Origin of the sequence: Sphingomonas montanisoli (assembly GCF_008274695.1) — a bacterium.
Lineage (GTDB): Bacteria > Pseudomonadota > Alphaproteobacteria > Sphingomonadales > Sphingomonadaceae > Rhizorhabdus > Rhizorhabdus montanisoli.
Genome location: NZ_VTOU01000001.1, coordinates 450458 through 506452, shown reverse-complemented (window position 1 = coordinate 506452; position 55995 = coordinate 450458). Strand labels below are relative to the sequence as shown.

The 55995-nt window shown below is 65.0% G+C and carries 58 protein-coding genes and 1 pseudogene (2 of these 59 only partly in view); 22 read left to right on the top strand and 37 right to left on the bottom strand.

The genetic code is table 11. The features are described from left to right. Together FYJ91_RS02530 and FYJ91_RS02525 are read right to left on the bottom strand one after the other, a co-directional pair. A protein-coding gene (locus tag FYJ91_RS02530) for a TonB-dependent receptor (protein WP_149520698.1) crosses the window boundary here: on the bottom strand, positions 1-510 show its start. It extends 1788 nt beyond the left edge of the window; only the first 510 of its 2298 coding nucleotides appear in the window; it begins with the start codon at positions 508-510; its stop codon lies beyond the left edge, outside the window. A gap of 34 nt (positions 511-544) precedes the next feature. After that, on the bottom strand, positions 545-940 hold the full coding sequence (locus FYJ91_RS02525; RefSeq protein WP_149520697.1) for a hypothetical protein: 396 nt from the start codon (positions 938-940) through the stop codon (positions 545-547). A 248-nt stretch (positions 941-1188) separates the two neighbouring features. Between FYJ91_RS02525 and wecB the strand changes: the two genes are divergently transcribed. From wecB to FYJ91_RS02510, 3 genes are all read left to right on the top strand, one after another. Continuing rightward, entirely contained in the window at positions 1189-2286 is a 1098-nt protein-coding gene (wecB, locus tag FYJ91_RS02520; protein ID WP_149520696.1) for a non-hydrolyzing UDP-N-acetylglucosamine 2-epimerase, read from the top strand. Between the two features lie 85 nt (positions 2287-2371). After that, positions 2372-4651, top strand: coding sequence for a ribonuclease R family protein (locus FYJ91_RS02515; protein WP_149520695.1), 2280 nt, complete (start codon positions 2372-2374; stop codon positions 4649-4651). A gap of 102 nt (positions 4652-4753) precedes the next feature. Further along, positions 4754-6262 (top strand): hypothetical protein, encoded by a 1509-nt coding sequence (locus tag FYJ91_RS02510; RefSeq protein ID WP_181008312.1) that lies wholly within the window; start codon positions 4754-4756, stop codon positions 6260-6262. 11 nt (positions 6263-6273) lie between these two features. Here FYJ91_RS02510 and FYJ91_RS02505 read toward each other — a convergent pair whose 3' ends face one another. Genes FYJ91_RS02505 through FYJ91_RS02485 form a run of 5 tightly spaced genes read right to left on the bottom strand, consistent with a single transcriptional unit; the run spans position 6274 to position 11228 of the window. Then, a complete protein-coding gene (locus FYJ91_RS02505) occupies positions 6274-7686 on the bottom strand; it encodes an efflux transporter outer membrane subunit (protein ID WP_149520693.1) in 1413 nt (470 codons plus the stop codon). Next, positions 7679-8563 carry an efflux RND transporter periplasmic adaptor subunit gene (locus FYJ91_RS02500; protein WP_149520692.1) on the bottom strand — a complete coding sequence of 295 codons (885 nt, stop codon included), beginning with the start codon at positions 8561-8563 and terminating at the stop codon, positions 7679-7681. The genes FYJ91_RS02505 and FYJ91_RS02500 overlap by 8 nt, the downstream gene beginning before the upstream one ends. Next, complete coding sequence (locus FYJ91_RS02495) at positions 8560-8775, bottom strand: DUF1656 domain-containing protein (protein ID WP_149520691.1); 216 nt, start codon at positions 8773-8775, stop codon at positions 8560-8562. The genes FYJ91_RS02500 and FYJ91_RS02495 overlap by 4 nt, the downstream gene beginning before the upstream one ends. Continuing rightward, positions 8772-10820, bottom strand: coding sequence for an FUSC family protein (locus FYJ91_RS02490; RefSeq protein WP_149520690.1), 2049 nt, complete (start codon positions 10818-10820; stop codon positions 8772-8774). Before FYJ91_RS02490 ends, FYJ91_RS02495 begins: the two co-directional genes overlap by 4 nt. 3 nt (positions 10821-10823) lie before the next feature. After that, a complete protein-coding gene (locus tag FYJ91_RS02485; RefSeq protein ID WP_425473965.1) occupies positions 10824-11228 on the bottom strand; it encodes a MarR family winged helix-turn-helix transcriptional regulator in 405 nt (134 codons plus the stop codon). Between the two features lie 117 nt (positions 11229-11345). On the opposite strand from FYJ91_RS02485, the pseudogene FYJ91_RS21145 reads away from it, so the two are divergent. The 3 genes and pseudogenes from FYJ91_RS21145 to FYJ91_RS02475 all read left to right on the top strand — a co-directional run. Next, positions 11346-11750 (top strand): annotated as a pseudogene (locus tag FYJ91_RS21145) (Npun_F0296 family exosortase-dependent surface protein); the annotation flags it as partial. Then, positions 11641-12078 carry an Npun_F0296 family exosortase-dependent surface protein gene (locus FYJ91_RS02480; RefSeq protein WP_484385950.1) on the top strand — a complete coding sequence of 146 codons (438 nt, stop codon included), beginning with the start codon at positions 11641-11643 and terminating at the stop codon, positions 12076-12078. The pseudogene FYJ91_RS21145 and the gene FYJ91_RS02480, both read left to right, overlap by 110 nt. A gap of 25 nt (positions 12079-12103) precedes the next feature. Beyond that, positions 12104-12358 (top strand): hypothetical protein, encoded by a 255-nt coding sequence (locus tag FYJ91_RS02475; RefSeq protein ID WP_149520687.1) that lies wholly within the window; start codon positions 12104-12106, stop codon positions 12356-12358. 4 nt (positions 12359-12362) lie between these two features. Here FYJ91_RS02475 and FYJ91_RS02470 read toward each other — a convergent pair whose 3' ends face one another. Both FYJ91_RS02470 and dcd read right to left on the bottom strand, forming a co-directional pair. Continuing rightward, positions 12363-13034, bottom strand: a complete 672-nt coding sequence (locus FYJ91_RS02470; RefSeq protein WP_149520686.1) for a phosphorylase family protein — start codon at positions 13032-13034, stop codon at positions 12363-12365. Between the two features lie 3 nt (positions 13035-13037). After that, positions 13038-13592, bottom strand: a complete 555-nt coding sequence (gene dcd / locus FYJ91_RS02465; protein WP_149520685.1) for a dCTP deaminase — start codon at positions 13590-13592, stop codon at positions 13038-13040. Positions 13593-13738: 146 nt separating this feature from the next. Here dcd and FYJ91_RS02460 point away from each other — a divergent pair, with 146 nt between their 5' ends. After that, positions 13739-14185: a GAF domain-containing protein gene (locus FYJ91_RS02460; protein ID WP_246152369.1), complete on the top strand. Its 447-nt coding sequence runs from the start codon at positions 13739-13741 to the stop codon at positions 14183-14185. Positions 14186-14224: 39 nt separating this feature from the next. Continuing rightward, a complete protein-coding gene (locus tag FYJ91_RS02455) occupies positions 14225-14689 on the top strand; it encodes a GAF domain-containing protein (protein ID WP_149520684.1) in 465 nt (154 codons plus the stop codon). Here FYJ91_RS02455 and FYJ91_RS02450 read toward each other — a convergent pair. From FYJ91_RS02450 to FYJ91_RS02435, 4 genes are all read right to left on the bottom strand, one after another. Beyond that, positions 14686-15138 (bottom strand): cytidine deaminase, encoded by a 453-nt coding sequence (locus tag FYJ91_RS02450; protein WP_149521303.1) that lies wholly within the window; start codon positions 15136-15138, stop codon positions 14686-14688. The two genes, FYJ91_RS02455 and FYJ91_RS02450, sit on opposite strands and share 4 nt — an antisense overlap. A gap of 10 nt (positions 15139-15148) precedes the next feature. Continuing rightward, positions 15149-15631: a UPF0262 family protein gene (locus FYJ91_RS02445; protein WP_149520683.1), complete on the bottom strand. Its 483-nt coding sequence runs from the start codon at positions 15629-15631 to the stop codon at positions 15149-15151. A gap of 128 nt (positions 15632-15759) precedes the next feature. Continuing rightward, positions 15760-16803, bottom strand: a complete 1044-nt coding sequence (locus FYJ91_RS02440; protein ID WP_149520682.1) for an HlyD family secretion protein — start codon at positions 16801-16803, stop codon at positions 15760-15762. Continuing rightward, the gene (locus tag FYJ91_RS02435; protein WP_149520681.1) at positions 16800-17234 is read right to left on the bottom strand and encodes a MarR family winged helix-turn-helix transcriptional regulator; all 435 of its coding nucleotides are present in this window, start codon (positions 17232-17234) and stop codon (positions 16800-16802) included. Before FYJ91_RS02435 ends, FYJ91_RS02440 begins: the two co-directional genes overlap by 4 nt. A 161-nt stretch (positions 17235-17395) precedes the next feature. Between FYJ91_RS02435 and FYJ91_RS02430 the strand changes: the two genes are divergently transcribed. Beyond that, on the top strand, positions 17396-18910 hold the full coding sequence (locus FYJ91_RS02430; RefSeq protein ID WP_149520680.1) for a replicative DNA helicase: 1515 nt from the start codon (positions 17396-17398) through the stop codon (positions 18908-18910). Between the two features lie 282 nt (positions 18911-19192). Here the strand turns inward: FYJ91_RS02430 and FYJ91_RS02425 are convergent, their stop codons facing one another. The 6 genes from FYJ91_RS02425 to FYJ91_RS02400 form a co-directional block, all read right to left on the bottom strand. After that, positions 19193-19960, bottom strand: coding sequence for a phosphoadenylyl-sulfate reductase (locus FYJ91_RS02425; protein ID WP_149520679.1), 768 nt, complete (start codon positions 19958-19960; stop codon positions 19193-19195). Next, positions 19953-20378: a DUF934 domain-containing protein gene (locus tag FYJ91_RS02420; protein WP_149520678.1), complete on the bottom strand. Its 426-nt coding sequence runs from the start codon at positions 20376-20378 to the stop codon at positions 19953-19955. Before FYJ91_RS02420 ends, FYJ91_RS02425 begins: the two co-directional genes overlap by 8 nt. Beyond that, on the bottom strand, positions 20371-22005 hold the full coding sequence (locus FYJ91_RS02415; protein WP_149520677.1) for a nitrite/sulfite reductase: 1635 nt from the start codon (positions 22003-22005) through the stop codon (positions 20371-20373). The genes FYJ91_RS02420 and FYJ91_RS02415 overlap by 8 nt, the downstream gene beginning before the upstream one ends. 6 nt (positions 22006-22011) lie before the next feature. After that, positions 22012-22299 carry a DUF2849 domain-containing protein gene (locus FYJ91_RS02410; RefSeq protein ID WP_149520676.1) on the bottom strand — a complete coding sequence of 96 codons (288 nt, stop codon included), beginning with the start codon at positions 22297-22299 and terminating at the stop codon, positions 22012-22014. Positions 22300-22309: 10 nt separating this feature from the next. After that, complete coding sequence (cobA, locus tag FYJ91_RS02405) at positions 22310-23107, bottom strand: uroporphyrinogen-III C-methyltransferase (RefSeq protein ID WP_149520675.1); 798 nt, start codon at positions 23105-23107, stop codon at positions 22310-22312. Between the two features lie 192 nt (positions 23108-23299). Further along, positions 23300-24661: a methyl-accepting chemotaxis protein gene (locus FYJ91_RS02400; RefSeq protein WP_181008311.1), complete on the bottom strand. Its 1362-nt coding sequence runs from the start codon at positions 24659-24661 to the stop codon at positions 23300-23302. Positions 24662-24840: 179 nt separating this feature from the next. Between FYJ91_RS02400 and sdhC the strand changes: the two genes are divergently transcribed. From sdhC to sdhA, 3 genes are read left to right on the top strand one after another with little or no spacing between them, the layout of a single operon-like run. Further along, on the top strand, positions 24841-25242 hold the full coding sequence (sdhC, locus tag FYJ91_RS02395) for a succinate dehydrogenase, cytochrome b556 subunit (RefSeq protein ID WP_149520674.1): 402 nt from the start codon (positions 24841-24843) through the stop codon (positions 25240-25242). After that, positions 25242-25631, top strand: a complete 390-nt coding sequence (gene sdhD, locus FYJ91_RS02390) for a succinate dehydrogenase, hydrophobic membrane anchor protein (RefSeq protein WP_149520673.1) — start codon at positions 25242-25244, stop codon at positions 25629-25631. Before sdhC ends, sdhD begins: the two co-directional genes overlap by 1 nt. Continuing rightward, positions 25631-27418: a succinate dehydrogenase flavoprotein subunit gene (sdhA, locus tag FYJ91_RS02385; protein ID WP_149520672.1), complete on the top strand. Its 1788-nt coding sequence runs from the start codon at positions 25631-25633 to the stop codon at positions 27416-27418. The genes sdhD and sdhA overlap by 1 nt, the downstream gene beginning before the upstream one ends. A 73-nt stretch (positions 27419-27491) precedes the next feature. Here sdhA and FYJ91_RS02380 read toward each other — a convergent pair whose 3' ends face one another. The 10 genes from FYJ91_RS02380 to FYJ91_RS02335 form a co-directional block, all read right to left on the bottom strand. Continuing rightward, the gene (locus tag FYJ91_RS02380) at positions 27492-29555 is read right to left on the bottom strand and encodes a hypothetical protein (protein ID WP_149520671.1); all 2064 of its coding nucleotides are present in this window, start codon (positions 29553-29555) and stop codon (positions 27492-27494) included. 113 nt (positions 29556-29668) lie between these two features. Next, positions 29669-31387 (bottom strand): GAF domain-containing hybrid sensor histidine kinase/response regulator, encoded by a 1719-nt coding sequence (locus FYJ91_RS02375; protein ID WP_149520670.1) that lies wholly within the window; start codon positions 31385-31387, stop codon positions 29669-29671. Positions 31388-31555: 168 nt separating this feature from the next. Beyond that, a complete protein-coding gene (gene greB, locus FYJ91_RS02370; protein WP_149520669.1) occupies positions 31556-32047 on the bottom strand; it encodes a transcription elongation factor GreB in 492 nt (163 codons plus the stop codon). Continuing rightward, complete coding sequence (locus FYJ91_RS02365) at positions 32044-32847, bottom strand: TrmH family RNA methyltransferase (protein ID WP_149520668.1); 804 nt, start codon at positions 32845-32847, stop codon at positions 32044-32046. Before FYJ91_RS02365 ends, greB begins: the two co-directional genes overlap by 4 nt. Positions 32848-32877: 30 nt before the next feature. Then, a complete protein-coding gene (locus FYJ91_RS02360; RefSeq protein WP_149520667.1) occupies positions 32878-33153 on the bottom strand; it encodes an HPr family phosphocarrier protein in 276 nt (91 codons plus the stop codon). Next, positions 33150-33557, bottom strand: coding sequence for a PTS sugar transporter subunit IIA (locus tag FYJ91_RS02355; protein WP_149520666.1), 408 nt, complete (start codon positions 33555-33557; stop codon positions 33150-33152). Before FYJ91_RS02355 ends, FYJ91_RS02360 begins: the two co-directional genes overlap by 4 nt. Position 33558: 1 nt before the next feature. Further along, positions 33559-34497 carry an RNase adapter RapZ gene (gene rapZ / locus FYJ91_RS02350; RefSeq protein WP_149520665.1) on the bottom strand — a complete coding sequence of 313 codons (939 nt, stop codon included), beginning with the start codon at positions 34495-34497 and terminating at the stop codon, positions 33559-33561. Then, positions 34494-34937: an HPr kinase/phosphorylase gene (locus tag FYJ91_RS02345; RefSeq protein ID WP_149520664.1), complete on the bottom strand. Its 444-nt coding sequence runs from the start codon at positions 34935-34937 to the stop codon at positions 34494-34496. Before FYJ91_RS02345 ends, rapZ begins: the two co-directional genes overlap by 4 nt. Continuing rightward, positions 34934-36487 (bottom strand): sensor histidine kinase, encoded by a 1554-nt coding sequence (locus FYJ91_RS02340; protein WP_246152368.1) that lies wholly within the window; start codon positions 36485-36487, stop codon positions 34934-34936. Before FYJ91_RS02340 ends, FYJ91_RS02345 begins: the two co-directional genes overlap by 4 nt. Next, positions 36477-37181, bottom strand: coding sequence for a response regulator transcription factor (locus FYJ91_RS02335; protein ID WP_149520662.1), 705 nt, complete (start codon positions 37179-37181; stop codon positions 36477-36479). Before FYJ91_RS02335 ends, FYJ91_RS02340 begins: the two co-directional genes overlap by 11 nt. A gap of 155 nt (positions 37182-37336) precedes the next feature. Between FYJ91_RS02335 and FYJ91_RS02330 the strand changes: the two genes are divergently transcribed. From FYJ91_RS02330 to FYJ91_RS02315, 4 genes are all read left to right on the top strand, one after another. Beyond that, the gene (locus FYJ91_RS02330) at positions 37337-38392 is read left to right on the top strand and encodes a GGDEF domain-containing protein (RefSeq protein WP_149520661.1); all 1056 of its coding nucleotides are present in this window, start codon (positions 37337-37339) and stop codon (positions 38390-38392) included. A 77-nt stretch (positions 38393-38469) separates the two neighbouring features. Then, entirely contained in the window at positions 38470-39927 is a 1458-nt protein-coding gene (gene guaB, locus FYJ91_RS02325) for an IMP dehydrogenase (RefSeq protein WP_149520660.1), read from the top strand. An 18-nt stretch (positions 39928-39945) separates the two neighbouring features. Next, positions 39946-41139, top strand: a complete 1194-nt coding sequence (locus FYJ91_RS02320) for an RsmB/NOP family class I SAM-dependent RNA methyltransferase (RefSeq protein WP_149520659.1) — start codon at positions 39946-39948, stop codon at positions 41137-41139. A gap of 35 nt (positions 41140-41174) precedes the next feature. Continuing rightward, complete coding sequence (locus FYJ91_RS02315; protein WP_149520658.1) at positions 41175-41699, top strand: tetratricopeptide repeat protein; 525 nt, start codon at positions 41175-41177, stop codon at positions 41697-41699. 29 nt (positions 41700-41728) lie between these two features. Here the strand turns inward: FYJ91_RS02315 and rsmA are convergent, their stop codons facing one another. The 4 genes from rsmA to FYJ91_RS02295 form a co-directional block, all read right to left on the bottom strand. Then, positions 41729-42565, bottom strand: a complete 837-nt coding sequence (gene rsmA / locus FYJ91_RS02310; RefSeq protein ID WP_149520657.1) for a 16S rRNA (adenine(1518)-N(6)/adenine(1519)-N(6))-dimethyltransferase RsmA — start codon at positions 42563-42565, stop codon at positions 41729-41731. Continuing rightward, complete coding sequence (gene pdxA, locus FYJ91_RS02305; protein WP_149520656.1) at positions 42562-43557, bottom strand: 4-hydroxythreonine-4-phosphate dehydrogenase PdxA; 996 nt, start codon at positions 43555-43557, stop codon at positions 42562-42564. The genes rsmA and pdxA overlap by 4 nt, the downstream gene beginning before the upstream one ends. 19 nt (positions 43558-43576) lie before the next feature. Further along, entirely contained in the window at positions 43577-44935 is a 1359-nt protein-coding gene (locus FYJ91_RS02300; RefSeq protein WP_181008310.1) for a peptidylprolyl isomerase, read from the bottom strand. A 66-nt stretch (positions 44936-45001) separates the two neighbouring features. Continuing rightward, entirely contained in the window at positions 45002-47245 is a 2244-nt protein-coding gene (locus FYJ91_RS02295) for an LPS-assembly protein LptD (RefSeq protein WP_149520655.1), read from the bottom strand. Positions 47246-47391: 146 nt separating this feature from the next. Here FYJ91_RS02295 and FYJ91_RS02290 point away from each other — a divergent pair, with 146 nt between their 5' ends. The 4 genes from FYJ91_RS02290 to FYJ91_RS02275 all read left to right on the top strand — a co-directional run bounded on the left by FYJ91_RS02290 (position 47392) and on the right by FYJ91_RS02275 (position 50348). Beyond that, positions 47392-48852 (top strand): leucyl aminopeptidase, encoded by a 1461-nt coding sequence (locus FYJ91_RS02290; protein ID WP_149520654.1) that lies wholly within the window; start codon positions 47392-47394, stop codon positions 48850-48852. A gap of 12 nt (positions 48853-48864) precedes the next feature. After that, the gene (locus FYJ91_RS02285) at positions 48865-49302 is read left to right on the top strand and encodes a DNA polymerase III subunit chi (protein ID WP_149520653.1); all 438 of its coding nucleotides are present in this window, start codon (positions 48865-48867) and stop codon (positions 49300-49302) included. Positions 49303-49461: 159 nt separating this feature from the next. Continuing rightward, positions 49462-49851: a MerC domain-containing protein gene (locus FYJ91_RS02280; protein WP_342787982.1), complete on the top strand. Its 390-nt coding sequence runs from the start codon at positions 49462-49464 to the stop codon at positions 49849-49851. A gap of 20 nt (positions 49852-49871) precedes the next feature. Next, on the top strand, positions 49872-50348 hold the full coding sequence (locus FYJ91_RS02275) for a Fur family transcriptional regulator (RefSeq protein WP_149520652.1): 477 nt from the start codon (positions 49872-49874) through the stop codon (positions 50346-50348). A gap of 2 nt (positions 50349-50350) precedes the next feature. Here FYJ91_RS02275 and FYJ91_RS02270 read toward each other — a convergent pair whose 3' ends face one another. Beyond that, positions 50351-51454 (bottom strand): sensor histidine kinase, encoded by a 1104-nt coding sequence (locus FYJ91_RS02270; protein ID WP_219822549.1) that lies wholly within the window; start codon positions 51452-51454, stop codon positions 50351-50353. 136 nt (positions 51455-51590) lie between these two features. Beyond that, complete coding sequence (gene dut / locus FYJ91_RS02265; protein WP_149520650.1) at positions 51591-52037, bottom strand: dUTP diphosphatase; 447 nt, start codon at positions 52035-52037, stop codon at positions 51591-51593. A gap of 106 nt (positions 52038-52143) precedes the next feature. On the opposite strand from dut, the gene FYJ91_RS02260 reads away from it, so the two are divergent. Beyond that, on the top strand, positions 52144-53337 hold the full coding sequence (locus tag FYJ91_RS02260) for a cytochrome P450 (protein ID WP_149520649.1): 1194 nt from the start codon (positions 52144-52146) through the stop codon (positions 53335-53337). 269 nt (positions 53338-53606) lie between these two features. Here FYJ91_RS02260 and FYJ91_RS02255 read toward each other — a convergent pair whose 3' ends face one another. Both FYJ91_RS02255 and FYJ91_RS02250 read right to left on the bottom strand, forming a co-directional pair. Then, positions 53607-54455, bottom strand: coding sequence for a 23S rRNA (adenine(2030)-N(6))-methyltransferase RlmJ (locus FYJ91_RS02255; protein WP_149520648.1), 849 nt, complete (start codon positions 54453-54455; stop codon positions 53607-53609). Positions 54456-54461: 6 nt separating this feature from the next. Further along, positions 54462-55058 (bottom strand): pseudouridine synthase, encoded by a 597-nt coding sequence (locus FYJ91_RS02250; protein WP_149521299.1) that lies wholly within the window; start codon positions 55056-55058, stop codon positions 54462-54464. Between the two features lie 246 nt (positions 55059-55304). Between FYJ91_RS02250 and FYJ91_RS02245 the strand changes: the two genes are divergently transcribed. Further along, positions 55305-55995: the 5' portion of an MFS transporter gene (locus FYJ91_RS02245; RefSeq protein ID WP_149520647.1), read on the top strand. 527 nt of this gene lie beyond the right edge of the window; 691 of the gene's 1218 nt are visible here — the first part of the coding sequence; the start codon lies at positions 55305-55307; the stop codon falls past the right edge of the window.

Below are 55995 nucleotides of genomic sequence, written 5' to 3'. Positions count from 1 at the left end.
GAACGCCTCGGTCTTTTCGGGTGCGCGGGTGGTGATGTTGACGATGCCGCCCATCGAATTACCCGGATAGCGCGCCGAATAAGGGCCATAGACCACGTCGAACTGCGACACCTCGGTCGGGCTCACCACGCCCCATGCGGGCGGAAAGCCGAAGCTGTTGCCGAGGAAGTTGGAAACGGTGAACCCGTCGATCATCACCAGCGCGCGCGCGCTCTGCGTGCTGTGGGTGCCGCGAAAGCCGGGCACGGCATTGTTGTCGCCGATGAAGCGCGTGCGCACGAAGAAATCGGGTGCATATTTGATCAGATCCTCGACGTTGAAGGCGTTGACGCCCGCAAACTGCTTGTCGCCCAGGCTGACCGAAAGCCCGCGCGGTTCGACGCTGATCGCCTTGTCGGTCTGGCCGACGACCAGGATCGCATTGTCATCGGTGGCATCGGCGGCGTGCGCCGTCTGGGCGACGGACAGCAGCGCGATCGTCGCCAGCAGGCGACGGTGGAAGATGGACATGAAAACCCCTTTTGAATCGCTTGAAACCGGTGGATCAGGCGATCGAAGGTGGTCCTCGTGTCGGGGGCAGGATGGCGCGGGCTTGCTGCGGGCGTGCGGCAATGGTGAGCCGTAGCCCCGCCGCCATGATGAACGCGATGGCGATCGCGATCAGAAACGGATCGGTGAAGCCCAAAGTCGCGAGGCCCAGGCCGGTGAAGGCGCAGGGGCTCTCGGCCTTGGCGCTATCGCCCTGACGCTTCGGGTCGGCAGGCAGCGCGATGTGCACCGTCTGCCCCTGTTCGCCGCCGCACAGCGTGACCGTGAAGCCGGTCGTGCTGGCGCTGGTCATGTATCCCGTGGGCACCAGAGCCTTAACGCCAAGCGCGAGCGCGACGATGATCGTCGCGAGGAGTGCGTGACGCCGGAAGAAGGCCCGGATGGCGTGCATGAGGCGGGCCTGTAGGCGGGCGGGCCGGCGAAGTCCATTGGACAACTTGTCCACCTCTCGTCCTCGCTGTTTCTCTCCCCACTCGTCATTGCGAGCGTAGCGAAGCAATCCATTCCGAACTTCGGAGTGGATTGCCGCGTCGCCTTTGGCTCCTCGCAATGACGAGTGGAGGAGAGGTTGCGAGCAGAGGGTGTTGGCCGCCCCAACGCTTCCCCCTATACCGGCCCTATCTTGGGGAGCCTTCGTACATGTCCAGTCCTGCCCGCGTTCACCTGATCGCCGCCGCGCGGCCCAATTTCATGAAGGTGGCGCCGCTGTGGCATGCGCTGAAGGCGACGGAGGACTTCGTGCCCGTCATCGTCCACACCGGGCAGCATTATGATGCGGCGATGTCCGACGACATCTTCGCCGATTTGCGTCTGCCCGCGCCCGATCATCATCTCGGCATCGGATCGGGGACGCATGCGGAGCAGACCGGGCGCGTGATGATCGCTTATGAAAAGCTGGCGATGGAGGAGCGGCCCGACTGGCTGATCGTCGTCGGCGACGTGAACTCGACGGCGGCCTGCGCGATGGCGGCGGGCAAGCTGCGCATCCCCACGATCCACCTCGAAGCCGGCCTGCGCAGCCGCGACCGCGACATGCCCGAGGAACTCAACCGCCTCGTCACCGACGTCCTTGCCGACGTGCTGTGGACGCCGTCGCCCGATGCCGACGAAAACCTGATCGCGGAAGGGATCCCGGCAAGCCGGATCACTCGCGTCGGCAACATCATGATGGACAGCTACGAACTCGTTCGCCCGTCGATCGAGGCTGCCGACGCCGCCGGTGCACTGGGCTTCCAGAAGGGCGGTTACGGTGTGGTGACGCTGCACCGCCCGTCCAATGTCGACGTGCCCGAAAAGCTCGCCGAACTGGTCGACGCGCTGATCGCGGTGCAGATGCATCTGCCGCTGATCTTCCCGGTCCATCCGCGCACGAGCCAGCGGCTGGGCGACGAAGGCCGTGCGAAGCTGGAGGCTGCGGGGATCAGGCTGATCGGGCCGCAGGCCTATATCGCCTTCATGAGCCTCGTCTCGGGCGCCGCCGCGGTCGTCACCGATTCGGGCGGTATCCAGGAAGAGACTACCTATCTCGGCATTCCGTGCCTCACGCTGCGCGACAATACCGAGCGGCCGATCACGATCAGCGAAGGCACCGCGCGACTGGTGAAGGCCCCGGCGCTGCTAGACCAACTGCTCGACGCGCTCGCGCAGCCGAAAAAGGATCGCAAGCGTCCGGACAATTGGGACGGCAAGACCGCGCACAGGTGCGTCGAGGATTTGCGGAAGCGGACGTTCGGGTAACGCCAAAAGCCGTCATCCCAGCCTCCGCTGGGATGACGTTTGGGGCTTGGCCTTTCGTTGGGGTGGCGACCTGCTACACAGGGCCATGCCCAAACGCCCCAGCCCCGGTCTGCCGACCCGAGAGCAGATCCTCGACTTCATTCAGAAATCCCCCACGCCCGCCGGGAAGCGCGAGATCGCCAAGGCGTTCGCGCTGCATGCGCAGGACAAGATTCTGCTCAAGGCGTTGCTCAAGGACATGGCCGACGAGGGGCTGATCGACAGCGCGCGGGGCCGCGCCTTCCACAAGATGGGCGGCATTCCCAAGGTCACGGTGATCCGCGTCACCGACATCACAGACGAGGGGATCGCGCTGGGCGTGCCCGAAACCTGGCATGGCGACGGCGCGCCGCCGCAACTGCGCGTGCGCGAGATGCGCGGCAAGGGTGCGGCGTTGGGCGTCGGCGATCGGCTGCTGGTGCGGACGGAGGAGGCCGGGCGCGGTTGGGTCGCGCATCCGATGAAGCGGCTCGCCAAGACATCCGAGCAGATGCTGGGCATCCTTCACCGCGAGGGCGACAAGCTTTGGCTCCGTCCCGTCGACAAACGCGAACGGCGCGAGACGATGGTGTCGGACGCGGGCGATGCCGAAGCAGGCGATCTCGTCCTCGCCGAAAAGGCGGGCCGCCCGCCGCGGATCACCGCGCGCGTGGTCGAGCGGCTGGGCGATCCCTTCGCCCCGCGCAGCTTCAGCCTCGTCGCGATCCACAAGCTCGGCATCCCCGATGTCTTCCCCGAAAGCGTGATCGAGGAAGCGAAGATCGTTCCCAAGCTCGAACTGGGGGATGGGCGCGAGGATTTGCGCGACGTGCCGATCGTCGCGATCGATCCGGTCGACGCGCGCGATCATGACGACGCGATCTGGGCGACGCCCGACAGCGATCCCTCCAACCCCGGCGGCTTCCAGGCGATCGTCGCGATCGCCGACGTCTCCTTCTACGTCCGCCCCGGCTCCGCAATTGATCGCGAAGCGAAGAAGCGCGGCAACAGCGTCTATTTTCCCGATCGCGTCGTCCCGATGTTGCCCGAGGAATTGTCCGCCGACATCTGCTCTTTGAAGCAGGATCAGGATCGCGCGGCGATGGTCTGCCACATGACTATCACGGCGAGCGGCACGATCAAGGCTTGGCGCTTCACCCGTGCGGTCGTCCGCATTGCCGCGAACATTCCCTATGAGGATGCGCAGGCCGCGATCGACGGCAAGATCCTGCATCCGCTGACCGAAATCGCGCTCAAGCCGCTATGGGCCTGCTGGAAGGCGCTCTATGCCGCGCGGCAGAAGCGCGAGCCGCTCGAGCTCGATCTGCCCGAACGGCGCGTCGTGCTCGACGAGAAGGGGCGGATCATGTCGGTCGCGGCGCGCGAGCGGCTCGATGCGCACAAGCTGGTCGAAGATTATATGATCGCGGCCAACGTCGCCGCCGCCAAGGCGCTCGAGGCGAAGAAGGCGCCGGTCATGTATCGCGACCACGAAACGCCGAGCCGCGAGAAGCTCGTCGCGCTCAAGGATTATCTCGCCACCTTCGGCATGGAGTTCGCGCTGGGGCAGGTGGTGAGGCCGTCCACCTTCAACCACATCATCGCGAAGATCCCCGACGAGACGGTGAAGCCGCAGATCATGGAACAGGTGCTGCGTTCGCAGACGCAGGCTTATTACGCGCCCACCAATACCGGCCATTTCGGCCTGGCTTTGGGCAGCTACGCGCATTTCACCTCGCCGATCCGGCGCTATTCGGACCTGATCGTGCATCGCTCGCTTGTCGGCGCCTATGGCCTCGAATGCGGCGCTCCGCGTCTGAAGGGCGGCGGCAAGGTCGACATTCCGGCCTCGACCAAGCTCACCAGCGACGAGGCTGATCGCATGACCGCGTTGGGCGAGGCGATCAGCCAGGCCGAGCGGCGCGCGATGGAGGCCGAACGCGACACGATCGACCGCTATGTCGCGGCCTATCTGAGCCAGCATGTCGGCGAGTTGATGGACACGCGGATCACCGGGGTTCAGCCCTTCGGCTTCTTCGCGACGGTGGAGACGATCGGCGGCGACGGGCTGGTGCCGGTCTCGACCCTTGGCACCGAATATTTCCGCTACGACGAGAAATCGCAGTCGCTGATCGGCGAGGAGAGCGGCGAAACCTATTCGCCCGGCATGCGCCTGAAGTTACGCCTCGCCGAAGCCAGCCCGATCACCGGATCACTCCGGTTTGAGCTGGAGGAAGGCGGCGTAAGCGGCACGGCCCCCCGGCGTGGTGGCAAGGATCGCAAGCGCCTGCCGATGGGCCGGCGCGGGCGGCCCAGCAACATCCGCCACCAGGGACGGAAGCGTTAGAAGGCTGAACGCAATGGTGGGGCGGGCATTTCAAGCGCTGCTGCAGAAATGATTGCACCGGGCGGGCCACTGGTGCGAGGCAGCTGCTTTGCGCTCCTATCCTTGGCGGCGCTTTTGGTGGCGCTGTACACATCCTTCCGCCTTCCGCTGGATACCAGCTGGACGGACCTCTTTCACGAGGGCGAATACCTTTCGCCCCACTTATACTTCGAAACGGCGCACGCATCGCCACTGCTGATCCACGGGCAGATGGATTACTGGCCGGCCCAATTCGCCGCGACCCATTGTCCGGGCGCGCTGCTCGTCTGTACGCGTGCGATCAATAGCGGCTTCACGGCGCTTGCGGGTGTGCTCTTTTTCCTTTGCGCGATGGCCGCTGCCCCGCGCCATCGGAGTCGGGCGTTTGCGGGAGTGATCGCCATCATCTTGATGCTGGCGATCAATGGCACGCGCGACACCATCGTCAATATCCAACAAGGCGCGCCAGCGATACGGGACGTTTGGCCGCTGACAACCATCCTGTTCCTGCTGCTGGCGGCGGGCCGTGGCGGGAAGGCAGGTCTACTGCTGTCCTTTCTCGGCGGATTGGTCGCGGGGTCGACAATGTTCTTCGCGTATAACCGCGGACTGGCGAACATCTTAGCCGTCATCACGTATATCATCGTAACGGCAGTGGCGGGAGCGGGTCGGCGTAAGAGTATCGCCGCTAGCAGCGGGTTGGGGATTGGTCTGGCGCTACTGGTCGGGGCCGATCTGGACATGGCTCGCACACATACAGCTAACGTTCTCTACTGGATCATGCATGGCGAAATTTGGGCTTTTGGTGTCCGGGCGTCGTTAGGAATGCTTCGCGCTTTTATATTCTATTCTTTTGCCGCGCCGCTCCTGATTGGCACTTTATGGTTCGGTTGGAAGTCATGGCATCGTCAGTCGCGATCCGAAATCGTACCAATACTAGCTTTTCTGGCCGCTATATGCGCGCTGACGCTGATGCAAACCATGCAGCGTTATGACCAGGTCCATCTGAGCTTCGCCATACCATATCTGGTTTTGTTGGCCGTTGTTCTCCAAAGCCACCGGCCTGCGCCTACTCGCACCGCTGTGTTGCGTCCAGCAAGCTTGGCCATTTACGCAATTGGGTTGGTTTTAATTACAACGGATTATCCTCTTTTTGGAGGACTGAGAGGTGCTGCCGCACCCAATCTGCATGGTCTGCTGCTCGGCGGGTTACCGCGTGACATCGACCTCGTCGAACCAGATGTTCGTTCGGTGGCCTCGTTGTTGCGACTGTCCAATCCCGATTGTACCTATGTCCTCAACAATGCGGCGGGCCTCTACCAACTGAGTTCGCGCAAGCCCTGCTCGACCGTGATGATGCCCCTCTACGCAAGCGGGACTGCGGAAACGCAAATCATAGAGGACCTCGCCAAGGCGCGCCCACCGTTAATCGTCTCAAGGTCTGGCGACTGGTTCGAGGTGATCGATGGCCGCGGGCTGGATGTGCGGACACCCAAGCTTGCGGCCTGGATTGCGGCGAATTACCCCACGAGGTTCAACGTCGGCAAAATAGAGTTGAGGTCACGAATGCCGGGCCCGCGCAGGGCGATATAAATATTACGCTTTTAGCCGACGTCGGTCCAACCGCCGCCCAGCGCCATGAAGATCGCGATCTGATCGAGCGTGAGCTGTGCCTTTGCCGAAGCGCTCGTCACCTCCGCGCTCGCATAGCTGCGCTGCGCGTCGAGCAGCGAGAGGAAGTCGCCCCGGCCGAAACGGAACAGCTTGCTCGCCTGGTCGGCAGACAGCGCCGCCGCATTGCTCGCGCGGATGAGCGCATCGGCGCGCTGTGTGTCGCGGCGATAGGTTTCGAGCGCGGTCTCGGTCTGGCGCAGCGCCTCCAGCACCGTGCCGTCGAAACCCGCGAGATCGGCCTGCACCTGCGCATCGGCCTGCGCGATCCGGGCGCGAACGACAGGGCGGTTGGGGAAGGACCAGCTGAGCAGCGGGCCGAGGCTGAAGCCGAACGATGTGCCGCTGCCGATATCCTTGAGCGGGCCGTTCAGTCCCAGAGATCCGCCGATGCTGATCTGCGGATAGAGATCGGCGGTCGCGACACCGACACGCGCCGTGGCAGCCGCGATGCTGCGTTCGGCCTGCCGGATATCGGGCCGGCGGCGGATCAGGGCGGCGCCATCACCGACAGGAAGGGGACGAGCGATCATTGGCAGGGTCGCGCAATCGGCGATGTCGAGGGGAAAATCGGCGGGTGCGCGGCCGAGCAGGGTGGCGAGCAGATAGAGCGCGGTCTGTCGCTGGCCTTCGAAGGAGGGGAGGGCGGCCTCGCTCGCATCGACCGCCGCTTCCGCGCGGCTCACGTCGAACGCCGTGCCGCGTCCGTTGGTGGCAAGGCGTCGCGTCGCGTCGAGCGTGTCGCGCTGGAGCCCCACGACATGCCGGTTGACGCCCAGCAGGTAATTGGCGGCGCAGACCTGCGTATAGGCGCGCGCTGTCGCGGCGGCGACGCTGACGCGGACATAGTCGCGCGCCGCCTCGGTTTCCTCGACATCGGCGTTGCTCGCCTCGATCGCGCGCTTGATCCGGCCGTTGAGGTCGAGCGGATAGGATGCGCTCAGCCCCAGATTGTCGGCGACGGTGCCGGGCAGCGGCTGGCCGGTGCCCGATGCGCGCGCCAGCGTCGCGCTCGCGCCGATCGAGGTGGAGATCGTGCGCCCGGCCTGCGCCTCGCGCAGTACGGCTTCGGCGCGCGCAATATTAGCATCGGCGACGCGCAGGTCGGTGTTGGCGGTGAGCGCCTGTTCGACGAGCGCATCGAGTTTGGGATCGTCGTAGAGGCGCCACCAGCGATCGGGCAGCGGGGCGGCACCGTCGACACCCGCACCTGCCGCCGAATGGAAAGCCCCCGTCGCAGCGGGCGTGGTCGCCGCCGAATGGGTCGGCGCGTGATAGTTCGGCCCGGCGGTCGCGCAGGCGGCGAGGCTCAGCGCCAGCAGCGGCGCGATCTGGGGCTTAGTCATGACGCTGCTCCTTCGCCGGCTCCACCGTCACCGTCGCCGTCCGCCCCGCGATCAGGCGCACGTCGGCGGGCACATGATCGAGCCGCACGCGAACCGGAATGCGCTGCGCCAGCCGCACCCACGAGAATGTCGGCTCGACCGAAGGAAGCAGATTGCCGCTGTCGGTGCGGCTGGTGTCGTTGATGCCATAAGCGATGCTTTCGACATGGCCGGTGACGTCGCTCGCCTCGCCCATCAGCCGCACATGCACCGGCGCGCCGATGCGGATCAGCGGTAGCTTGGTTTCCTCGAAATAGCCTTCGACGCGCAGCGAATCCCGGTCGATCACCGCCATCGCCTGCTGCCCCGCCGCGACATAATCGCCCGGATGGAGATCGAGATTGGTGACGATGCCGTTGACTGACGCGGTGATGCGGGTGCGCTTCAGGTTGAGCGCGGCGGCGTCGCGCGCGCTGATCGCCTGCGCGAGCGCGGCTTCGGCCGTGGCGACGGCGGCGAGATTCTGTTCGTGGCTTTCGGTCGCGACCAGATCGCCCAGCGCGAGGTCGCGCTTCGCGGTGCGCCGCGCCTGGCCCAGCGTCGCCCGCGCGCTCGCCACCTGCGCCTCGGCCTGGCGCAGCGCCAGCGCGTAGCGGGGCGTATCGATCACGAATAACGGATCGCTCGCCTTAACCGCCTGATTGTCGCGCACCGAAACCGATGTGACGAGCCCGCCGATATCGGGCGTCACCCGCACCACATCCGCCCGCACGCGCCCGTCGCGCGTCCACGGGCTGCGCTCATAATGGGTCCACATCCACACCGCGACAAAGAGGGCGGCGATGACAATGACGATCGTGGCGGCGCTGCGGGTCAGCAGGGCGGCAAGGCGGTTCATAGCGAATATCCGAAGGAGGGGACGAGGATGCTGAGCAGGCCGAGGATCAGTACGAACAGGCTGAGATCGACGAGCGCGCGATAGGCGACGAAGCGATAGAGGCCGAAGGCGCCGATCAGGCGGGTGACGACGAACGCGCCCCCCAACGCGATCATCGCGAGGACGAGCAGGGTCGGCACGAACACCCCGTCGAACGAGACTTCCCCGGTCATGCGGCGATCCTTCTGTAGGCGGGGGCATCGGGGAACAGGTTGCGGCGTAAGGATACGAGTGCCAGCGTTCCGTCGCGCCGCGTGGCGGGGGTGACGTCGTTCGCCATCACGTCCATCGCGCCGTCGATATCGCGCAACAATGTCGGGTCAGCCGGTTCGGGAGCAGCTGGATCGAGCCGGCGATAATGATCGCCGACATCGGCCAGCACCCGCGTCAGCGGCGCGGACTGCGCGGCGGACAGACCGAGCCGCAACTGGCGCAATTCGCCGATCGCGATGCCGGTGCGCAGATCGCGCAGCGCATCATAAAGCGGGGCGCCGCCATCCTTGCCGATCGCGGCGAGGCGCGGGGCGAGCAGGCCGATCCGATCGAGCATCCGGTTGATCCAGCCGCGCAGATCGGGCGCGGACATAAGGTTAGCGCGCGCCGCGATATCGGCCCAGCCGGCGCGGATCGTGCGGCGGATCGCGCCCTCGGCCCCCGCCGACTGGAGCAGGCCGACCATCACGATCGCGAACCAGATGCCAACCAGCTGTGCGATCGATCCGTTGGCGAAGATCGCGAACTCGTTGACGTAGCGCGCCTCGATCAGCGCAGGGCTGCCCAGCCCCATCATCGCCGGCAGCGCGATCCCGCCATAACGCGGCGAGGCCATGAACGCGCCGCCGATGAGCAAGGCGGGCGCGAGTGCGGCCGCCAGCATTGGAAATCCGTCGAGGCGCGGCAGGATCGCATAGCCATAGATCGCGCCCACCACCGATGCGATCAGCGTGCCGATCCAGAACGCCTTGAGCGGCGCGGCCGGATTTTCGAAGGCCGAGAACAGGGCGAGGAAGACGCCAGCGAGCATCACGGCGGTGCTCGCATCCTTCCATCCGCTGCCGATCCACAGGGCGCAGCCGACCAGCAGGGTGACGAACGCGCTGAACGCCCCACGTACGGCGCCGGCATAATCGCGATGCAGCTCGCGGTTGCGGCGGCCTTCGAGCAATTCGCCCACGCGCGCGGTAACGGGGCGGCGGCTGTGGGTGACGAGCTGATCGCGCAGGTCGCGGCAATCGCGATGCACCTCGACAAGCGCGGCGAGGCGGGCGAGCAGGCTCAGCCGCAGCATCTCGCGCCACGACATATCGGGGCCGGCATCGGGCTCGAGCGCGCGGCACCGCGCGATCAGCTCGGCTGTGATAGCGGTACGGGTGTCGCGATCGTCGCCCGGCGCGGCAAGCCAGTCGCGAACGTCGTCGAGCAGGGCGGCGATCTCGGGCGAGGCTTCGCCGCCTTCGCGCCGCACATTCTCCAGCCTATCCTGCACCGCCGCGCCCAGCGGGAGCAGCATCGACAGCTGGTCCTGCAGCGCACGCACGGTGCGGACGCGCGGGGCGAGGCGCGAAACGTCGAACGGCAGGTGGATCGAAAGTTGGTGAAGCTCAGTCACGTCCAGCGCGAGGCGGCGGCGTTCCTGTTCGACCTCGGGAACCGGATCGGTCGCGATCGCATCGCGCGACCAGCGTTCGGCATCGCGCAATATCGCCTCCACCCGCGCCAGCAGCACGCCCGTGATCGATCCGGGCAGGATCAGACCGTGGACCAGGCTGGCGGAAAGGATACCGATGCTGATTTCCTGCACGCGCAGCGACGCAACGGTGAAGATCTGCGCAGGCGCATCGACGCTGGGCAGGCCGATGATGCACGCGCTGTAGCCGGCCAGGACGAACATGTAGGATTTGGGTGTGCGATCGAGCAGCGACACGAACACGCACAGTGCGAGCCAGCTTGCGAAGGCGAGCGACAGCAATTCAGGCGCGTTGACGAGCGCCGGCACCATCACCACGGCGGCGACCGCGCCGACGAAGGTGCCGATCAGGCGGAAGACCGCCTTCGAAATCACCGCGCCCGCCAGTGGCTGTGCGACGATATAGGATGTCAGAAAGGCCCAGTAGGGTCGCTCAAGCCCGATGCTGAACGCGACGAACAGGGCCAGCATCGCCGCCACGAAGCATTTGATCGAGAACAAGGCGGCCGGAAGGCCGAAGCGTTCGCCCATGGCTCAACCCCGACGCTCCGCGATCCGCTCCGACAGCGTGTCGATCAGGCGTAGTGCGGTTTCGAGATCGGCGTCGCTCAGCCCGTCGAACAACTCTGCGCGGACATCGCGCAGGCGCGCCTCGATCGTGCCGGCAAGGTGCCGGCCTTCGTCGGTGAGCAGCAGGCGGTTGGACCTCTTGTCGTCCGGATCCTGCACCCGAACGACAAGGCCGCTCTGCTGAAGCTGATCGACGAGGCGGACCAGCGAGGGCTGGGTGATGCCAATCGCCTGCGCCAGATCGGTCTGGCGGACATCGGGACCAAGCCGGTCGAGCCAGAGCAGGCACCAGGATGTCGAATTGGAAACGCCGAATTCGACGAGTACCGCATCCGCCAGTTGCCGCCATGCGCGCGTCAGCATCGGCATGCGCTGCGCAATATCCCGCTCGTGACTCGATCGACTCATAATGATTAGGTAGCTAACTAACTGTATCGTTTCAAGATGGTCCCCACATTGAGTCGTTAGGGAATTGCGCGTAATCGAATGCGCGGGGACGTATCGGGACGTGGTGAGATCGTGCGGGCAGCTTTTCCAGTTCTGATGGCGCTCTTGTCGGCGGCGCCGGCATCGGGCGCGGTCTTCGTGTCGGTAGAAGGGGCGGGGGGCAGCGCGCCGACGCTCAGCGGCTATAATTTCGCGCGCGACACGCTGAACGGCAATATCAACGGCGGTGCGAACCTGGCGTTCGGGAGTTCGGGCATCACCGGCACGGTGAGCAGCGGCTGGATCAACAGCTATGACGCCAACGTCTATGGCGGTGTCGGCGGCACCGGAAGATATGGTAGCGTCACCGGAAACACGACGATCAACCTGTCGACGTCGGTCAACTATTTCGGGCTTTGGGGCTCGGCGCTCGACGGCAACAATACCGTCGCACTCTATAAACAACCACACTCTGCTCGGCACCTGGGCGCTGCAATCTGTGCTGCAGGGATCGCCCACGTTCAACAATGCCTATTATGGCAATCCCTTCGGCGGCGGGAATACGGGGGAGGCCTATGCCTTCTTCAACTTCAAGAGCGATTCCGCCTTCAACAAGGTCCAGTTGCTCCAGAACGGCGGGGGCGGGTTCGAGTTTGACGATCTTACCGTCGGGCAGAGCATCGTGGGCGCCGCGCCCGATCCGGCGACGTGGATGACGATGCTGACGGGCTTCGCCCTGGTCGGGATGGCGATCCGTCGTCGCCGTAACGGAACAACCGCGCTGGTTCGGTGATTGTCGATCCGGGAGGATCGCCGACATGAACATTTCCGAACGCAGCGCCATCGAGCGGATCGCTCGCGTGCTGGCGGGTGAGCGGATCAGCGCGAACGCACATGGGGATCAGCCGTCGGCCGCCCGCGCGGTCGACGCCGCCTGGCCCGATTATCGCGAGGATGCGATTGCCGTCCTGCGCACGCTGCGCGAACCCGATGCCGAGATGGCCAAGGCGGGCGATCCCCTCATCTGGGAGGCGATGGTCCGGGCGGCGTTGGGCGAGCGGCCGGCTCGCTGAGGATTTAAAGCGCCGCGATAGCCTGTTCGGCCGCCTCCGCTGCGGCCCGGGCTGCGCGGGCGAGTTGATCGAGGAAGGTGGCGGCGCTGTCCTCGTCCGCCGCATCGGTCGCGGCCTTGATCGCGGCCCAGGGGATATTGTTGAGCGTAGCGAACTGCGCCACCGCCGCCGTTTCCATGTCGATCAGGGTCGCGCCCAATGACATGCCGATCTCGGCGGCGTGGCCCGCGCTTTCCACGAACATGTCCGCGCTGGCGATTCGCGCAGGCGGAACGGCTGCGATCGCATGAAGCTCGAACGCCTTATAGGGCGTGAGCGCGGGAGGAATGCCGAACGGCAAGGCCATGGGATCGAAACGGGCGAAGCCGCTGTCCGATCGCGCGCCATAGTCGCTCTGCACCGCATCGACGATCCGGAACGCGCCACCCGGGCCGAGGCCGATCCGCGCCGCCGTGCCGATCACCATCAGCAGTTCGACATCGTAACGATGTACGAGCAGCGCGGCGGCGCTCGCCGATGCGACCTTGCCGATCCCCGCGCAGGCGAGGAAGCATTGCTTGGCGCCAAGCATCAGCGTTTCGACGACGATCGGCCCCGCGACGCGCGCGCGCGCCGTAGCGGGCGCGAAAGCCGCAAGTTCGGCGGGCATGCCCGCGACGATGCCGATGCGCTTCATGGATTATAGCCGGGGAAGCGTGACGCCCTGCTGCCCCATATATTTGCCGGCGCGGTCGGCATAGCTGACCTCGCACGGCTCGTTGCCCTGCAGGAACAGGAACTGGCACGCGCCTTCATTGGCGTAGATCTTGGCGGGGAGCGGGGTGGTGTTGGAGAATTCCAGCGTCACATGCCCTTCCCAGCCGGGTTCGAGCGGGGTGACGTTCACGATGATGCCGCAGCGCGCATAGGTTGACTTGCCCAGGCAGATGACCAGAACGTCGCGCGGCACGCGGAAATATTCGACCGTGCGGGCCAGTGCGAAGCTGTTCGGAGGGATCACGCAGACGTCGGTCTTGCGATCGACGAAGCTGTTCGCCGCAAAGTTTTTCGGATCGACCGTCGCGCTGTCGACATTGGTGAAAATCTTGAACTCGTCCGAAACCCGCGCGTCATAGCCGTAGGAGGACAAGCCATAGCTGATGCAGCCGTCGCGCCGCTGTGCCTCGACGAACGGCTCGATCATCGCATCGTTCTGCGCCCGTTCGCGGATCCATTTGTCCGACATGATAGACATGCTTTGCGCGTTCCCCTCTTAGACGATACCGTCCTAGCAGCCCGCAGCCGCTTTCAAAGCGCTTTGATCGCATTCGATTGCGTTGCAATTCTCATGCGCTAGAGTCGGGCACGGAGGAGGCACGCGCGTTGGATTTCGAGCGGAGCTTGGCATCGGTTTCGGTGAACGGCGATGTGGCCGACGTGCTGCGCGAGCTGTGCGACCTTACCGGCATGGGCTTTGCCGCGGTGGCCGGAATGACCGAGGAGCGCTGGATGGCACTGCAGGTCTATGACCGAATCGAGTTCGGGCTGAATGCGGGCGACGAGCTCGATATCGCCGCGACGATCTGCAACGAAATCCGCGAAAGCGGCCGACCGATCTATATCGACAGCGTGCGGGATGCGCCGAAATGGCGCGATCATCCGGTGCCCGCCACCTACGGCTTCCAGAGTTATGTATCGGTGCCGCTGTTTCGGATGGACCGGAGTGTCTATGGCACGATGTTCGCGGTCGATCCGAAGCCGCACGTCATCGATACACCCGAAGTACGTAAGTCCATCGTTTTGCTCGCGGCGCGACTGATGACCTTCCTCTATCCCGACGCGATCTAGGTTTATCGTGATCGCGGACCGATATTGTGGAAGCGCGGCATGAGCTTCGCCCGGGATATCAGCGTCATCGCCGGCAGCGGTGCCGTCGGCGAGGTGCTGCGCGAGATGTGCGACCTGACCAATATGGGGTTCGCGGCCGTCGCGCGCGTCACCGAGCGCCGCTGGATTGCCTGCCATGTGCTCGACAAGATCGAGTTCGGCCTGGAGCCGGGCGGCGAACTGGAAATCAAGACCACCATCTGCGACGAGATCCGCGAGAGCGGCCAGCCCATCTTCATCGATTGCGTGGCCGATGCGCCGATGTGGCGGCTGCATCCGGTGCCGATCCTCTACGGCTTCCAGAGTTATGTGTCGGTGCCGCTGTTTCGCGCGGATCGCAGCTTCTTCGGCACATTGTGCGCGATTGATCCGGCGCCACACGTGGTCGACACCGCCGAAATCCGCGCGGCGGTCGATCGGCTGGCGGCGCGGGTCGTCGCGGAAATCGATACCGAACTGGCTTAGCCGATGCCCAGGTCCGACGGGCCGAAGGCGTGGGGCAGCAGTTCCGACGCGCTGTGGCGTGCGAGCGCGCTGCCGTCGGCCGATCCGCAGTGAATGTCGATGTCGCGGCCGCCCATCTGCGCGGCCTCGTTGATGATCTGCCGGCAACGACCGCACGGATAGATCGGCGCGGAGCCGCTGATCGTCCCATCCTTGGCCAGCGCCCCGCCGATGATCCCGATCGCAACCACGTCGCGGAAGCGGCCGCGCGCGTTGACCGTCGCCAGCGCCACCGTCTCTGCGCACAGCGACAGGCCATAGCTGGCATTTTCGAAATTGGTGCCGGTGATGATCTCCCCGTCCGACAGCAAGACGGCCGCGCCGACGCCGAAGCGTGAATAGGGGGCGTGTGCGTGCTTGGCCGCAGTGCGCGCCGCGTCGATCAGGACCGCGCCCGCGACCGCACCCATGTCCACCGGCTCAGCCACGGATGTGGAGCACGCAGATGAGGGTGAACAGGCGGCGCGCGGTATCGAAGTCGACCTCGATCTTGGTCTCAAGCCGCTCCTTGAGCAGCTCAGCCGCCTGGTTGTGGATGCCGCGCCGGGCCATATCGACCGTTTCGATCTGTTGCGGTGTGGCGACCTTGATCGCCTGGAAATAGCTGTCGCAGATCGCGAAATAGTCCTTGATCGGCCGCCGGAAGCTGGCGAGGCCGAGGATCAGGGTTTCGAGCAGGTCGCCCGTCTCCGCCGCGATGTCGATCGCCAGACGCCCTTCCTCGACGCGCAGCTTGACCTTGAACGGGCCGGCATAGTCCTGCGGATAGGCGCGCAGCGGCTTGAAGAAATTCTCTTCCTTCAGATCGAAGATCGCAATCCGACGTTCCTGTTCGACATCGGCATTGCGCCAGATGATCGTCTTTTCGTCGAGTTCGATGTCGATGATGCGTGGGTCGGACATGCTGGAATTCGGATTAGCGCGGGGCGGGCAGGTTGCCAACCATAGCGGTCGCTACAAAAATGCCCCACCGATCCGGGTGAGGCCGGATCGGTGGGGCAGGGGAGGAGACGCCTACTCCGTGAAGCCGATTATTCGGTGAAAATCGTGACGTGCGAGCTCCAGCCGGCGACCAGCGGGCGATCGGGCTTTTCGTCGAGCTGGATGCGCACGGGCACACGCTGCGTGACCTTCACCCAGTTGCCGGTCGCGTTCTGCGCGGGCAGGACCGAGAATTGCGATCCGGTGCCCGCACCGATGCCGATGACATGGCCGGCCAGCTTGCGCCCCGGAACCGCGTCGATCTCCACTTCGGCGCGCTGGCCGATGCGGATGTCGGACAGCTGGGTTTCCTTGAAGTTCGCCTCGATCCAGTAACCTTCGCCGGCGACCAGGTTCAGCAATGAGAAGGACTGCATCGCGAGTGCGCCCGGCTGCAGTTTGTCGGCCTGGCTGATCACCCCGTCCATCGGCGCGCGGACCTCGGTACGCGACAGATCGAGCCGCGCCTTGTCGCGCTGGGCGATTGCGGTTTCGACCTGCGGGTGGCGGCCGTTGCGCAGCATCGTGACCGCACGCGCCGATTCGGCTTCTGCCTGGGTCGACGCCACGTCGGCGCGTGCCGCCGCGAGCTGCGCCCGGGCGGCGTCATAGGCGGCGCGCGTCGTGAAGCCGCGGGCGAGCAGTTCCTGCTGACGGCGGAACGTATCCTGCGCCAGGCTCACGTCCGACGCGCTCTTGAGCGTATCGGCGGCCTTCGAATGATAGTTGCTCTCGGCCTGCGCGATCGACAGCTCGGCATTGCCGACGGCGGCGTCGGCCTGCATCAGCGCGATCCGATAGGGCTCGGGATCGATGCGGAACAGCAGGTCGCCCTTCTTGACGTGCTGGTTTTCGACCACGCCGACGTCGATCAGCCGGCCACCCACTTCGGGCGCGATCGCGACGACATGCGCGTTGACCTGGGCATTGTCGGTCGAAACCTTGCCCATCCCTGCGATCCACAGATAGATGCCCGCCGCCAATAGCAGCAGCGGAACCGACAGCATCAGCGCCAGCCGCTTGAGGTTGCGCTTCGGCGCGAGCTTGGGCTCCCCAACGATCACCTCGGGGGCGACTCTGCTCATCTCGTTCATGACAAAACCTTCTTCGGCGATGTGGAGGCGTTGCCTTCCTCGGCGCGCATGCTCTCTCTTATCCGGCCTAGCAGTTCGAACAGGAGGGTGGCCTCCTGCGGACTGATGGCCGACATATATGTCTGTTCGACCGACCGGCCGATTTCGGTAAGCTGATCGACGATCCCGCCCGCTTTCGTCGTGATGTGGAGACGCCACACGCGGCGATCACTCGGATCCGCACGACGTTCGACCAGCCCAGCATCGGCGAGTCGATCGATCATGCGGGTGAGCGTGATTCGCTCGACCTCCAGGATCTCGGCAACTTCGCTCTGGGTGGGGCCATCCATCCGGCTGAGCAGAAACAAGGTCCGCCACTGCTGGCGGGTGACACCAATGTCACGCGCCTTCGCATCGAATGCATAGCGCACCCGCTGCGAAATATCGTGCATCAGCAACGCCAAGCTCGGGTTGGGATTTGCAAGCATGCTTACATTGTGGATGCTCTCTATGAGTATTGCAAGATTGCGACTCGACTTATCCACAGATCGGCCCAAATATATTTCTCGATCCAGCGCTTGAGGTCGGGGGCAGGGAGGCAGATACTCGCGCGATGCCCGAACCGCTTCGAATCCTGCCCGGCGCGGAAGCGTCCGAGGGCCAGTCGCTTCCCCACAATATCGAGGCGGAAGCCGCGCTGCTCGGCGCGTTGCTGATCGACAACCGCATTGCCGAGGACGTGCAGATCCGGCTGCGGCCCGAACATTTCTACGATCCGCTCCACGGGCGCATCTACGAAGCCGCACTACGAATGGTCGATCGCAACATGATCGCCAATCCGGTGACGCTGAAGCCGATGTTCGATGCCGATGCCGAGATGCGCGAACGCGGTGGTCCCGCATATCTCGCCCAGCTGACGGGCAGCGGCGCGGCATTGATCGGCGCGCGCGACTTCGCCTCGCAGGTCTATGATCTCGCACTGCTCCGCGCGCTCATCGGCGTCGGGCGCACGATGGTCGATCAGGCACTCGACACGTCCGAACTGGTTGATCCCAAGGGCCAGATCGAGGCCGCCGAGGTCGCGCTTTACAAGGTGGCCGAAGAAGGCGGCGAGGAAGGCAGCGTCAAGAGCTTCGGGCAGGCGACCAAGATCGCGGTCGCGACCGCCGAGCGCGCGCTCAATTCGGGCGGCCATGTCTCGGGCATCACCACGGGCCTCGACAGCGTCAACGGCAAGATCGGCGGTCTGCACCCGTCGGATCTGATCATCCTCGCCGGACGTCCCGGCATGGGAAAGACCTCGCTGGCGACCAATATCGCGTTCAACGCGGCGATGCGGCTGGTGCGCGATCGTGATGCGGGTATCGCAGACGACAAGTCGGTGGGCGCGGGGGTTGCCTTTTTCAGCCTCGAAATGTCGGCCGATCAGCTGGCGACGCGCATCCTGTCCGAACAATCGGGGATCAGCTCCGAAAATCTGCGCATGGGCAAGATCAGTCAGCAGGACTTCCGCAATCTCGCCCGTGCCTCGGGCGAGCTGGAGCATCTGCCGCTGTTCATCGATGACACGCCGGGTCTCACGATCGCGGCGCTACGCACCCGCGCGCGGCGATTGAAGCGGCAGCGCGGGATCGGCGTGATCGTGGTCGATTATCTCCAGCTGCTGCAGGGATCGGGCAACAGTCGCGACGGCAATCGTGTGCAGGAAATCTCGGAAATCAGCCGCGGGCTCAAGCAATTGGCGAAGGAACTGAGCGTGCCGGTGATCGCGCTGTCCCAGCTCAGCCGAGCGGTCGAGCAACGCGAGGATAAACGTCCCCAGCTGTCGGATCTTCGTGAATCGGGTTCGATCGAGCAGGACGCCGACATGGTCTGGTTCGTCTATCGCGACGAATATTATGTCCAGTCGCGCGAGCCCAAGCGGCCGATCGAGGGCGACGATGCCAAGATCTGGCAGCAGCACGAGGATTGGGCGCGTGAAATGGAGCGCGCTTTCGGCATTTCCGAACTGATCATCGCCAAGCAGCGCCACGGCGCCACCGGCAAGGTACGGCTGAAGTTCGAGGCCCGGATCACCAAGTTTTCCGACCTTGCGGAAGATCAATACGCACCCGCCTACGACGAATGACGCACCGTCAGAAAAGGGGCTGACTCACCGGGCGAATCATGTAGTCTATCTCCACCCAAGACCCTCGAAAGCAGGGCATGGGAGAGGAGATTGTTATGGCCATGTTCGAAAGTGCGATCGATACGGTGTTCGGCAGCGCAGTGTGCGCGGCGCCGCTCTATCTGATCTACCAGTTTGGCGTTTACCTGCTGAGCTGAGGCTTGCAGCCGTTACAGGCTGCTCCTTTATTGTTCTGGGGACGACGATGAGGCCGGCGGTGCGCTGAGCCTCTTTTCGTGTTTGTCAGAATACCGGCTCTTCGCCCGGGCGGACGATAGGTTCGCCGTGGATGCCGCACTCCACCTTGTCCCAGCCACGCCAGCGGCCGGCACGCGGGTCTTCGCCGGGCTTCACGATGCTCGTGCACGGTGCGCACCCGATCGACAGATAGCCTTCGGCCTCCAGCGGGTGGCGCGGCAGATCGTGCGTCTCGAAATAGGCGTCGAGATCGGCCTTCGCCCAGTCGGCGAGCGGGTTCATCTTGATCCGGTCGCCGTCGAGTTCGAAGCGGGCGATGCCCGAGCGGGTCGATGCCTGGAAGCCTTTGCGGCCGGTTATCTGCGCATCGAAATCGCGCATCGCCCTGGCCAACGGGATCACCTTGCGGATTTCGCAGCAGCCGTCGGGATCGTAGGACCAGCGCAGACCGGTTTCGTCCTTCGCCTCCACCACAGCCGCTTCGGGCTCGATGATGCGCAGATTGGTGAGGCCGATCCTGGCGACCAGCGCGTCGCGATAGGCGAGCGTTTCGGGAAACATCTTGCCGGTATCGAGGAAGATGACCGGCACGCTGGGATCGGCCTGTGCCACCAGATGCAGCAACACCGCCGATTCCGCGCCGAAGGAGGAGACGACCGCCACGCGATCGAGCAGCCCTTCAGCCAACACGGTGCGGATCATGTCGAGCGTCGGCACGCCTTCGAACCGGGCATTGAGGCGCGCGACATCGTCCGCATCGAAATGCGGTGCGGTGTCGATCCGGTCAATGGCGCGCGTGGCCATCTCAGCCATGCCGCAAGGCCCACACCGGCGGGCGCCGGTCGGCCGTCTGCTGGTAAACGATCGGGTGGAGCGCGAGCAGCTTGTCGAGCGTCTCGGTATCGATGTCCGCATCCGCAATGAAGCTGTCGAAGCCGCAACGGCGCATCAGCGGGATCTGATCGACCAGGACGTCGCCCTGGGCCCGCAGTTCGCCGGTATAACCGGCTTCGCGCAGGATCGACCCGATCGAATAGCCGCGCCCGTCACGAAACTTGGGGAACGCCACTTCGATCAGCGCGAGCCGATCGAGATGCGGGATCAGCGCGCGTGGATCGTCGGTCGGCTCGAGCCGGACGGCGGTCGCGTTTGACTGGCCCATGAAGGCGTCTAGCGTGACGGCGGGTTCTTCGTGAACGGCATCGTCGCGATACCGGAGGGACTTAACCATAGATCGCCTCCTTGAACGGCGCTTCGCCGACGCGGCGATAGGTGTCGACGAAGCGTTCGCCGCCTTCGCGCAGCGTCTTGTAGACACCGACCGCCTTTTCGATCGCGTCGACGATCCCGTCCTCATCGAAGCCGGGGCCGACGATCTTGGCGAGGCTGGTGTCCGCCGCCGCCGATCCGCCGAAGGAGAGCTGGTAATTCTCCTCGCCCTTACGATCGACACCCAGGATGCCGATATGGCCGGCATGGTGGTGGCCGCAGGCGTTGATGCAGCCCGAAATCTTGAGCTTGAGTTCGCCGAGATCGCGCTGTCGGTCGAGGCTTTCGAAGCGCTTGGCGATCTTCTGCGCCAGCGGGATCGAGCGCGCATTGGCGAGCGCGCAATAATCGAGGCCGGGGCAGGCGATGATGTCGCCGATCAGGTCGAGGTTCGGCGTCGCGAGGCCTGCGGCGTCGAGCGCCTGCCACACCGCGTAGAGATCGGCCTTCTTCACATGCGGCAGCACGATGTTCTGCGCATGGGTGACGCGCAGTTCATCGAGGCCGTAGCGTTCGGCCAGGTCGGCCATCACGTCGATCTGCGCCGAGCTGGCGTCGCCCGGGATGCCGACGGTCGGCTTCAGGCTGATGTTGACGATCGCGTAGCCGGGCGCCTTGTGCGCCTTAACCTGTTGGTCAACCCAGAGCGCGAAATCGGGATCCGACCGATCGATTTCGTCCGACAGGCCGGTTTCGAACGCGGGCGGCGCGAACATCGCGGCGATGCGATCGACCTCGGCCTGCGGCGCGTCGAGGCCCAGCGTCTTGGTGTGGAGGAATTCCTCCTCCACCTGGCGCGCATATTCGTCGCGCCCGATCTCGTGGACCAGGATCTTGATCCGTGCCTTGTACAGATTGTCGCGACGGCCATAGCGATTGTACACGCGCAGGCACGCTTCGATGTAACTCAGGAAATCGGCGGTGGGCAGGAAGTCGCGCACCACCGGACCGATCATCGGGGTGCGGCCCATGCCGCCGCCGACGAATACGCGGAAGCCGATCTCGCCCGCATCGTTCTTGCGGATCTGAAGGCCGATATCGTGGAGCTGGATCGCAGCGCGATCCTCCTCGGCACCGATCACCGCGATCTTGAACTTGCGCGGCAGATAGCTGAACTCGGGGTGGAAGGTGCTCCACTGGCGCAGCAACTCGGCCCAGGGGCGCGGATCGGCGACCTCGTCCGCGGCGGCGCCCGCATATTGATCGGACGAGATGTTGCGGATGCAATTCCCGCTCGTCTGGATCGCGTGCATCTCGACCGTCGCCAGTTCGGCGAGGATGTCGGCGGCGTCCTTCAGCTCGATCCAGTTGTACTGGATGTTCTGGCGGGTGGTGAAATGGCCGTAGTCGCGATCATATTTGCGCGCGATATGGGCCAGCATCCGCATCTGCTTGCCGCTCATCGTTCCATAGGGAACGGCGACGCGCAGCATATAGGCGTGAAGCTGGAGGTAGAGCCCGTTCATCAGCCGCAGCGGCTTGAACTGGTCCTCGCTCATTTCGCCCGACAGGCGACGGTTCACCTGATCGCGAAACTCCTCGACGCGGGCATCGACGATCGCCTGATCATATTCGTCGTAACGGTACATTGCGGATCAGGCCTTCTCGATCTGGAAGTCGGGGCGGATGCCGAGATCCTGGCGGCAGGTCGGGCCTGATGCGCGGATACGGTCCTTGATATGGGCGGGCGTGGGGCCGGCGTCGGTCATCATGCCTTCGATCACGACGGGGCCGTTGACGCGGCGCGCGGCTTCCTCGACTGCGGCGATCGCTTCGGCTTCGTGTCCCGCATCGACGGCGTCGGCGACATGTACCGACCAGCCGTTGCCGGTCCACCACGTCACCGCCCCTGTCACGAGGTCATTGCCAGTAACGATCCTCACGCGACGATCCTCAACGCTGTATCTCCATCTGTTCGGCTTGGCGGGCGAAGCTGTGCAGCCGGTTCTCCGCATCGGAAAGCAGCACCACTTCGCCGACCACGATGATCGCCGGGCTCACCACCTTCTCGCGCTGAACCATGTCACCAAGATCCGCAAGCAGCGTCCGCATCGCGCGGCTGCCCTGCAGTGTGCCGCGTTCGAGCACCGCAACCGGCATATCAGGGGTGACGCCATCGGCCATCAGCTTGTCGGCGATGAGCGAAGCGCAGGTCACGCCCATATAGATGACGAGCGTGCGGCCTTGTCCGGCGAGTCCCGCCCAATTCTGCTCGCTCAAACCCTGGCAGGTGCCCGCAACGAAGCTGACCGCGCTGGACCAGTCGCGGTGGGTGAGGGGGAGCATCGCTTCCGCCGCACAGCCGAGCGCCGACGACACGCCAGGCACGACCTCGACCTTCAGGCCCGCCGCGCGCACCGCCTCGACCTCCTCACCGCCACGTCCGAACACGAAGGGATCGCCGCCCTTCAGGCGTACGACCACCGATCCGGCCTTCACATGCGCGATGATCAGCGCGTTGATCGCTTCCTGCGGCAAGGTGTGGCGATCGCGCTTCTTGGCGACCGAGATGCGCTGCGCCTCGGCAGGCGCGAAATCGAGCACGCGCATGTCGATCAGCCCGTCATGCACGACGACATCGGCGCTTTTGAGCGCCTCGACCGCACGCAGGGTGAGCAGGCCGGGATCGCCCGGACCGGCGCCAACCAGGATCACGCGCCCACGCGCTTCGGGATCGAGCAGGGAAACCATGCGTGGCAAATGGCGCTGGATAGCTGTCCACGCAAAGCACGGATGCTTGGGGCGGCGCGAAAAAAACTTGGGACATGCTGTCAGACATCGCTCGTCATTGCGAGGAGCGGAACGCGACGAAGCAATCCATTCCGCAGTTCGGATTGGATTGCTTCGCTATGCTCGCAATGACGAGGGGGTAAGGGAGGCGGACTAAGCCGCCAGCTTGTTCACGAAATCACCCGTCACCGTCTCCAGCTTCGAAAGCTCGCTGTCGACGCCGCGGAAGCCCGCCTCAAGCCGGTCGATCTCGCCGGCGACCGTCTCGGTGTCGCTACGGATCGCGGAGATGGTGCTGGACATCGAGTCGGCCGCGAGCGCGGTCTCGTCGACGGCGGCGGTAATCATCGTCACGGTGCGCGCCTGGGTTTCCATCGTCGAACGGATACGCTCGGCGGAACTCTGTACCTCGCCGACGATGTCGCGGATCGCGCCATTGGCATCGACGGTCTGGCGGGTCGCGGCCTGGATCGCGGCGATCTTGGCAGCGATGTCGTCGGTCGCGCGGGCCGTCTGGCTTGCGAGGCTCTTCACTTCCTGCGCGACCACCGCAAAGCCGCGGCCGGCGTCGCCCGCGCGCGCCGCTTCGATCGTGGCGTTGAGCGCGAGGAGGTTGGTCTGGCCGGCGATGTCACGGATCAGGCCCAGGATCGATTCGATCGCCAGCGCATGATCGGACAGGATTTCGGACAGGGCGACCGCGTGGATCGATCGTTCGGCCGCCTTGGTGGCGATCTGCGCGGCGACTTCCACTTCGGCGCGGCTCTCGTCGATCGCGCGGATCAGGCCGGCGGCGGTGTGGGCGGCTTCGCGCATCGCCAGCGCCGACTGTTCGGCGGCGGCCGCGACTTCGGATGCCTTGCCCAGCATGCCGCGCGCGGCGGCGGAGGTGTCACCCGTGCGATCACGCAGACCACGCGATTCGCCGATCATCTTGCCGAGCGCGTCGGAGATATGGCTGCGGAAACGTTCGCTGTCTCCGGTGCGGGTGGTGGCTTCGCGCGCGCTTTCGATCTGGCGCTGCTGACTGGTGCAAACGTCGATATAAAGCGCGTTGAGCGTCATCAACGCTTCCTGAGCGTCGAGCGTGCGGCCGATATCATCGGCGTGAATTTCGGCGACTGCGCGAACGAGCATCGCGTAACTCTCGGTCGCAGTTTTGGCGACGACGCTGTAATCGCGCCGCTGTTCCTCGATCATACGGATCATGTGGGCGCAGTCGTGCAGCCGACGGAGCGTGCCGCCATTTTCGGGCACGTCGAGCCAGGTCGAGCGCAGTCCTGCGACCGGATCGCCGTTCGGATCGATGCTCACGAAGAAGCGCCGTGCCGCCTCGCTCTGATCGAACAGCATCACGGCATAACGAGGAATCATGGAGTCGATCGCATCGACCACACCTTCGAAGATCCGTTTCAGGCGGACGTTCAGGTCGCCGCGCGGGTCGTAGATGGCCAGCTTCTCGCGAAGCTGTTCATCGCTCAGGCTCGCCAACGCCATGTCCCTACCCTGCATCATCGACTCATCCGTCCTCTCGCGCCTTGCCGCGTCGCCGTCGGGATAAGGATGATTGGTAAACGAGCCGTTGACGCTTTTTCGAAAGGAAGCGTTTTCCACGATCTATCGCGTCGTGCGCCTTGCATGGCGCGCTTCTTTGACTAAGGACCGTTTCGAGCCTGCGTTTCAAGGGAGGGAACATGGCGCGCAATCATGCACGGCCGCTGTCGCCGCATCTGACGATCTGGAAATGGGGACCGGCCATGGCGGTCTCCATCCTGCATCGTGCGACGGGGACCGCGCTCGCGGTCGCCGGGGGTATCGGCTTTATCTGGTGGCTCGTCGCCGCCGCAATGGGGCCCGAAGCCTACGCCACCTTTCTAAAGGTCGCGACCAGCTGGTTCGGCTATCTGGTGGCCGTCGGCCTCACCTGGTCGTTCTTCAACCACATGTTCTCGGGCTTGCGCCACTTCGTGCTCGATGTGGGCGCGGGCTACGAACTGCGCACCAATCGCCTGTGGTCGATCGTGTGCATGGTCGGCGCGGTCGTCGTGACGATCGCGATCTGGGGCACGATCTTCGCGAAGATGGGGGCGAACTGATGGGCACCGGCACTGGTATCGGCCGCGTTCGCGGTCTGGGATCGGCCAAGCACGGGTCGCAGCATTGGTGGCGCTCGCGGGTGACCGCGGCGGGCAACCTGCTGCTCGTCACCTGGTTCGTCATCTCGATCTTCCGCCTGCCGCACCTCGATTATGAAGGCGTGGTGAAGTGGATTTCCTCGCCGCTCGTCGCTGTGCCGCTGGTGCTGCTGACCGCGTCGGTCTTCACCCACCTGCGCCTGGGTCTCCAGGTCCTGATGGAAGATTATGTGCACGAGGAAGCGGGCAAGGTGTTCTGGACCCTGCTGCTCAATCTCTATGCGATCGGCGGGGCTGCCCTCGCGATCTTCTCGATCCTCAAGATCGCCTTCGCGGGAGTGCCGGCATAATGGCCGAAGCTTACAAGATCATCGACCACGTCTATGACGCCGTCGTCGTCGGCGCGGGCGGCTCGGGTCTGCGCGCCACGATGGGCTGCGCGGAAAAGGGTCTGCGCACCGCCTGCATCACCAAGGTGTTCCCCACCCGCAGCCACACGGTCGCGGCTCAGGGCGGCATTGCTGCCTCGCTGGGCAACAACTCGCCGGACCATTGGACCTGGCACATGTTCGATACCGTCAAGGGTTCGGACTGGCTGGGTGACCAGGACGCGATCGAATATATGGTGCGCGAAGCGCCGGCGGCCGTGATCGAGCTGGAACATGCCGGCGTGCCGTTCAGCCGTAACGAGGACGGGACGATCTACCAGCGTCCGTTCGGCGGCCACATGCAGAATATGGGTGCCGGCCCGCCGGTGCAGCGCACCTGCGCCGCCGCCGACCGTACCGGCCATGCGATGCTTCACGCGCTCTATCAGCAGAGCCTGAAGTACGACACGGACTTCTACGTCGAATATATCGCGCTCGATCTCATCATGGAGAATGGTGAGTGCAAGGGCGTGATCGCGCTCTGCATGGAAGACGGATCGATCCACCGCTTCCGCAGCCACGCCACCGTGCTGGCGACGGGCGGTTCGGGCCGCACCTACTTCTCGGCCACCTCGGCGCACACCTGCACGGGTGACGGCGGCGGCATGGTGCTGCGCGCCGGCCTGCCTTTGCAGGACATGGAGTTCGTGCAGTTCCACCCGACCGGCATCTACGGCGCCGGCGTGCTCATCACCGAAGGTGCGCGCGGCGAGGGCGGCTACCTCACCAACTCCGAAGGCGAGCGCTTCATGGAGCGTTACGCTCCGTCGGCCAAGGATCTTGCGTCGCGCGACGTCGTCGCCCGCTCGATGGCGGCGGAGATGCGCGAAGGCCGCGGCGTCGGCAAGAACGGCGACTATATCTACCTGCACCTCGATCATATCGATCCCAAGGTGCTGGCGGAGCGCCTGCCCGGCATCACCGAGACCGGCAAGATCTTCGCCGGCGTCGATCTCACGCGTCAGCCGTTGCCGGTCACGCCCACCGTCCACTACAATATGGGTGGCGTGCCGTGTAACTATCATGGCGAAGTCGTCACGCTGAAGGATGGCAATCCCGACGCGGTCGTCCCCGGCCTGTTCGCGGTGGGCGAGGCGGCCTGCGTTTCGGTCCATGGCGCCAACCGCCTGGGTTCGAACTCGCTGATCGATCTCGTGGTGTTCGGCCGCGCGACCGGCTTCCGCATTGCGGAGCTGGTGCAGCCCAACTCGAAGCATGGCGTGGTGAACAAGGAGTCGGACGACAAGGCGCTCGCCCGTCTCGATCACTATCGCAATGCCAAGGGCGGCACGCCGACCGCGCAGATTCGCCTCGACATGCAGCACACGATGCAGAAGCATTGCGCCGTGTTCCGCGACACCGCGCTGCTGACCGAGGGCCGGACCCAGATCGACCGTGTTTACGAGAGCCTGTCGGACGTCGGGATTACCGATCGCTCGCTGATCTGGAACACCGATTTGGTCGAGACGATGGAGCTCGACAACATGCTGCCCCAGGCGGTCGTCACCATGCACTCGGCGGGCAACCGCCAGGAAAGCCGCGGCGCGCATATGCACGAGGATTTCCCGAACCGCGACGACGCCAACTGGATGAAGCATACGGTCGTCTGGTTCGACAAGGGCGACGTCAAGATCGACTATCGCCCGGTCCACGAATACACGCTCACCGACGAGATCGAATATATCAAGCCGAAGGCCCGCGTTTACTAAGCACTCCCCGATTCGATCCAAACACGAAGGCCCGTGGGAAACCGCGGGCCTTTTTCGTAAGCGTCCCGTCTTTTCAGCCGTGGGGCAGGCGGGGCGTCAGCGCGTCGCGCAGGGTCCGGTCATTAAGAATGGGCAGCGCGCCCACGAGTGCCACCGGCGCGATGCGCATTGCGACGCATTGCCCGCTAAGTTTGACCGATGGCCCCGGAACCCCCTTGAGCGTGATCCGCGTTGGCTTTCCCGTGGCATGTTCGGCCATCAACGTGAGCTGCTTTTCCGGCGGCAGTCCATAGCTCGGGAAATCGACCCAAGCATTTTTCCTGCTCACGACGAGCGCCTTCTCTGCAGGGCTGATGACCTCGGTGGCGATCCAGTAGCGATCGGCGACGTGGCTGACCCGGACGCCGACATCGACATACCAAGCGCCGTCTGAAGCAGCTTTGCCGGCGATATCGGAAAAGGTCAGTTCGACGGCCCCGTCGTCGATGGTTCGCACGGTACAGGACATGGCCGCAGGCGGTGGCAGCGGCGTCTCGCGACGCTTCCAGAAAATGTGCTGCGCGGATTTTGCGAATGGCTCATAGGTTTCGACGACAAGCTTCATCGCAAACCACGATGCGCGCAGATTCCAGCCACCCCAGGCGGACGATTCGGGGCTTATCGTGGTCACCAGTGCGAAATCGGTATCGCGGATCTTGGCGACATATTCGCGGCGGGCATCATCCCCCAGAACATGGATGATCGATCCATAGCGGGTGGGGGAATCGGCCTGCGCGGCGATGCTGAGCGCGGAAAAATATGTCGAAAGGATGCGGTCTTTGGGATCGGGTGAAATGCGGGCAATGATCGGTCCGGCGCGGTCCATCGTTGCCAACGTGTCGGCTTCGCGTGGATCGATATAGGCGCCGATCGTCGGGCTATAAGCATAACCACGTTTCAGGCGCGCATGGACGCTCCCGGCGATGGCAGCCAGCGCGAGCAGGGCAAGCAGGCAGGCTATGTGCACCCGCCAGCGCGACATCAGCCATCGTGTGGCTGCAACGCCCAGCCGCGGGACGAGCCACAGGGGCGCGAACAGGGCAGGGACGACCGTGCCGAAGCCGTAATCGACGTTCAGATGCCCCGCCAGTTGCGGCAGAAGGCCGATGCCGGTCGTGGCTGCATAGATGAAAGCGACCATCGCAGTGGAGACGGCTTCGCCTTGCCGGGCCAGCAGCCGGTATCCCGCGATGCAGGCTGTCGCGCCGCAGCAGGCGATGGTCCAGCCGGTCGGCATTTTCAGGATGTGGAGGATGTCGGTGATCCCCAGAACCCGTTCGTCGGGTGACCAGGGCGGGAAGAACCAGGGTTGATCGGTCGGGGTCGATACGAATGTGTAGTGCAGCCAATCCGCCGGCGCGCCGTGGGTCAGCAGCATGACGATCATGACGATTGTGGTGACGGTAGATGCCAGCACGGTCGCGATCGCGGTGATGGCCGCGACGCGGTCCAGCGTTCGAAAACACAGCGTCGCATGAACCGTGGTTGCGGCGATGAGGCACGGTATGCCTGCGTCGTTCGACCAGAGCGAGGCGATGGCGATGACTGCTCCTAGTGCGACGCACGGAAGCAACGGCAGTTGCTGGCTTGCGGCCTTGACCTGACTCTTCGTCAGCAGCGCCCACATCGGCAGCGCGACAACGAACGGGAGTGCAAAGCGCAGCGCCTTGAGCGACACGCCGGGCAAAACCATCATCGCCCACAGCTTGATCCCCGCGATACCGAGGAACGTGGCCGACATCGCCCAGAGAGCTGCGTCGCTTTTGGTGAGCTGCGTCGTCAGGCGAAGCAGCACGACGAACGTAAAGTACAACCCCGCACAGGCGAGCATGGCGGCCGATGCGGTCGACGCGAATACAGTCTTGCCCAGGACGAGGAATATCGGAACGATCGCCAATGGCATGAGGGCGCCGAGATAGGATTGGAAATCCACCCCCAGACTTTGACCGCGGGCATAGGCGCTGACGGCGCTATAGGTCTGAAACGCGCCATCGATCGAATTTGTGGGCATTTCGAAATACAGGCGGCCCGCATGCAATATCGTCGCCAGAATCAAGGTCGCGCCGAGTGAATAGCGAATGGCGCGACTGTCGATCATGTGGCCCCCCGACCGTAAAGGACGGCAGATTTGGCCACAATTTCAGCAATGACAAGCGACAGCCTAGTGGATTGGAACCGAAACAGACGAGAATAAGGCTCGCTTCGGATCCTTTACGCCGCGACCTGATCCCGCGCCGCCGCGATGCTCGCGACCAGATGGATCTGTCGGAACGGCTTGGACAGGCGAACGATGTCGGGGGCGATCAGGTCGATGCCCTGGTAGCCCGAGATGATCAGGATCGCGGTGTCGGGATGCTCGACGCGCAGTCGCAGCGCGAATTCGGCACCGGTCATGCCGGGCATGATATGATCGGTGATGACCAGCGAAGGCACGAAGCCGCCTTCGATCAGGTCGATCGCCTGGCGCGCATTTTCGGCCTGGACCACCTTGTAGCCCAGATCTTCGAGCATGTCGGCGGTGCCCGACCGCACGATCGGTTCGTCGTCGACGATCAGGACCGAACCGGGGCTTGCCTCACCTTCCACGTCGGGTTCGGCCTCGGGCGTCTCGATCGCGGTCTTGGCTACGGGGAGCCACAGGGCGACCTCGGTGCCCTTGCCCGGCTTGCTGTGCAGCTCCAGGCCTCCGCCGAGCTGGCCCATCAGGCCGTGGACCATCGACAGGCCCAGGCCGGTGCCTTGTCCGCTCGTCTTGGTCGAGAAGAAGGGTTCGATCGCGTTCTTCAGTGTGTGCGCGTCCATGCCGCTGTCGGTGTCGGTGACGGCCAGCCGCACGAAATCGCCGGCGGGCAGATTTGCGGGGCGTGGCTCGCCCAGGCCCGGCAGGCGTACCGAGAGGACCAACCTACCGCCGTCGCCCATCGCGTCGCGCGCGTTCACCACCAGGTTGAGGACCGCCATTTCCAGTTGATGTTCGTCGATGCGCACCGGCGGCAGGCCACCCGCACAGTCGATGCGCAGCTCGATCCGCTGACCAACGGTGCTGGCCAGCAGACTCGACATATTCTCGGTCAGCTTGTCGAGCCCGACCGGCTTGGTGCTGAGCGGCTGGCGGCGGGCAAAGGCGAGGAGGCGCTGGATCAGCGTCTTGGCGCGCTCGGCCGCGTCCATCGCGACGGTGGCGCTGCGTTGCAGCCGCTCGTCGCCATTGGCGCGGATCAGGATCAGGTCGAGGCTGGCCATGATCGGCGACAGGAGATTGTTGAAATCGTGCGCGACATTGCCGGTCAGCTGCCCGATCACCTCCATCTTCTGGGTCTGGCGCAGGATTTCCTGCGCCTTTTCCAGCTCCGCGGTGCGTTCGGCAACGCGTTGGCCCAGATTGGCGTTGAGCGTCTCCAGCGATCCGATCAGCCGCATATTCTCGATCGCGGTCGCGGCCGAGCGCGCAAGTGCTTCAAGCAGCGCGATCTCATTCGCGCTCGGATCACCCGTTTCGGACCAATAGGCGCCCATGGCCGCAACCGGCTCGGGCCGGCCGATCGGCACCATCGCCATGCTGCGCACGAAGGTAGGGCGATAGGCCTCGAAGGGGACGCGCGGGTCGGCCTGGACGTCGGGGATGATCGCGGTCTCGTTATGGATCATCGCCCAGCCGGAGACGCAGGTTTCCGCCGGAAACTTCTGGCCGGCCCACAGCGGGGCTTTCGCGTCCTCGGCGACGTAGTGGCATTTGTCGTTGTCGCGCAGGATGATCGCGATCCCGTCCGCACCAACGATACGGCGGGCGTGGCGGCGAAGGAGGGCGACGACCGCGTCCAGCGTCCGCGCGCTGCTCAACTGTTCGACAGCGTCGCTAAAATGGGTCCAGCGTTCGGCAACCGAAAGGCCGGTACTTTCGTCCGCCCCTGCTCTCAACACGGTAGGCATCACTCACCCCCACAACGCAACGGAAACCGAATCACATCGATAGTCCGCAAGGCGTGCTTATACCGAAACGAAACGCCGAGTTCGATTCTATCCTATTATGCGGAAGGTTGATGCGCGTCGGGCAATACTGCGAGAGGCGCGCGGATTTCTTGGGCTATTGGGGTTCGATCAGGCGACCGGATAGACGATCGCCTCGATCTCCCATTCCTTCTCGCCCGCCGGCAGGCGAACGCGCCGCAGGTCGCCGATCGCGGCGCCCTTGAGCGCGTGGGCGAGGGGGGATCGCCAACTGATCCGGCCCGCGCTCGCATCGGCCTCATCCTCGCCGACCAGGGTGACGGTGCGGCGTTTATCCTCCTCGTCGATGATGGTGACGGTCGCGCCGAAATAGACGCGGTTGCGGTCCTCCTGCTTCGCCGGATCGACCACCTTGGCCGATTTCATGCGGCGCGAGAGGTGTCCCAGTTCGCGGTCGATCTCGCGCAGTCGCTTGCGGCCGTAAATATAGTCGCCATTTTCGGATCGATCACCGTTACCGGCGGCCCAGCTGATCACCTCGACCAAAGCGGGGCGTTCCTTGGCGAATAGATCCTCATAACGCGCGCGCATCGCCCCATAGCCGGCCGGCGTGATGTAGTTGACGGGCTTACCGTCGCTCATCTCGCCCTGCGCTGGTTCAGCACCTCATACGCGATCACCGCGGTCGCGACCGCCACGTTCAGGCTGTCGGCCTTGCCGAGCATCGGCATCTTCACCAGCAGGTCGCACTCCGCCTCATAATCGGCCGGAAGCCCTTGGGCCTCGTTGCCGACCAGCAGGAAGGTGGGCGCTTCGTAGCGAGGCGCCTGATAATCGTGGGTCGCCTTCAGGCTGGTTCCGACAAGCTGGCCTGGGCCAGCGCGCAGCCATTCGAGGAATTCGGGCCAGCGCGCCTGCGCGATCTTCTGCGTGAACAACGCGCCCATCGTCGCGCGCACCGATTCGACCGAGAAGGGATCGACGCAATCGTCGACCAGGATCAGCCCGCCAGCGCCGACTGCATCGCCCGTGCGCAGGATCGTTCCGAGATTGCCAGGATCGCGCAGCGACTGCGCGACGATCCAGATGTCGGCTTTCGATCGGTCAATCCGCGACAGGCTGGTGTCGAGTTCGCGATAGACGCCGATCACAGCTTGGGGGTTATCCTTCCCCGACAGCTTGGACAGGATGTCCCGCTCGGTCTCGATCGCTTCGCCGCCCTTAGCTTCGACATCGGCGATCAGGCGCTGGGCGAGCGGATGGTTGGCGCCGTCGCGGGCGAAGAAGATGTAATCGGGCAGCACGCCTTCGTCGGCGGCTTCGGTCAGGATACGGAGCCCTTCGGCCAGGAACAGACCCTCATCGCGCCGATGCCGCTTTTCACGCAGCGATCGGACGCGTTTGATCAGCGGGTTGGAAAAGGCGGTGATCTGGCGGGGCATCTGTTTCCCCTAATCGAGCGAGAGGCGAGGTCAATCCTCGCCGAACTTGCCCTCGACCAGCTCGACGAGCACGGCGAGCGCCTTTTCGGCGCCGTCGCCTTTGGCGGAGATGATCACGCTGTCGCCCTTTGCGGCGCCCAGCATCATCAGCCCCATGATCGAGGTGCCCGCGACCTTCGATCCATCCTTTTCAACTTCTACCTCGGCGCTCTGCGCGCTTGCGAGGGTAACGAATTTCGCACTGGCCCGGGCGTGAAGCCCCCGGATGTTGGTGATCTGGACTTCTTTTTGAAGGACCAGGTTCATGCGGCAGCTTCTCCCAAAACTTCCGACGCGACCGATATATATTTGCGTCCCGCATCGCGGGCGGCGGCTACGGCGGCCTTGATCTTCATCATCTTGCGCGCCCCTTCAAGCCGGATCAGCATCGGCAGGTTGATCCCGGCGATGACTTCGACCCGACCCGGCTCCATCAGCGAGATGGCGAGGTTCGATGGCGTGCCGCCGAACAGGTCGGTCAGCAGGATCACCCCGTCACCGCCGTCGACCGCCTTCACCGCGCGCGCGATATCGGCGCGGCGGCTCTCCATGTCATCGTCGGGGCCGATGCAGATCGCTTCGATCGCAGTCTGCGGGCCCACGACATGTTCCATCGCCGTCACGAACTCGGCCGCCAGGCGGCCATGCGTCACGAGCACCAATCCGATCATCTCATCCGTCCGACCGTTTCAACATTACCCCGGCTCGGCCATCCCCCTGAACGTCCGGTTTCTTCAGAACCAGATCGCGATGTCGCAACGTGGGCGAAAAACCTGCGTCGCGCAACCGCGCAGCGATGGTCTCCGCCATATGGACCGAACGATGCTTCCCGCCGGTGCAGCCTATGGCGATGGTGACGTAGCTTTTTCCTTCCGCTTCGTAGCGCGGAAGCAACAGCAAAAGCAGTTCCTCGATCCGCCGCAGGCTCTCCGGCCAGATCGGATCGGCGGAAATATATTCGCCTACGGCCGCGTCGAGTCCCGTCATGGGACGCAGATCGGAATCCCAGTGCGGATTGCGCAGGAAACGCATGTCGAAAACCAGATCGGCATCGCGTGGCACCCCACGCGAGAAAGCGAAGCTCATCACCGTCAGCTGAGAGGGCTGCCCGGTCGCACCGAACAACTGGCGGAGCAGCGCCTGCAGATCGTTGGTGGTGCGCCCGGTCGTCTCGATCAGATGATCGGCGGCTTCGCGCAGCGGAGCCATCAGCTCGCGCTCATAGGTGATGCCGTCCTCGATCGGTCGGTCTAGCGCGAGCGGGTGGCGGCTGCGCGTCTCCGAATAGCGGCGCGCAATTTCCGCGCCCGACGCATCGAGGAACAGGATCGATGCATCACGACCCTGGTCGTCACGCAATTGGCGTACGCCGCGCACAATACGGGCGACGTCGAACTCGCGCGTGCGGCTGTCGATACCGATCGCGACCGGGCGGCTCAGCCCCTGCGCTCCTTCGGCCGGCGCCGCGCCGAGCAGCGAATCGACCAGCGATAGCGGCAGGTTGTCGACCGTCTCCCAGCCCATATCCTCGAACGTCTTGAGCGCGGTCTTCTTGCCCGACCCCGACATGCCGGTGACGAACAGGATGCGATCGGGGCGGGGGGCTGTCATTGCGGGCCTATACCATAGCGGCGCAGCGCTGCCTCGGCCTTGATCGGCGCGCTATGCTCGAACGGCGCGAAGGGCAGAGCGGGAATCGCTATTCCCTCGATCGTCATCACGGGCGCCTCGACATCGGGCAGGCGCTCGGGCGTTTCGTCGAGCTGAAGGAGTAGCGCGACCGGGGTTTCGCCTGCTGGCTCGACTTCTTCGATCCCCACGCCGCGCACTTCGATCTGCCCCTCGATCCGGGGAGCGGGGCACGCCATCAGCACGTCGCCGCGCGCCTCGAGACGGGTATAATCGTCCGACACCAGCCGCGCTCCGCGATCGATCAGGCGGAGCGCGAGATCCGATTTGCCGCTGCCCGAAGGCCCTGCCAGCAGCAGCCCGCGCCCGTCGATCGCGACGCAGGTCGCGTGGATCAGCGTTCCGGGCTGCCCGCCGCTCATATGCTCGCCACCGGCAGGCGGATGACGAACTTCGCGCCGGGACCGGTATCGCGGTCGATCACCTCGATCGAGCCATTGTGCCCCTCGACGATCGCCTTTGCGATGGCAAGGCCGAGGCCCGAATGGCGGCCGAATGCCTCGCTTTCGGGGCGCACGCTGTGGAACCGGTTGAAGATCGCCTCGCGCGCTTCCGGCGGCACGCCCGGCCCCTCGTCCTCGACGCGCACCACGACATCGTCGCCGTCACGCGTCGCCGCGACCTGGACGAGACCGCCGGTCGGCGAGAAGGAGATCGCATTGTCGACGAGGTTCTCGACCACACGGGTCAAGCGCGATCCATCACCGAACACCACCGCGCTCCCCCGATGCGGGCGGGCGAAGGCGACGCGGACATCCGCGTTCAGCCCGCGCTGTTCGCGCGCCTGCAGCAATCCCTCGATCATCACGCCGAGATCAATCGTCTCAAAGCGCGCGCGTGCCAGCTCGGCATCGACGCGCGAGGCCTCCGAAATGTCGGTGATCAGGCGATCAAGCCGGCCGACATCGTCGCGGATCACGTCGACCAACTGCTCCTTGAGCGCCGGATCCTTGACCAGCGCGAGGCTGTCGACCGCCGATCGCAGCGAGGCGAGGGGGTTCTTGAGTTCGTGCGTCACGTCGGCGGCGAACGCCTCGGTCGCGTCGATGCGCTGGCGGATCGCCATGCTCATGTCGCTGAGCGCGCGGGCGAGCGTGCCGATCTCGTCGCGGCGCGAGGGGAGGCGGGGCACCTGCACCTCGCGTGCGCGGCCCAGCCTTACCCGATGCGCCGCGAGCGCAAGGCGGCGCAGAGGCCGCACGATCGTGCGCGCCAGGAACAGCGACAGGAACACCGACATGCCGACCACGATCAGCAGGACGATACCGAGCCGAAGCCGCTCGGCGCGAACGATGCGGACGATGTCGCGCTGATTTTCGGTCGACAGCAGCACATGGTTCGATCGCGGCAGCTGCACCGCGCCGACCACCACTGGCGTCCGGTCAGCCGCGCGGCGGACATCGGTGACGGTGCTATGGGTGCGTAGCGTCGCGACCGCCTCCGGCCAGCTCGATAGCGTGTCGTGCGCCGGTTCCTCGAAGAAGCCCGGCCGGTCCGCGCCCACGATCCGGTCGATCAGCCGATCGAGGAAGCGGGCGACGCGCTTTTCCCAGTCTTCCTGGGTCGGGTCTCGCAACTCATAGGTTGGGGCGGAGATCGACCAGCTGTCGAACACGGGCGATGCTTTGGGCTGCGTCACATCGTAAAGGCGCAGCCGCATGTCGGTCTGTTCACCGAATTCTGCCAGCAGCCGGCCCTGTCGATCGCCCGGCACGGCCGATGCGCCGGCGGCGATCAACCCGATCTGTGTCTCTGCCTCGGCGATGCGGGCATCGACCAGCTGGGCGCGAAAGCTGTCGAGATAGAAGAACCCACCCGCAAGCAAGGCGAGCGCGAAGATGTTTACCGCCAGGATGCGGGTGGTCAGCGACGTGCGCGCCGACCCCTGAAGGACGTCGTCCCTATTCTTCACCGAATCGATAACCTACGCCGTAGAGTGTCTCGATGGCCTTGAACTCATTGTCGACCGCGCGAAACTTGCGACGCAGGCGTTTGATGTGGCTGTCGATCGTGCGATCGTCGACATAGACATCGTCCTGATAGGCCGTGTCCATCAATTGATCGCGCGACTTCACGAAGCCGGGGCGCTGGGCCAGCGCCTCCAGGATCAGGAACTCGGTGACGGTCAGCGTCACTTCCTTCCCGTCCCAGCTGACCTTGTGGCGCGCCGGATCCATTTCCAGCCGTCCGCGCGTGATCCGTTCGGCCGGTGGCGCATCGGGCTCGGCACTTTCGGCGCGCGCATCGGTGCGGCGCAGGATCGCGCGGATGCGGGCGACGAGCAGCCGGATCGAGAAGGGCTTGGTGATATAATCGTCCGCGCCCATCGCCAGGCCGAGCGCCTCGTCCAGCTCATCGTCCTTGGATGTCAGGAAGATCGTGGGCACATCGCTTTTCTCGCGCAGGCGGCGGAGAAGCTCCATCCCGTCCATGCGCGGCATCTTGATGTCGAGAACCGCCAGATCGGGCGGATTGTCGAGCAGCGCGCGCAGCGCCGTATCCCCGTCCGAATAGATTCGGACGACGAATCCTTCGGACTGGAGCGCGATCGAGACCGAGGTGAGAATGTTGCGGTCGTCATCGACGAGCGCGATCGTTGCCGTCATGGGACCGTTTGGCCTCCCGGAATTTGACATCCCGGTTAGCGCAGCGGCGCGGTGGGTTCAACCGCGGGACTTTGTTCGACCTAAGGATGATGCAAACCGAAAATTAACCGTCGCTCGGTTACGGCAAAGCAGTCAAACCTCTTCATGTGGGTGCCATGTTCCAGGGAAAGCCCCCCGTCGCCGATAAGACCGCCGCCTGGAATGGCGCCGAACGCACCGTCGACCTGTTCGAACGGATCGGCGGCTTCCTGCGCGCGAACAAGCTCGACCCGACCCCGCTCAACTATGATCTGGCGCACCAGTTCTTCAGTTCGGACGATCCCAATCTGGTCGCCGCCATCGATGGCGCGATCAAGCGGGACGGGCTGCTGCGTCCCGAGGTGGCGGCGGAGATCTCTGCTGCCGCATCCAACCAGATTTCGTCGGAGCTGCTCGAAAAGCTGCTCGGCCGCGCGCACCAGAACATGACGATGGCCGCTGGCCTGGTCACCCAGTCGACCGCCGACGTGAAGGCCTATGGCAGCGCGCTCGCCAGCGGTGCGGGCACGATGACCAAGGGCGGGGTTCCGGCGCAGACCGCGCTGGGCCTGCTCGTCGAACTGACCCGCACGATGATCGGCAAGACCCAGGACGCCGAGGCGCAGCTGCGCTCGATGGGCGAACAGATGGCGACGTTGCGTGATGATCTGGCCGAAGCACAGGCGACGGCGGAGAGCGATCCGTTGACCGGCCTCGCCAACCGCCGCGCCTTCCAGGCGAAGCTGCTGGAGGCGATCGCGCAGGCCGAGGCCGAGGGCTACCCGCTGTCGGTGGCCTTCTGCGACATCGATCATTTCAAGAAGATCAACGACACCCACGGCCACGACACCGGCGACCGCATCCTCAAGATGTTCGCTGAGGCGCTGACCGACGGCGTCGGTGAAGACACGCTGGTCAGCCGCTTCGGTGGCGAGGAATTCCTGGTCCTGTTCGACGGGATCATGGCGCGCCGCGCGGCGATGCGCGTCGACGAGGTCCGCGACGAACTGGGCAACCGCAGCTTCGTCAACAAGGACACCGGCGAGGCGATGGATGTCGTCACCTTCTCGGCCGGCGTTGCACAGCTCCAGCCGGGCGAGGACAGCGATGCGCTGCTCAAGCGCGCCGATGAAGCGCTGTACAAAGCGAAGAACGGCGGTCGCAACCGCGTGCTGATCTCCGGAGAAGACTGACGACAGGGGGTAGCGCCAGCGTCATCCCCGGCATATACGGCCCCGAATCCAACGCCCCGCTAAGGATTCGGACCCTCATGGACATCAGCCTCGGCCTCACCTTCGACGACGTGCTCCTCCGGCCCGGCGAATCGGACGTGCTGCCCAGTTCGGCCGACACCAGCACCCAGGTTACCAAGGCGATCCGCCTCAATATCCCGATCCTGTCCGCTGCGATGGATACGGTGACGGAGGCCGACATGGCGATCGTGATGGCGCAGCTGGGCGGCCTCGGCGTCCTTCATCGCAACCTCACCGTCGAACAGCAGGCCGCCGCTGTCCGCGCGGTCAAGCGCTACGAATCGGGCATGGTGGTCAATCCGATCACGATCAGCCCGCATCAGACGCTGGGCGAAGCGCGCGCGATCATGGCGGCGAACCGCATTTCGGGTATTCCGGTGGTCGAGGCGAGCGGCAAGCTCGTCGGCATCCTCACCAATCGCGACGTCCGCTTCGCCGAGAACCCTGCCCAGCCGGTGTCCGAACTGATGACCAGCCAGAACCTCGCCGTCGTCGGTGTCGGCGTGGGGCAGGAAGAGGCGCGGAGGATGCTGCACCAGCGCCGGATCGAAAAGCTGCTCGTCGTCGACGACGCCTATCATTGCGTCGGCCTGATCACCGTCAAGGATATCGAGAAGGCGGTCAGCTATCCCAACGCCACCAAGGATTCGGTCGGCCGCCTGCGCGTCGCCGCGGCCACCACGGTCGGCGACAAGGGCTTCGAGCGCACCGAGGCGCTGGTCGATGCCGAATGCGATCTGATCGTGATCGATACCGCCCACGGGCATAACCGCGACGTCGCCCGCGCGGTCGAGCGGGTGAAGCGCCTGTCCAATTCGGTCCAGGTCGTCGCCGGCAACGTCGCGACTGCCGAAGCGACCCGCGCGCTGATCGATGCGGGCGCGGATTGCGTGAAGGTCGGTATCGGGCCGGGTTCAATCTGCACCACCCGCGTCGTCGCAGGCGTCGGCGTGCCCCAGCTTACCGCGGTGATGGAGGCGGCCGAGGAAGCCGCCAAATCGGGCGTTCCGGTGATCGCCGATGGCGGCCTGCGCACCTCGGGCGATCTCGCCAAGGCACTGGCGGCGGGTGCGGGCTGCGTAATGGTCGGCTCGCTGCTGGCGGGCACCGAAGAGGCGCCGGGCGAGACATTCCTGTATCAGGGCCGCGCTTATAAGAGCTATCGTGGCATGGGCAGCCTCGGCGCAATGGGCCGCGGTTCGGCGGATCGCTACTTCCAAGGCGACATCAAGGATCAGATGAAGCTGGTGCCCGAGGGCATCGAGGGGCAGGTCGCCTATAAGGGACCGGCCAAGGACATCATTCACCAGATGGTCGGCGGCGTTAAGGCGGCGATGGGCTATACGGGCGCGGCGACGATCCCCGAGCTCAAGCAGAAAGCGCGCTTCGTCCGCATCACCAATGCGGGCCTCAAGGAAAGCCATGTCCACGACGTCACCATTACCCGCGAAGCGCCGAACTATCCGACGCGCTGACGCTTCCATGGGGCCGCTGTGACACCCCAGGCCCGTGCCCAGGCGGCGATTGATCTGCTCGACGAAATCGTCGCGTCCGCGCGCGATGCGGGGGCGGCGGCGGACACGCTGATCGCGCGCTATTTCAAGACGCGACGCTATGCCGGTTCGAAAGATCGGCGCGCGGTGCGCGAACTCGTCTATCGTGCGATCCGTCGTGCCGGTGAGCGGCCGGTGGACGGCCGTGCGGCTTTGGTCGGCCTGGCGCGCGAGGATGCTGCGCTGGCGGCACTGTTCGATGGCTCGCCCCATTGTCCGGCGCCCATCGCGCCCGACGAAGCGGGTTCGCCGGCGGCCGCGCTCCCTGCATGGCTTGCGGCGAAAGTCGCGCCTATTCTGGGCGAGACAGGGCAATTGGCCTTGCTCGAACGCGCGTCGCTCGATCTGCGCGTCAACAGTGCGCGAACGACGCGCGATGCGATGCTGGCGGCGCTGCCGGAGGCGAAGCCCACCGCGCACTCGCCCGTTGGCCTGCGTCTGCCTGAAGGCACCAAGGTCGAGGCTTCGATCGAATGGGCGCAGGGTCTGGTCGAGATTCAGGACGAGGGTAGCCAGCTCATCTCGCTCGCCACGCGCGCCGGGCCGGGCATGACCGTGCTCGATCTGTGCGCAGGGGCAGGGGGCAAGACGCTCGCGCTCGCCGCGATGATGCAGGGCGGGGGCCGTCTGATCGCTGCCGACACCGATCGATCGCGGCTCGCACGGCTCGCGCCGCGTGCCGAGCGCGCCGGGGCAGCGGGTATCGAGAATCGGCTGCTCAATCCCAATCGCGAAGGCGATGCCGTCGCCGACCTGGTCGACGGCTGCGATGTCGTGCTGATCGATGCGCCCTGTTCGGGCACTGGCACCTGGCGGCGCAATCCCGAGGCGCGCTGGCGCCTGACGCCCGATCGGCTGGCACGGCTCACGGCGATCCAGTCGCACTTGCTCGATATTGCCTTCACGCTGGTGAAGCCGGGCGGTGCGCTCGTCTATGCCGTCTGCTCGGTGCTGGATGAAGAAGGCGCGGGGCAGGTGCAGGCGTTCGTCGATCGGATGACCAGAACGGGCGCGCGAGTCCAATCCGACAAGGATTTGTTCACTGCGGGTGCGTATCGTGGCCCCGGAAAGCTGTTGACCCCGGAAATGGACGGAACCGACGGCTTTTTCGTCGCAAGGCTCATAAAGGCATGATAGCCTCGCGGCCTGCTTATCTGTTGGAGATGTTGATGCGTTTCTCGCCGCCGGCCATCGCCCTCTCGCTTGTGCTTGCTACCGTCTCCAGCACCGTCGTCGCGCAAAAGGCCGATGATCAGATCAATCCCAAGTCGCTCGCGCTTCTGGCGGAAGGCCAGTCGCAGCTGAAGGCGGGCAACCTCTCCGCCGCCAACGACACGCTGGAAACCGCGCTCGCGATCGATCCGCGCAACCGGGGCGCGTTCGTGGCACTCGGCCGTGTCGCGCAGGCGCAGCAGCTGCCGGGCAAGGCGATCCGTATGTATTTCGAAGCGCTGTCGATCGAGCCGAACGACGTCAATGCGCTCGGCGCGCAGGGTGAGGCGATGGTTCAGCGCGGTGCGGTCGAGCGCGCTCGCGCCAACCTCGCGCGCGTCCGCACCCTCTGCAAGACCGAGTGCGCGCCTGCGACCCAGCTCGCCGCCGCAATCGCCAAGGGGCCGCCGCCTGCCGTTGTGGCCGCGCAGAACAACACCAAGGTTCCGCCGAAGGGCGCCGAAACCACCAAGACGAACTGATCCTATCATCCTCCCCCTGACGGGGAGGATTATTTTCCCAGCACCCGCGCCAGTTCGACGAATTCATCGACGCTGACCGTCTCGGCGCGACGCTCCGGCGCGATGCCGACCGTCGCCAATGCATCGACCGCGCCTGGAACGCTTTTCAGGCTCTGGCGCAGCATCTTGCGGCGCTGCCCGAAGGCGGCGGCGGTTAGGGCTTCGATCGTCCCGATCGACGCTCCCTCGGGCTGTGCGGCCGGCATGACGTGGACTACCGCCGACATCACCTTGGGCGGCGGCACGAAGGCGGAGCGGTGGACAGGCATTGCGATCGTCGCGGTCGCGCGCCATTGGGCGAGAACCGACAGCCGACCATAAGCGTCGGTATCGGGCTTGGCGACGATCCGGTCCGCCACCTCACGCTGGAACATCAAGGTTAGCGATGTCCACCACGGCGCCCAGTCGGCCAGCGTCATCCAGCGAACGAACAAGGCTGTTCCGACATTGTAGGGTAGGTTTGACGCGATATGCGCGCCGTCGCCGGCCTCGGTTCGCTCATCGATCTTCATCGCGTCGCCCGAAATCACGCGCAGCCGCCCGCCCGATGCCTCGTTGAGCTCGGCGAGCGCATCAAGGCAGCGTCGATCGCGTTCGACCGCAACGACGTTCGCGCCGGCTTCGAGCAGCGCGCGCGTCAGCCCGCCCGGGCCGGGACCGACCTCATAGACCGTGGCACCGTCGAGATCGCCGGGCACGCGCGCGATCCGATCGAGCAACTGGCTGTCGAGCAGGAAGTTCTGGCCCAGCGCCTTGTCGGCGGAGAGGCCGTGCCGCGAGATGACCTCACGCAGCGGTGGCAGACCGGGGATCGCCTTGGGCTTCACGCGCTGAGCAGACGATTCCGCGCCGCTTCGGCCGCGAGCGTGATCGCGGCAATCATCGCGCCGGGATGCGCCATGTCCTTGCCGGCGATGTTGAAGGCGGTACCATGATCGGGCGCGGTGCGAACGATCGGCAGGCCCAGCGTCATGTTGACGCCTTCGTCGAAATGCAGCGTCTTCAGCGGGATCAGCGCCTGATCGTGGTACAGGCACAAGGCGCAATCATATTGCGCGCGCGCGCGCGGGTGGAACATCGTGTCGGCCGCCATCGGGCCAACGATGTCGATACCTTCGGCCTGCAAGATCTCGATCGCGGGCATGATCAGGTCGATTTCCTCGGTGCCGAGCGCACCGCCTTCGCCCGCATGCGGATTGATCCCCGCGATCGCGAGACGCGGGTGCTCGATCCCGAAATTGCGGGCGAGGCCGCGATCGGTCGCACGCGCCTTGGCGCAGATCAGCTCAATCGACAGCGCATCGAACACGTCGCGCAGCGCCAGGTGCGTGGTGATCGGCACCACGCGCAATGTCGGGCCGGCCAGCATCATCACCGCGTTGCTCGATGCGATGCCGCAGCGTTCGGCCACGAACTCGGTCTGCCCGGCATGGGTGAAGCCGATCGCGTAGAGCTGCGCTTTCGAAACAGGGGCGGTGACGAGCCCACCCACCATCGCGGATCGCGCGAGCCCGGCCGCAAGTTCGAGCGAGTCGAGCGCGCAGCGCGCGCCCGCGAGATCGGGCTCACCGGGGACAATCTCGCCTGTATCGTGGATCTGGATGATCGGCAGCGCATCGTCGAAGACCGCCAGCGCCTCATCGGGCGATCCGATGCGCTTGATCGGCCCCCGCCACACCCGCTCGACCGACCGGCAATCGCCGACCGCGAAGAAAGGCGGCAGCGCATGGACGTTCCGGACTGTCCAGGCTTTGGCAACGATTTCGGGACCGATGCCCGCCGGATCGCCCAACGCGATGGCGAGCGGTGCGATCGTCATGCCCGCTCCGCCGCCGGCATCATCGATATTCGATCACGGCGTCGCGCCGCAGATCGCGCAGGTAACGGCGCGCACGGCGATTCACGCGATCTTCCTCGACCTGCGAAAAGATCTGTTCGAACGAGGGGTCGGACGAGCTTTGCGGATCGTCGCGGCCGCACAGCACGAGCGCGCGAACACCCTCGGTCAGCGAACCGAACGGGCGCGATGCCTGGCCGATCTGGAGTTCGACCATCATTTCCTGCAGCACCGGCGGCAGATCGCGGATCTTCACCTGATCATTGTCGACCACGTCGGCGCCGACCGTCTTTGCAACTTCGGCGACCTTGCCGCAGCCCTGGATCGTCTGCACCGCATTGGCGAATGCCTCGACTTTGGGGGCGGCCGACGCCTGGGTCGATCCGGCGGGGAAGGTGATCGTCAGCTGCTTGAGTGCGAGAATCGCATCGCGCGGATCGGCGGTCAGAACCTGGCGCTTGTCGATCAGCGCGATGATCGAATAGCCGCCCGGCACCGCGATCGGCGGGCTGAGCATGCCGTTCGACATCTGTGCGGCGGCAGCGGCGAGCTGCTCGGGCAGCTGTTCGCCGCGCACCCAGCCCAGATCGCCGCCGACAGCAGCGGTAGATGCTTCGGAAAACTGGCGGGCATAAGCCTGGAAGGAGCCGCCCTTGCGAATCTGCTCGATGATCCGCTCGGCATTGGCCTGCGTCGATGGCATCGCCTCGGGCGTCGAGGACAGGAAGATTTCGCCGATATGATATTCGGTCGCGCCCTTCGAAGCGGTCAGGCGCGCCATGATCGCGCGCACTTCTTCCTCGCTGACGTTGACGAACGGCTCGACGCGGCGGCTGAGCACGCGGCGCCACGCGATTTCGCCCTGGATTTGCCGCTTGAGCGAGTCAGCGGACGACCCTTGCGATTTCAGGAAGGTCGCGAACTCGGTCGGGTTTCGGCGGACATTGGCGGCAACGCGCGCCATCGTCTGGTTGACCTCGGCGGCGGGCACCTCGATCTTCTGCGCGGCGGCTTCCTGGATCTCGAGCGTTTCGTCGATCAGGTTGCGCAGCACCTGCAGGCGCAAACGCTCCTTTTCGTCCTCCGGCACCTTCTGATCGCCGCCATTGGCCGCCAGGACGAGCGCGAGGCGCTGGTCGACGTCGGTGGCGGTGATGATCGTGCCGTTCACGATCGCGGTCGCCTTGCGGATATTGGGATCGCGGCTGCCGAAGACGGCGATGTCCTTGGGCAGGTCGAGACCGCTATTGTCAGGCTCGTCCACAGTCTGGGCGACCAGCGGGGCAGCAACGGCCAGCACGACGCCGAGTGCGGCAACCGGCAACAGGCGCGACTTGAACTTCAAAGACAGATTAATCACGCTAGGTAGGATCCTCGTTCCCCACAAAGTCGACCTGCCCCTAAAGGAGCCCGACTGAACGCACGCTTAGCGGCCAAGGTTCTTGAGCGCCACCCGTAACAGGAATGTGTTGCCCGTGCGGGCATCGCCGGCCGCGTCATAATCGCGTCGCCAGGTGACGCCGAGCTCGAAACAGTCATCGTCGTAGAGCAGGCCCAGGCGGTGGCGGACCGGCTGATAGCCGTCGGCCGTCGACAGCGGATCTTCCTTGGGTCCGGTCAGATCGATCGTGGTCGATCCGAAGATCGACCAATAGCGCGCGAACTGCACCCGCCCGCCCAGACGCGCTTCCTCGCGATCGCGCAGATCCTCGGGGATCGCGCTGGTCGGGATGTTCCGATTGAGCCGCAGATAGCCGATCGTCGCATAGGTCTTGCGACTGCCGATCGTGGCGTCGAGCTCGTTGCGGCGGATCGACAGGCTGTTCTTGTCGACGCGGAAACGGTGGGTGATCTCCAGGAACCGCCCATATTGCAGCGTCGTGCGTCCGACGATGTCGGAGAAGCGGCCGTCGAGCCCGGTGCCCGGCGGCAGGATCGAGGGGCGACTGTTCAGGCGATAGCTCTGGCCGATCACGGTCGAGAAGGCGATGCCCGGCACGTCGACCGACCATTCGGCGCCATAGGTCACGCGGTTGCCGTCTTCCCACCGATCGTAACCGGCGAAGCGGTTGAGCGCGAACAGGTTCGAATCCTCGAGATCGATCGAGCGGGCATCTTCGTTCGGGATGGCGAGGTTCTTGGTGCGGGGGGTCGCGACGATCTGCACGCGCGGGGTGATCCGCTGCGATCCGGCCAGGAACGGGCCGAGGAAGGGCCATTTCAGGTCGGCCGCGAGGGCGCCGATGCCACGCGGCGTCCAGCCCGGATCGCCGCGATAGCTGGGGGTGATCGTGCTGGAGATATTGGCGGTGTGATAGACGTCGCCGCGCGCATAGGCGGTAAGCGTCAGTTCCTGACCGAAGCCAGTGAATCGGCGCAGATCCCAGCGCGCCGAGGTGAAGGCGCGCTGCGTGTCCTGCCCCCCGGTGCGGGTGATCGCCAGCGTGTTGGCCTGGAGCGAGACGATGCCGCCCAGCAGCGGATCGGCGATGCGACGGCGATAATCGATCAGCGGCAGCGCGATCGGCTGCTGGCCCTGACTGTCGCCGATCCGTAGCGTTTGAACCGCCCAGCCGGAGATCGACAGATAGCTGTCATTGTCGATCCGTTCGGCATTGATCGTCGTGCGCAGCCGGCTGTCGCGCGAGATATCGTAGCGGCGCATGAAGCTGCGGTCGGATGCGAGGCGGGTCGCTCCGCTGATCGTCCAGTAGGGGTCCAACTGGAACTTGCCGTTCGCGTCGATATAGCCGCGGAAGGTGCGATCCGAATTGGGGTTCGCGCCGACCGAATTGATCGGCACGCGGGTGCCGTAGGTCAGCATGCCTGCCGCCTGCCACGCGCCGTTGCTGGTCAGCTGGCGATATTGCGCCTCGATCGACGGCAGCACTTTCGAATAGACGTGCGGCGTAATCGAAAGATCGCGGTTGGGCGCGAGCTGGAAATAATAGGGCAGAGCAAATTCGGCGCCGTTGACCCGGCTATATTTGACCTGAGGCAGCAGAAAGCCCGATCCGCCGCCCGCGCCCGATCCGTCGGGATGCGACAGGCCTGGCAGCCACAGGATCGGCGTGCCCATGAAGCTGATGCGCGCATTGTCGTAGCTTATGCGATGCTTACCCGGATCGTGGACGACCTTGGTCGCGCTGATCTTCCAGATCGGTTCCTTGGGGCATCCATCGCTGTCGAGCACCGCGCACGGCGTGTAGGCCGCCATCGTCAGCGTCGACACGCCGTCCTTGCGCACGCCATGCTTCGCCGCAAGCCGACCGCCGTCGTTGAGGACCAGCAGCAGGTTTTCGACCACGCCGTCACGCAGCGAGTCGGTCAGGACGACGCTGTCGCCATAGACGGTGTCACCACCCGAATTGACGACCGCGACATTGCCCGACGCGCGCACCTCTCCGGTCTTCTGGTTCCATTCGACCCTGTCGGCACGCAGCCGATCGCCCTGCCGCGCCATGCGGACATTGCCGGTCGAGACCACAACTTCGGCGTTGGTGTCATAGGTGATCGTGTCGGAAGCGAAGGTCACTTCCTCTTCATTCGCGGGCGTAGGCGCGTCGCCTTGGCTCGGCGGACCAGCGGCGGGTTCCAGCAGGTTCTGCGCCCCAACCGGAGTCCCGGCGAGCGCGGTCGTCACCGCCAGGATAGCAACAAATTTTCTCACTGAACCCCGCTTCGACCGGCGCTTATGGCGTCGCCTATCGCATCCCCCGGCGCGTCCCGCAATCCTTCCGCAATATTGTATCGGGGTTCCCTAAGCGTCTCGAAAAGCTCTAAGGAACGCCAAAGCCCAAGAAGGAAGTTCCCAATATGCGTGTTCGTTTCGCCGCCAGCCGCCCCAGCGGAGACCAGGCGCTCGCAATCGTCGTGGCGCCCGGCACGATTGGCGGTGCCGCGCTCGCGGCGTTGCCGCAACCGGTTCAGGCGATCGCGCGCCGCGCCGCTTCGGCGAACCGTTTCGATGGCGAGACAGGCGGGGTGGTCGAATTCTTTGCCGAAACCGACAGCGCGTTGCGTCGCATCCTGCTGGTCGGCGTCGGCGCGCGGGGCGATTATGAGCGTGCGGGCGCGGCGTTGGTCGCCAAGCTGCTGACGTCGGGCGAGACTGGCCTGACGATCGAACTCGGCCAGACGGCGACCGGCGAAGCTGCGGCCTCGCTCGCCTTTGGCGCCACGCTGCGGTCGTGGCGGCATGACGCCTATCGCACCAAGCTTGACGCCAAGCAGCGTCCGTCGCTCGAAGAAATCGTGATCGTCGGGGCCGGCGCGGGCGTCGAGGATGCCTGGGCGACCAAGAAGGCGGTGGCCGAAGGCGTGATGTTCACGCGTGAGCTGATCGCCGAACCCGCGAACATCCTCTATCCCGAAAGCTTCGTCGAACGCTGCAAGCACCTCACCGAACTCGGCGTGCAGATCGACGTTCTCGGCGTTGCCGAGATGCGCGATCTCGGTATGGGGGCGTTGCTCGGCGTGGCGCAGGGCTCGCTGCGCGAACCACGCCTCCTGGTGATGAAATGGGACGGGACCGGTGGCACCAAGGATCGGGTCGCGCTGGTCGGCAAGGGCGTAACTTTCGACACCGGCGGCATTTCGCTCAAGCCGCCGGCGGGCATGGAAGACATGAAGTGGGACATGGGCGGTGCGGGTGCCGTCGCGGGTGCGATGAAGGCGCTCGCGGGCCGCAAGGCCAAGGCGCACGTCATCGGCGTGTGCGGTCTGGTCGAGAATATGCCCGATGGCGGCGCGCAGCGCCCCGGTGATGTCGTCACGTCGATGTCGGGCCAGACGATCGAGGTCATCAATACCGATGCCGAAGGCCGCCTCGTCCTGTGCGACGCGCTGACCTGGGTGCAGAAGACCTACAGCCCCAAGACGATCGTCGACCTCGCGACGCTGACCGGGGCGATGATCATCTCGCTCGGCCACGAATATGGCGGCATGTTCGCCAACGACGACAGCCTGGCCACGCAACTCGATGCCGCGGGCAAGGCGGTGGGCGATCAGCTGTGGCGGATGCCGCTCGCCGATCCGTTCGACAAGCTGATCGACTCGCCGATCGCCGACATGAAGAATGTCGGTCCGCGTGAAGGCGGATCGATCACCGCCGCACATTTCCTGAAGCGGTATATCGACGATGGCGTACGCTGGGCGCATCTCGACATCGCCGGCATGGTCTGGGCCTCGAAGCCCGGCGCGACGTGGGACAAGGGCGCAACCGGGTTCGGCGTGCGCCTGCTCGATCGCTTCATCGCCGACAACTTCGAAGGCTAAGGATAAGGCCGGGTGCAGGTCGATTTCTATCATCTGACCCGGCTCCCCCTTGATCGGGTATTGCCGCGCATCGCGGAAAGGGTGCTCGAAACCGGCGGTCGCCTGCTGGTGGTCGCGGAAGACGATGCGCTGGCCGAGAAGATCGACGAGGCGCTGTGGATCAACACGCCCGACAGCTTCCTGCCGCATGCCCGCGTGGGCGGGGACGATGCGTTGCAGCCTGTCCTGATTGCGTCCGACGTCGCAGCCGGCAACGGCGCCCGCAACGTCGCGCTGGCCGACGGGATATGGCGCGACGAGGCGATCGATTTCGATCGCGCTTTCTATTTCTTCGACGCCGAAAGCATCGCGGGCGCCCGGACTGCATGGCGCGCCCTTGCCGGCCGCGAGGGCATCGAGCCACGTTACTGGAAGCAGGACGAGCAGGGCCGCTGGAAAATCGGGCCTTAGGCTCCTGCGGCAACCCAGCCGCTCGCGAGAGAAGGTTTCGAAGCTCCCGGAGTTCGGGCCTGAATTGCTTCGTTGCGCTCGCAATGACGAGTGTGCGGCTGATGTTATATTGTATCCTTCGCGTCGCCATGCCATATGGGCGGTGAGAGGAAGCGTTTCGTGATTCGTCCCCGTATGTCCCGCGATTTGTTCGACCGGTTGGCGATCGGCCTTTCGGCGCTCTGCCTCGTGCATTGCGCGGCCAGCGTGCTGTTGGTCGCGGTGCTGGCGACGGCGGGCGGGGCGCTGCTGCATCCGGCGATCCACGAGATCGGGCTGGGCCTTGCGATTTTCCTCGCGATCATCGGGCTAGGCCGCGGGTTCGCGCAGCACCGTCGCCCCGTGCCGATGTTGCTCGGTGCGATCGGAATCGCGCTGATGTCGATGGCTCTGTTCGTCCGGCACGGCCCGGGCGAGGTGGCCTATACAATGGCCGGCGTGACCTTCGTCGCGATCGCGCATTTCCTGAACCGGCGAGAGACGGTCGCGTCGCAGTTGCCTCTGGCCTGACGAACCCCTAGATTCGCCTTATGGCGACAGCACATCAGCATCATATCCACGAAGGCTCTTCGCTCACCGACGCGGCGCGGCGCGCGTTCGAGCGCGCAGGCGAGCAGTGGACGCCGATGCGCGCTGAGATTTTCGATGCGCTGAGCGGGGCTGAAAAGCCCGCGTCGGCCTACGATCTGGCCGAGGCGGTGTCGAAGTCGACCGGCCGTCGCGTCGCCGCCAACAGTGTCTATCGCATCCTCGACGTGTTCGTCGCAGCAAATCTTGCGCGCCGGATCGAGAGCGCGAACGCCTATGTCGCCAACGCGCATCCCGAATGCGAGCATGACTGCATCTTCCTGGTCTGCGATGTGTGTGGTCGGGTCGCGCATGTCGATGACGACAAGCTCGCCCAGTCGGTGCGGGGATCGGCCGAGCAGGCGGGCTTTTCGCGGCTCCGCCCGGTCATCGAGGTTCGCGGCTGCTGCGCCGACTGTGCCGAGGGCGACGCGGCCTAGGCTCAGCGTACGGACAGTGTCGCGGGAAACGATATGGCGAAACGCGCGCCGCCTTTGTCCGATGGTCCGAAGGCCAGTTCACCTTCGAGCTGTTCGCTCATCGCCGTGACGATCGACATGCCGATCCCGGCATGATCGTCCTGCGGGTCAAATCCAGGGGGCAGACCGGGGCCATCGTCCGCGACGATAAGCTCGTGCCGGCCGCGTCCCGCTGCCGAGAGCGTGATGGCGACGCGGCGGGCGCCATGTTTGAGCGCGTTCATCGCGAGTTCGTGAACGATGAGGCCGATCGATTGAACCTGCAGCGGATGCAGGATGATCTCGGTGCCCCCAACCTCGATCCGCCCGTCGAGCATCTCGGCGAGCTTGGCGCACAGGCGGCGCAGATAGGTCAGGCCCGCCACGCGCTCCGGCGCGGGATTGTCGGGTCCGCCCCAGCCGGTGGTAAGGAAGGCGCGGTGCAGATCGGCGATCGCGCTGATCCGGCTCGCCGCGTCGCGCAACTGGTGCCGCGCGAGCAGATCGACGACCATGTCCTGCTGCATCATCAGCATCAGCGACAGTGTGTTGAGGTTCGACACCAGGCGGTGATCGACCTCGCGCTGGATCACGGCCATTCGCTCGGTCGTGCGCCGTGTTGCGAGGCGCAGTTCCATGTGCTCCATCACCACGCCCGCCAGATCTTCGAGCTGCGCGATCTCCGCAGGGGTAACCTCGCGTGGCTCCCGATCGATCACGCATAACGTCCCCAGATTGAACCCGTCATGGGTGCGCAGCGGCACGCCCGCGTAGAAACGCAGGCCGAATGCGCCTGCGACGAGCGGGTTGGTCAGCGTGCGCGGATCGACATTCGCCTCCGTCACGATCCACGCTTCGCGGCCCAGGATCGCCGACGCGCACAGGCCGGGATCGCGGCCGATCTGCGGCACGTCGACGCCGTGATAGGATTTGAACCAGATCCGATCCTGATCGACCAGGCTGACGATGGCGATCGGCACGTCGAATATGCGCGCCGCGATCTGCGTGATCCGATCGAACGTCCCGTCGCGAGGCGTGTCGAGGACGGCATAGCGGTAGAGCGCGGCGATGCGGCGCTCCTCGTCCACTGGAAGGATGCTTGGATCAGGCAAAGTGGAAATCCATCAACGGTTCCGTAGCTAAGCGTGCATCACAATCATGCAAATATGGAATAGCCCGGATCATATCCGACAAGCGAATGTTTTATTTGGTGAAAATTGGCGCTTATCGCCCTGTTGACCCGAAACCACCGCTGCCGCGCGCCGTTTCGTCGAGTTCGTCGACTTCGACGAACCCCGCTTTCTGGACCGCCGCCGGCACCAGTTGCGCGATGCGTTCGCCCCGGCGGATCGGGAAGGGTTCGGTGCCGAGATTGGCGAGGATCACGCGAACCTCGCCGCGATAATCCGCATCGATCGTGCCCGGGGTGTTGAGGCAGGTGATGCCGTGCTTGAGCGCGAGGCCCGATCGCGGGCGCACCTGTACCTCGTAGCCTTCGGGGATCGCGATCGCGAAGCCGGTGGCGACCGCGTGGCGCGCGCCGGGCGCCAGATCAAGATCCTCGGCGGCGACCACATCCATCCCTGCAGCATGCGCGGTAGCATAAGCGGGCAGGGGCAGCCCTTCGCCGCCGGGCAGGCGCTTCAGGCGGATGGCGATTTCGGCGGACATAGTTTCTCCCCTGAGGCGGTTGACGCGAGGGTTGGTAGGATCAGGATAGACTATGGACAAGACAGGACGGCCGCCAGACGGTCGCGCGAATGGATGAGGATGACCAATGAGCGACCTGACCACGATCGCCGCCGAAACCGAAGCCTTCTATCGCGATCCGAACGCCGTCTGCCCCTTTTCGAACGGGCAGCGCGATACGCTGGCGACGAGCATCTACGGCACCGAGATCTTGTCGTACCAGGCGGTGCGCGAGGGTTTTCGCGACAAGAGGATGGTCGCCCGCAACGTCGACTATTTCCGCCGCGTGGGCGCAAGTGAGCTGATCCTTGAGTTCATCCGCGAGGGGAACCTAAACTTCATGGCGCCCGACAAGCATGATCGCATCCGCGCGATCGTGCTGAAGGCGTTCACGCCCGCGCGGGTCAACGGTTTCCGCCCGCAGATGCGGCGCATCGCCGACCAGCTCGTCGATCGCTTCATCGACAAAGGACGCTGCGACCTCGTTGCCGATTTCGCGCATGTCTATCCGATCGCGGTCCTTGCCGAGTTCCTGGGGATCGCAGCGGAGGATGTGCCCAACTTTGCCGATGCGACCGTGCAGCTGCGGATGCTGGGGCAGCGGCCGATCCAGCCGGGCCTGCCAGTGCTCGAAGGGGCGCTCACCTATCTCTATTCCTATATTGAGGGCGTCGTCGCGCGGCGGCGGGAGGACCGGCAGGACGATTTCGTCGGATCGCTGATCGCGCTGCAGGAAGCGGGCGAGAAGTTGTCCGAGACCGAGTTGATCTGGGCGATCGTGTTCCTGATGCTGGGCGGGCACGACACGACCCGCTTCACGTTGGCGGGCTGCTTCCACAGCATCATCGACGCGGGGCTGTGGGATCGGATCGGCACCGATCCCGAGCTCGCGGCCGATGCGGTGGCGGAGGGGATGCGCCTTTCGCCCGGCACGCCGCGCCAGATGCGTGTGGTTGACGAGCCGTTCGAACGCGACGGGCACCGCTTCGAAAAGGACGATATCGTCTCGCTCAACCTGTCCGCCGCCGGCCGCGATGCGACGATGTTCGTGGAACCGCACGCCTTCCGCCTCGATCGACCCAAGCCGTTATACGATCTTGGCTTCGGCTTTGGCCGCCACGTCTGCATCGGCCAAATCCTCGCCCGCGCCGAAATGGCCGAAGCGGTCGAGATCGTCACCGCGCGGCTGACCGACGTGGCGTTCGACGGCGAAGTGCGCCTGAAACCGAGCGGCGTGATCGCCGGCTACGACGCCATCCCGATCCGATTTACGCAGCGATAGGGCAGTCCGCAGGGGACGAGTCGCAGAGTCAATCAGGTGTCGGAAGTTGTCAAAGTTGTCACCACGTCACCGCGGGAATCTCTCCCCATGCGAGGCCGTCGCAAGTGGGGTGGTCCGGCCAACTGTGAGAAAGAGCGGCGCGCGAGCGCGATAGGGTAAATATGTACTCTATTTGTTCTTTTCTGTCAATGTTAAATGTTGCGGCGGCTTTGCGGCTTACTACTGGTCATCCCACAGCAGCCGGCAGCCGAGGCGACCGACATTGGGACTTAGCTGCCGGTCCGATCGACTTCGCCCAACCAACCGCTCGTGATCTCGCCCCTATGCCCTTCTGGCGCCAGCGCGGCGCGGAGAGCTTCCAACAGAGGCGGCAGCGCCTGCGTGAAGGCATATGGCGGGTTGACGATGAACAGACCCGCGCCGTTGTAGATACCCGGCTGAACGCTATCGTACAGCCAATGCTCCACGCCCATGAACTTAGGGATGCCAAGCCTGCGTAACTGCGCCTTCCACTGCCGATGCGTGGCGCGGTCTTTCAGCGGATACCAGATCACCGTCACGCCATGCGCCCATTTGCGGTAAGCGGCGGCGAGGGTGGCTGTGATGCGGGCGCGTTCGTCTGTCTGCTCGTACGGCGGATCGACAACCACCACGCCGCGCCCGGTGCGGGTCGGGACCATAGCCAGCCAAAGCTCGTAGGCGTCGCGCTCATGCACGGCAGCTTGTGTGCCGCGCATCGCGTCGCGCAGGGCACTGGCATCCTCGGGATGCTTTTCATTGAGGATCAGGATGTCCTGCGGGCGCAGAAGCTGCGCCAGGATGCGCGGTGAGCCGGGGTAGAGGTGCTGCTCGGTCCCGGCATTTACCGCCTGCACGGCGGCGCGGTAGTCGTTCAGCAACGGGCTCGGATCGGCAAAGGTCCGCAGCACGCCCTGCGTGGCCTCGCCAGTGCGTTGGGCCTGGTCGCCGTCAAGGTCGTAGAGCCCGCAACCGGAATGGGTATCGATCAGGGTCAGCGCGCCCTGTTTGAGCTGCAAGGCCCGGACGAGGGCGATCAACAGGCTATGCTTCACGACATCGGCGCTGTTGCCAGCATGGAAGGAATGGCGATAATTCATTGGAAATCAAAACCCTGCCGATTTGGCTTTGTACGAACCGCTGGCATCCTCGGCCAGACCCGAGAACTCCTCGAACTGGCCCGGCGCGATCCCGGCGACAGTCCAGTCGCCGATCGACCAGCGCACCAGCCGAAGGGTGGGCAAGCCGACCGCCGCCGTCATTCGGCGCACTTGCCGGTTGCGCCCTTCACGGATGGTGATTTTTAGCCAGCTGTCGGGGATCAGCTTGCGCTGGCGGATCGGCGGATCGCGCGGCCACAGGTCGGGCTCGTCAATGCGAGCAACATCGGACGGCAGGGTCATGCCATCCTTGAGGCGGACGCCCTTCCGCAATTGCTCGAGTTCCAGCTCCTGCGGATCGCCTTCAACCTGCACAAAGTAGGTCTTTGGCAGCTTGAAGCGCGGATCGGCAATTCGCGCCTGCAGCCGCCCATCATCGCACAGCAACAGCAGGCCCTCACTATCCCGATCAAGCCTACCGGCGGGATAGACGCCCTTCACCGCAATGTAGTCCGACAATGTCGACCGAGCTGCTGGCGATCCGCGGTCGGTGAATTGCGACAAGACCCCAAAGGGTTTGTTGAACAGGAGCAGTCGGGCCATCGCGGGTTCATATCGTTCGATTGCGGCGATGTCTTCAGGCGAAGCAATCCAGGCCTGCACGAGAAGCTCGCGACTATCTCCTGTGCGGGCCTGGATTGCCGCGTCTCCTGCGGCTCCTCGCAATGACGAGGAATGGGGCGGTTGCGGTTGCGGTTGCATACGCCGCCCGACCGACCCATATCGCCGACATAGAGCGCCGAAGCGCCGATCCTCGGGAGAGGAGCCCATCGTCTCCGAGGAATCCCGATGTCCACCGCCGCCCCGCCGATCAACCTCGACACGCGCGTCGAAAGCCCGCCGCATGGCGTGGGCTTTGCCGAATTCGCGCTGGCGCTGGGCGGGTTCGCGCTGGGAACGGGCGAGTTTGCGTCGATGGGGCTGCTGCCCAATGTCGCGCGTGACATCCACGTCTCGGTGCCCGTCGCCGGCCATATGATCAGCGCCTATGCGTTGGGGGTGGTGATCGGTGCGCCGTTGCTCGCCGCGGCCTTCGCGCGGAGCGGGCGGCGGGCGATGCTGGTCGGGCTGATGGGCTTCTTCGCGATCGCCAATCTGCTGTGCGCGGTGGCATCCAGTTATGGACTGGTGGTAGCGGCGCGGTTCCTGGCGGGGCTGCCGCATGGCGCCTATTTCGGGATTGCATCGATCGTCGCCGCGTCGCTGGTGCCGCCCAACAAACGCGCGCAGGCGGTGGCGCGGATGATGCTGGGGCTGAGCAGCGCCAATGTCGTCGGCGTCCCCTTTGCGACGTGGGTGGGGCAGATGGCGGGGTGGCGCGCGGCGTTCGTGGTGGTGGCGGTGATCGGGCTGGCGACCGCGATCCTGTGCCGTATCGCGCTGCGCCCGATGCCCGCGCCCGAGGGAGCGAGCCCGCTGACCGAGCTGAGCGCGCTGGCACGCGGGCAGGTGTGGCTGACGCTGGGCATCGCGGCGATCG

Coding starts and splice junctions, on each gene's coding strand:
- FYJ91_RS02525 (WP_149520697.1), bottom strand. CDS start 940: ATGCACGCCATCCGGGCCTTCTTCCGGCGTCACGCACTCCTCGCGACG.
- wecB (WP_149520696.1), top strand. CDS start 1,189: ATGTCCAGTCCTGCCCGCGTTCACCTGATCGCCGCCGCGCGGCCCAAT.
- FYJ91_RS02515 (WP_149520695.1), top strand. CDS start 2,372: ATGCCCAAACGCCCCAGCCCCGGTCTGCCGACCCGAGAGCAGATCCTC.
- FYJ91_RS02505 (WP_149520693.1), bottom strand. CDS start 7,686: ATGACTAAGCCCCAGATCGCGCCGCTGCTGGCGCTGAGCCTCGCCGCC.
- FYJ91_RS02500 (WP_149520692.1), bottom strand. CDS start 8,563: ATGAACCGCCTTGCCGCCCTGCTGACCCGCAGCGCCGCCACGATCGTC.
- FYJ91_RS02495 (WP_149520691.1), bottom strand. CDS start 8,775: ATGACCGGGGAAGTCTCGTTCGACGGGGTGTTCGTGCCGACCCTGCTC.
- FYJ91_RS02490 (WP_149520690.1), bottom strand. CDS start 10,820: ATGGGCGAACGCTTCGGCCTTCCGGCCGCCTTGTTCTCGATCAAATGC.
- FYJ91_RS02485 (WP_425473965.1), bottom strand. CDS start 11,228: ATGCCGATGCTGACGCGCGCATGGCGGCAACTGGCGGATGCGGTACTC.
- FYJ91_RS02480 (WP_484385950.1), top strand. CDS start 11,641: ATGGTAGCGTCACCGGAAACACGACGATCAACCTGTCGACGTCGGTCA.
- FYJ91_RS02475 (WP_149520687.1), top strand. CDS start 12,104: ATGAACATTTCCGAACGCAGCGCCATCGAGCGGATCGCTCGCGTGCTG.
- FYJ91_RS02470 (WP_149520686.1), bottom strand. CDS start 13,034: ATGAAGCGCATCGGCATCGTCGCGGGCATGCCCGCCGAACTTGCGGCT.
- dcd (WP_149520685.1), bottom strand. CDS start 13,592: ATGTCTATCATGTCGGACAAATGGATCCGCGAACGGGCGCAGAACGAT.
- FYJ91_RS02455 (WP_149520684.1), top strand. CDS start 14,225: ATGAGCTTCGCCCGGGATATCAGCGTCATCGCCGGCAGCGGTGCCGTC.
- FYJ91_RS02450 (WP_149521303.1), bottom strand. CDS start 15,138: ATGGGTGCGGTCGCGGGCGCGGTCCTGATCGACGCGGCGCGCACTGCG.
- FYJ91_RS02445 (WP_149520683.1), bottom strand. CDS start 15,631: ATGTCCGACCCACGCATCATCGACATCGAACTCGACGAAAAGACGATC.
- FYJ91_RS02440 (WP_149520682.1), bottom strand. CDS start 16,803: ATGAACGAGATGAGCAGAGTCGCCCCCGAGGTGATCGTTGGGGAGCCC.
- FYJ91_RS02435 (WP_149520681.1), bottom strand. CDS start 17,234: ATGCACGATATTTCGCAGCGGGTGCGCTATGCATTCGATGCGAAGGCG.
- FYJ91_RS02430 (WP_149520680.1), top strand. CDS start 17,396: ATGCCCGAACCGCTTCGAATCCTGCCCGGCGCGGAAGCGTCCGAGGGC.
- FYJ91_RS02425 (WP_149520679.1), bottom strand. CDS start 19,960: ATGGCTGAGATGGCCACGCGCGCCATTGACCGGATCGACACCGCACCG.
- FYJ91_RS02420 (WP_149520678.1), bottom strand. CDS start 20,378: ATGGTTAAGTCCCTCCGGTATCGCGACGATGCCGTTCACGAAGAACCC.
- FYJ91_RS02415 (WP_149520677.1), bottom strand. CDS start 22,005: ATGTACCGTTACGACGAATATGATCAGGCGATCGTCGATGCCCGCGTC.
- cobA (WP_149520675.1), bottom strand. CDS start 23,107: ATGGTTTCCCTGCTCGATCCCGAAGCGCGTGGGCGCGTGATCCTGGTT.
- FYJ91_RS02400 (WP_181008311.1), bottom strand. CDS start 24,661: ATGATGCAGGGTAGGGACATGGCGTTGGCGAGCCTGAGCGATGAACAG.
- sdhC (WP_149520674.1), top strand. CDS start 24,841: ATGGCGCGCAATCATGCACGGCCGCTGTCGCCGCATCTGACGATCTGG.
- sdhD (WP_149520673.1), top strand. CDS start 25,242: ATGGGCACCGGCACTGGTATCGGCCGCGTTCGCGGTCTGGGATCGGCC.
- sdhA (WP_149520672.1), top strand. CDS start 25,631: ATGGCCGAAGCTTACAAGATCATCGACCACGTCTATGACGCCGTCGTC.
- FYJ91_RS02380 (WP_149520671.1), bottom strand. CDS start 29,555: ATGATCGACAGTCGCGCCATTCGCTATTCACTCGGCGCGACCTTGATT.
- FYJ91_RS02375 (WP_149520670.1), bottom strand. CDS start 31,387: ATGCCTACCGTGTTGAGAGCAGGGGCGGACGAAAGTACCGGCCTTTCG.
- greB (WP_149520669.1), bottom strand. CDS start 32,047: ATGAGCGACGGTAAGCCCGTCAACTACATCACGCCGGCCGGCTATGGG.
- FYJ91_RS02365 (WP_149520668.1), bottom strand. CDS start 32,847: ATGCCCCGCCAGATCACCGCCTTTTCCAACCCGCTGATCAAACGCGTC.
- FYJ91_RS02360 (WP_149520667.1), bottom strand. CDS start 33,153: ATGAACCTGGTCCTTCAAAAAGAAGTCCAGATCACCAACATCCGGGGG.
- FYJ91_RS02355 (WP_149520666.1), bottom strand. CDS start 33,557: ATGATCGGATTGGTGCTCGTGACGCATGGCCGCCTGGCGGCCGAGTTC.
- rapZ (WP_149520665.1), bottom strand. CDS start 34,497: ATGACAGCCCCCCGCCCCGATCGCATCCTGTTCGTCACCGGCATGTCG.
- FYJ91_RS02345 (WP_149520664.1), bottom strand. CDS start 34,937: ATGAGCGGCGGGCAGCCCGGAACGCTGATCCACGCGACCTGCGTCGCG.
- FYJ91_RS02335 (WP_149520662.1), bottom strand. CDS start 37,181: ATGACGGCAACGATCGCGCTCGTCGATGACGACCGCAACATTCTCACC.
- FYJ91_RS02330 (WP_149520661.1), top strand. CDS start 37,337: ATGTTCCAGGGAAAGCCCCCCGTCGCCGATAAGACCGCCGCCTGGAAT.
- guaB (WP_149520660.1), top strand. CDS start 38,470: ATGGACATCAGCCTCGGCCTCACCTTCGACGACGTGCTCCTCCGGCCC.
- FYJ91_RS02315 (WP_149520658.1), top strand. CDS start 41,175: ATGCGTTTCTCGCCGCCGGCCATCGCCCTCTCGCTTGTGCTTGCTACC.
- pdxA (WP_149520656.1), bottom strand. CDS start 43,557: ATGACGATCGCACCGCTCGCCATCGCGTTGGGCGATCCGGCGGGCATC.
- FYJ91_RS02290 (WP_149520654.1), top strand. CDS start 47,392: ATGCGTGTTCGTTTCGCCGCCAGCCGCCCCAGCGGAGACCAGGCGCTC.
- FYJ91_RS02275 (WP_149520652.1), top strand. CDS start 49,872: ATGGCGACAGCACATCAGCATCATATCCACGAAGGCTCTTCGCTCACC.
- dut (WP_149520650.1), bottom strand. CDS start 52,037: ATGTCCGCCGAAATCGCCATCCGCCTGAAGCGCCTGCCCGGCGGCGAA.
- FYJ91_RS02260 (WP_149520649.1), top strand. CDS start 52,144: ATGAGCGACCTGACCACGATCGCCGCCGAAACCGAAGCCTTCTATCGC.
- FYJ91_RS02255 (WP_149520648.1), bottom strand. CDS start 54,455: ATGAATTATCGCCATTCCTTCCATGCTGGCAACAGCGCCGATGTCGTG.
- FYJ91_RS02250 (WP_149521299.1), bottom strand. CDS start 55,058: ATGGCCCGACTGCTCCTGTTCAACAAACCCTTTGGGGTCTTGTCGCAA.